Origin of the sequence: uncultured Cetobacterium sp., assembly GCF_945952365.1 — a bacterium.
In the GTDB taxonomy this organism is placed as follows: Bacteria; Fusobacteriota; Fusobacteriia; order Fusobacteriales; family Fusobacteriaceae; genus Cetobacterium_A.
In genome coordinates this window covers 1-57,671 of record NZ_CAMFHX010000010.1, presented here as the reverse complement: position 1 = coordinate 57,671, position 57,671 = coordinate 1, and the positions used below count along the sequence as shown (strand labels likewise).

General features: G+C 28.7%; 49 protein-coding genes, 1 pseudogene and 1 riboswitch (1 of these 51 running past the window's edge). Of the genes and pseudogenes, 36 read left to right on the top strand and 14 right to left on the bottom strand.

What is annotated here, in order from left to right; genetic code table 11:
* Positions 1–928: the 3' portion of a M42 family metallopeptidase gene (locus Q0O83_RS05170; protein WP_294094735.1), read on the top strand. The gene continues 101 nt to the left of window position 1, outside the view; only the last 928 of its 1,029 coding nucleotides appear in the window; its start codon lies off the left edge, out of view; it ends in the stop codon at positions 926–928.
* Positions 929–975: 47 nt separating this feature from the next.
* On the opposite strand, the gene Q0O83_RS05165 is transcribed toward Q0O83_RS05170, so the two are convergent.
* Complete coding sequence (locus tag Q0O83_RS05165; RefSeq protein ID WP_294094733.1) at positions 976–1,848, bottom strand: FMN-binding protein; 873 nt, start codon at positions 1,846–1,848, stop codon at positions 976–978.
* A gap of 135 nt (positions 1,849–1,983) precedes the next feature.
* On the opposite strand from Q0O83_RS05165, the gene Q0O83_RS05160 reads away from it, so the two are divergent.
* From Q0O83_RS05160 to Q0O83_RS05135, 6 genes are all read left to right on the top strand, one after another.
* Positions 1,984–3,012 carry a PTS transporter subunit IIC gene (locus Q0O83_RS05160; RefSeq protein WP_294094732.1) on the top strand — a complete coding sequence of 343 codons (1,029 nt, stop codon included), beginning with the start codon at positions 1,984–1,986 and terminating at the stop codon, positions 3,010–3,012.
* Between the two features lie 177 nt (positions 3,013–3,189).
* Positions 3,190–4,110, top strand: coding sequence for an ABC transporter permease (locus Q0O83_RS05155; RefSeq protein ID WP_294094731.1), 921 nt, complete (start codon positions 3,190–3,192; stop codon positions 4,108–4,110).
* 10 nt (positions 4,111–4,120) lie between these two features.
* On the top strand, positions 4,121–5,035 hold the full coding sequence (locus Q0O83_RS05150; RefSeq protein ID WP_294094729.1) for an ABC transporter permease: 915 nt from the start codon (positions 4,121–4,123) through the stop codon (positions 5,033–5,035).
* A 3-nt stretch (positions 5,036–5,038) separates the two neighbouring features.
* A complete protein-coding gene (locus Q0O83_RS05145; RefSeq protein ID WP_294094728.1) occupies positions 5,039–6,031 on the top strand; it encodes an ABC transporter ATP-binding protein in 993 nt (330 codons plus the stop codon).
* 12 nt (positions 6,032–6,043) lie between these two features.
* The gene (locus Q0O83_RS05140) at positions 6,044–7,024 is read left to right on the top strand and encodes a dipeptide ABC transporter ATP-binding protein (RefSeq protein ID WP_294094726.1); all 981 of its coding nucleotides are present in this window, start codon (positions 6,044–6,046) and stop codon (positions 7,022–7,024) included.
* A gap of 33 nt (positions 7,025–7,057) precedes the next feature.
* A complete protein-coding gene (locus Q0O83_RS05135) occupies positions 7,058–8,704 on the top strand; it encodes a peptide ABC transporter substrate-binding protein (RefSeq protein WP_294094724.1) in 1,647 nt (548 codons plus the stop codon).
* 92 nt (positions 8,705–8,796) lie between these two features.
* Here Q0O83_RS05135 and Q0O83_RS05130 read toward each other — a convergent pair whose 3' ends face one another.
* Positions 8,797–9,300: a lytic transglycosylase domain-containing protein gene (locus tag Q0O83_RS05130; protein WP_294094722.1), complete on the bottom strand. Its 504-nt coding sequence runs from the start codon at positions 9,298–9,300 to the stop codon at positions 8,797–8,799.
* A gap of 253 nt (positions 9,301–9,553) precedes the next feature.
* On the opposite strand from Q0O83_RS05130, the gene Q0O83_RS05125 reads away from it, so the two are divergent.
* From Q0O83_RS05125 to Q0O83_RS05115, 3 genes are all read left to right on the top strand, one after another.
* Positions 9,554–10,903, top strand: a complete 1,350-nt coding sequence (locus Q0O83_RS05125) for a CehA/McbA family metallohydrolase (protein ID WP_294094720.1) — start codon at positions 9,554–9,556, stop codon at positions 10,901–10,903.
* Positions 10,904–11,019: 116 nt separating this feature from the next.
* Positions 11,020–12,168 carry an L-threonine dehydrogenase gene (yiaY, locus tag Q0O83_RS05120; RefSeq protein WP_294094719.1) on the top strand — a complete coding sequence of 383 codons (1,149 nt, stop codon included), beginning with the start codon at positions 11,020–11,022 and terminating at the stop codon, positions 12,166–12,168.
* Between the two features lie 148 nt (positions 12,169–12,316).
* Positions 12,317–13,957, top strand: a complete 1,641-nt coding sequence (locus Q0O83_RS05115) for an alkaline phosphatase (RefSeq protein ID WP_294094798.1) — start codon at positions 12,317–12,319, stop codon at positions 13,955–13,957.
* Positions 13,958–14,007: 50 nt separating this feature from the next.
* Here the strand turns inward: Q0O83_RS05115 and adiA are convergent, their stop codons facing one another.
* The gene (gene adiA / locus Q0O83_RS05110; RefSeq protein ID WP_294094717.1) at positions 14,008–16,296 is read right to left on the bottom strand and encodes an arginine decarboxylase; all 2,289 of its coding nucleotides are present in this window, start codon (positions 16,294–16,296) and stop codon (positions 14,008–14,010) included.
* 15 nt (positions 16,297–16,311) lie between these two features.
* Positions 16,312–17,772: a basic amino acid/polyamine antiporter gene (locus Q0O83_RS05105; RefSeq protein ID WP_294094716.1), complete on the bottom strand. Its 1,461-nt coding sequence runs from the start codon at positions 17,770–17,772 to the stop codon at positions 16,312–16,314.
* Between the two features lie 238 nt (positions 17,773–18,010).
* Between Q0O83_RS05105 and Q0O83_RS05100 the strand changes: the two genes are divergently transcribed.
* Complete coding sequence (locus tag Q0O83_RS05100; RefSeq protein ID WP_294094715.1) at positions 18,011–18,598, top strand: hypothetical protein; 588 nt, start codon at positions 18,011–18,013, stop codon at positions 18,596–18,598.
* A gap of 34 nt (positions 18,599–18,632) precedes the next feature.
* Here the strand turns inward: Q0O83_RS05100 and Q0O83_RS05095 are convergent, their stop codons facing one another.
* On the bottom strand, positions 18,633–19,229 hold the full coding sequence (locus Q0O83_RS05095; RefSeq protein ID WP_294094713.1) for an HD domain-containing protein: 597 nt from the start codon (positions 19,227–19,229) through the stop codon (positions 18,633–18,635).
* Positions 19,230–19,440: 211 nt separating this feature from the next.
* Here Q0O83_RS05095 and Q0O83_RS05090 point away from each other — a divergent pair, with 211 nt between their 5' ends.
* The gene (locus Q0O83_RS05090) at positions 19,441–20,268 is read left to right on the top strand and encodes an Mrp/NBP35 family ATP-binding protein (RefSeq protein ID WP_294094711.1); all 828 of its coding nucleotides are present in this window, start codon (positions 19,441–19,443) and stop codon (positions 20,266–20,268) included.
* Between the two features lie 54 nt (positions 20,269–20,322).
* Here Q0O83_RS05090 and Q0O83_RS05085 read toward each other — a convergent pair whose 3' ends face one another.
* The gene (locus Q0O83_RS05085; RefSeq protein ID WP_294094709.1) at positions 20,323–21,975 is read right to left on the bottom strand and encodes an AAA family ATPase; all 1,653 of its coding nucleotides are present in this window, start codon (positions 21,973–21,975) and stop codon (positions 20,323–20,325) included.
* Positions 21,976–22,090: 115 nt separating this feature from the next.
* A complete protein-coding gene (locus Q0O83_RS05080; RefSeq protein WP_294094708.1) occupies positions 22,091–22,525 on the bottom strand; it encodes a CAP domain-containing protein in 435 nt (144 codons plus the stop codon).
* Positions 22,526–22,685: 160 nt separating this feature from the next.
* Here Q0O83_RS05080 and bioB point away from each other — a divergent pair, with 160 nt between their 5' ends.
* The 6 genes and pseudogenes from bioB to Q0O83_RS05050 all read left to right on the top strand — a co-directional run bounded on the left by bioB (position 22,686) and on the right by Q0O83_RS05050 (position 28,097).
* The gene (gene bioB / locus Q0O83_RS05075) at positions 22,686–23,684 is read left to right on the top strand and encodes a biotin synthase BioB (protein ID WP_294094706.1); all 999 of its coding nucleotides are present in this window, start codon (positions 22,686–22,688) and stop codon (positions 23,682–23,684) included.
* Positions 23,668–24,228, top strand: a pseudogene (gene bioD, locus Q0O83_RS05070) (dethiobiotin synthase); the annotation flags it as partial. The gene bioB and the pseudogene bioD, both read left to right, overlap by 17 nt.
* A 54-nt stretch (positions 24,229–24,282) precedes the next feature.
* Positions 24,283–25,728, top strand: coding sequence for an adenosylmethionine--8-amino-7-oxononanoate transaminase (gene bioA, locus Q0O83_RS05065; protein ID WP_294094796.1), 1,446 nt, complete (start codon positions 24,283–24,285; stop codon positions 25,726–25,728).
* Positions 25,729–26,856 (top strand): aminotransferase class I/II-fold pyridoxal phosphate-dependent enzyme, encoded by a 1,128-nt coding sequence (locus tag Q0O83_RS05060; protein WP_294094704.1) that lies wholly within the window; start codon positions 25,729–25,731, stop codon positions 26,854–26,856.
* Positions 26,834–27,448 carry a pimeloyl-ACP methyl esterase BioG family protein gene (locus Q0O83_RS05055; protein ID WP_294094702.1) on the top strand — a complete coding sequence of 205 codons (615 nt, stop codon included), beginning with the start codon at positions 26,834–26,836 and terminating at the stop codon, positions 27,446–27,448. Before Q0O83_RS05060 ends, Q0O83_RS05055 begins: the two co-directional genes overlap by 23 nt.
* Complete coding sequence (locus Q0O83_RS05050; protein ID WP_294094700.1) at positions 27,438–28,097, top strand: methyltransferase domain-containing protein; 660 nt, start codon at positions 27,438–27,440, stop codon at positions 28,095–28,097. The genes Q0O83_RS05055 and Q0O83_RS05050 overlap by 11 nt, the downstream gene beginning before the upstream one ends.
* 49 nt (positions 28,098–28,146) lie before the next feature.
* Here Q0O83_RS05050 and Q0O83_RS05045 read toward each other — a convergent pair whose 3' ends face one another.
* Complete coding sequence (locus tag Q0O83_RS05045; protein WP_294094699.1) at positions 28,147–29,151, bottom strand: hypothetical protein; 1,005 nt, start codon at positions 29,149–29,151, stop codon at positions 28,147–28,149.
* 42 nt (positions 29,152–29,193) lie between these two features.
* Positions 29,194–29,943: a 5'-methylthioadenosine/adenosylhomocysteine nucleosidase gene (locus Q0O83_RS05040; protein WP_294094697.1), complete on the bottom strand. Its 750-nt coding sequence runs from the start codon at positions 29,941–29,943 to the stop codon at positions 29,194–29,196.
* 80 nt (positions 29,944–30,023) lie between these two features.
* A riboswitch (purine riboswitch) is annotated at positions 30,024–30,120 on the bottom strand.
* Positions 30,121–30,317: 197 nt separating this feature from the next.
* Here Q0O83_RS05040 and Q0O83_RS05035 point away from each other — a divergent pair.
* The 11 genes from Q0O83_RS05035 (at position 30,318) to Q0O83_RS04985 (ending at position 42,356) form a co-directional block, all read left to right on the top strand.
* Positions 30,318–31,811, top strand: coding sequence for an ABC transporter substrate-binding protein (locus tag Q0O83_RS05035; RefSeq protein WP_294094695.1), 1,494 nt, complete (start codon positions 30,318–30,320; stop codon positions 31,809–31,811).
* A gap of 5 nt (positions 31,812–31,816) precedes the next feature.
* On the top strand, positions 31,817–32,752 hold the full coding sequence (locus Q0O83_RS05030) for an ABC transporter permease (protein WP_294094693.1): 936 nt from the start codon (positions 31,817–31,819) through the stop codon (positions 32,750–32,752).
* An 11-nt stretch (positions 32,753–32,763) separates the two neighbouring features.
* Entirely contained in the window at positions 32,764–33,606 is an 843-nt protein-coding gene (locus tag Q0O83_RS05025) for an ABC transporter permease (protein WP_294094691.1), read from the top strand.
* Positions 33,566–35,122 (top strand): ABC transporter ATP-binding protein, encoded by a 1,557-nt coding sequence (locus Q0O83_RS05020; RefSeq protein WP_294094689.1) that lies wholly within the window; start codon positions 33,566–33,568, stop codon positions 35,120–35,122. The genes Q0O83_RS05025 and Q0O83_RS05020 overlap by 41 nt, the downstream gene beginning before the upstream one ends.
* Positions 35,123–35,953, top strand: a complete 831-nt coding sequence (locus Q0O83_RS05015) for a metallophosphoesterase (protein ID WP_294094687.1) — start codon at positions 35,123–35,125, stop codon at positions 35,951–35,953.
* Positions 35,954–36,532 (top strand): histidine phosphatase family protein, encoded by a 579-nt coding sequence (locus tag Q0O83_RS05010; protein ID WP_294094686.1) that lies wholly within the window; start codon positions 35,954–35,956, stop codon positions 36,530–36,532. It abuts the gene before it with no gap.
* Between the two features lie 178 nt (positions 36,533–36,710).
* A complete protein-coding gene (locus tag Q0O83_RS05005) occupies positions 36,711–37,979 on the top strand; it encodes an MFS transporter (protein WP_366515951.1) in 1,269 nt (422 codons plus the stop codon).
* A gap of 5 nt (positions 37,980–37,984) precedes the next feature.
* Positions 37,985–39,001, top strand: a complete 1,017-nt coding sequence (locus Q0O83_RS05000; protein ID WP_294094682.1) for an ester cyclase — start codon at positions 37,985–37,987, stop codon at positions 38,999–39,001.
* A gap of 86 nt (positions 39,002–39,087) precedes the next feature.
* The gene (locus Q0O83_RS04995) at positions 39,088–40,617 is read left to right on the top strand and encodes a sodium/solute symporter (RefSeq protein ID WP_294094680.1); all 1,530 of its coding nucleotides are present in this window, start codon (positions 39,088–39,090) and stop codon (positions 40,615–40,617) included.
* A gap of 31 nt (positions 40,618–40,648) precedes the next feature.
* Complete coding sequence (locus Q0O83_RS04990; protein WP_294094678.1) at positions 40,649–41,638, top strand: LacI family DNA-binding transcriptional regulator; 990 nt, start codon at positions 40,649–40,651, stop codon at positions 41,636–41,638.
* 25 nt (positions 41,639–41,663) lie between these two features.
* Positions 41,664–42,356, top strand: a complete 693-nt coding sequence (locus tag Q0O83_RS04985; RefSeq protein ID WP_294094677.1) for a TIGR00266 family protein — start codon at positions 41,664–41,666, stop codon at positions 42,354–42,356.
* 57 nt (positions 42,357–42,413) lie between these two features.
* Here the strand turns inward: Q0O83_RS04985 and Q0O83_RS04980 are convergent, their stop codons facing one another.
* On the bottom strand, positions 42,414–43,469 hold the full coding sequence (locus Q0O83_RS04980) for an acyltransferase (protein WP_294094675.1): 1,056 nt from the start codon (positions 43,467–43,469) through the stop codon (positions 42,414–42,416).
* A 154-nt stretch (positions 43,470–43,623) separates the two neighbouring features.
* Here Q0O83_RS04980 and Q0O83_RS04975 point away from each other — a divergent pair, with 154 nt between their 5' ends.
* Positions 43,624–44,928 (top strand): MATE family efflux transporter, encoded by a 1,305-nt coding sequence (locus tag Q0O83_RS04975; protein WP_294094673.1) that lies wholly within the window; start codon positions 43,624–43,626, stop codon positions 44,926–44,928.
* A 13-nt stretch (positions 44,929–44,941) separates the two neighbouring features.
* Positions 44,942–47,266 (top strand): bifunctional glutamate--cysteine ligase GshA/glutathione synthetase GshB, encoded by a 2,325-nt coding sequence (gene gshAB, locus Q0O83_RS04970; protein ID WP_294094671.1) that lies wholly within the window; start codon positions 44,942–44,944, stop codon positions 47,264–47,266.
* A 60-nt stretch (positions 47,267–47,326) separates the two neighbouring features.
* Here gshAB and Q0O83_RS04965 read toward each other — a convergent pair whose 3' ends face one another.
* The gene (locus Q0O83_RS04965) at positions 47,327–47,920 is read right to left on the bottom strand and encodes a sigma-70 family RNA polymerase sigma factor (protein WP_294094668.1); all 594 of its coding nucleotides are present in this window, start codon (positions 47,918–47,920) and stop codon (positions 47,327–47,329) included.
* A 270-nt stretch (positions 47,921–48,190) separates the two neighbouring features.
* Between Q0O83_RS04965 and Q0O83_RS04960 the strand changes: the two genes are divergently transcribed.
* Positions 48,191–51,025 carry a DEAD/DEAH box helicase gene (locus Q0O83_RS04960; protein ID WP_294094666.1) on the top strand — a complete coding sequence of 945 codons (2,835 nt, stop codon included), beginning with the start codon at positions 48,191–48,193 and terminating at the stop codon, positions 51,023–51,025.
* Positions 51,026–51,062: 37 nt separating this feature from the next.
* Here the strand turns inward: Q0O83_RS04960 and Q0O83_RS04955 are convergent, their stop codons facing one another.
* Positions 51,063–51,869 (bottom strand): hypothetical protein, encoded by an 807-nt coding sequence (locus Q0O83_RS04955; protein ID WP_294094664.1) that lies wholly within the window; start codon positions 51,867–51,869, stop codon positions 51,063–51,065.
* Between the two features lie 339 nt (positions 51,870–52,208).
* Between Q0O83_RS04955 and Q0O83_RS04950 the strand changes: the two genes are divergently transcribed.
* The 4 genes from Q0O83_RS04950 to Q0O83_RS04935 all read left to right on the top strand — a co-directional run bounded on the left by Q0O83_RS04950 (position 52,209) and on the right by Q0O83_RS04935 (position 55,258).
* Positions 52,209–52,910 (top strand): hypothetical protein, encoded by a 702-nt coding sequence (locus Q0O83_RS04950; protein ID WP_294094663.1) that lies wholly within the window; start codon positions 52,209–52,211, stop codon positions 52,908–52,910.
* Between the two features lie 210 nt (positions 52,911–53,120).
* A complete protein-coding gene (locus tag Q0O83_RS04945; protein ID WP_294094661.1) occupies positions 53,121–54,236 on the top strand; it encodes an RNA-guided endonuclease TnpB family protein in 1,116 nt (371 codons plus the stop codon).
* A gap of 321 nt (positions 54,237–54,557) precedes the next feature.
* On the top strand, positions 54,558–54,962 hold the full coding sequence (gene ndk / locus Q0O83_RS04940) for a nucleoside-diphosphate kinase (RefSeq protein ID WP_294094660.1): 405 nt from the start codon (positions 54,558–54,560) through the stop codon (positions 54,960–54,962).
* 71 nt (positions 54,963–55,033) lie between these two features.
* Positions 55,034–55,258 carry a hypothetical protein gene (locus Q0O83_RS04935; RefSeq protein WP_294094659.1) on the top strand — a complete coding sequence of 75 codons (225 nt, stop codon included), beginning with the start codon at positions 55,034–55,036 and terminating at the stop codon, positions 55,256–55,258.
* A gap of 68 nt (positions 55,259–55,326) precedes the next feature.
* Here Q0O83_RS04935 and Q0O83_RS04930 read toward each other — a convergent pair whose 3' ends face one another.
* Positions 55,327–55,881 carry a hypothetical protein gene (locus Q0O83_RS04930; protein WP_294094658.1) on the bottom strand — a complete coding sequence of 185 codons (555 nt, stop codon included), beginning with the start codon at positions 55,879–55,881 and terminating at the stop codon, positions 55,327–55,329.
* A 129-nt stretch (positions 55,882–56,010) separates the two neighbouring features.
* A complete protein-coding gene (csx2, locus tag Q0O83_RS04925; RefSeq protein WP_294094655.1) occupies positions 56,011–57,300 on the bottom strand; it encodes a TIGR02221 family CRISPR-associated protein in 1,290 nt (429 codons plus the stop codon).
* Positions 57,301–57,671: the final 371 nt, after the last annotated feature.

Below are 57,671 nucleotides of genomic sequence, written 5' to 3'. Positions count from 1 at the left end.
GGAGTTAGATTTTTTAGGATTTGGTTATAAATATAGTAGAAAAGGTTGTTTGATTGTAAAGCTTGAAGGGGAAGATACATCTTACACAAGGTTATTATCAGCTCATGTGGATACCCTTGGAGCGATAGTAAAAAAAGTAAAAAAGAATGGTCGATTAGAACTATTAAATATTGGTGGATATGCTTGGGGATCGGTTGAGGGCGAAAATGTAACTATTCATACTTTAGATGGAAGAGAGTATGAGGGAACACTGCTTCCAGTTAAAGCATCAGTTCATGTTTATGGGGATATTCCAAGAGAGATGCCAAGAACAGCTGAAACTATGGAAGTTAGATTAGACTACGAGGTTTACAGTGAAGCAGATACAAGAGCACTTGGGATTTGCCAAGGAGACTTTGTGAGCTACGAAACAAATACAAAAATTACAGAGTCAGGATATATAAAATCAAGATATTTGGATGATAAGCTTTGTGTAGCACAAGTTTTAACATATTTGAAATATTTAAAAGATAATAAGAAAAAACCTAAAAATAATCTATATCTTTACTTTTCAAATTTTGAAGAGGTAGGTCACGGAGTTTCAGAAATTCCTAAAGATGCAGATGAGTTTGTAGCTTTAGATATAGGACTTGTAGCTGAAGATGCAGATGGTGACGAGAAAAAAGTAAGTATTGCAGCAAGAGATAATAAAACTGTTTATGATTTTGGAATAAGAAAAAAAATACAAGCAGCCGCAGATGAGCATGAAATAGCGTACACAGTTGGAGTATATAATAGATATGGCTCAGATGCCACAGCTTCAATTCTTCAAGGTGCAGATTTAAGATATGCTTGTATTGGACCAAATGTAGATGCGACACATCACTATGAAAGAACTCATATAGATGGAGTAGTTGAAACAATAAAACTTCTAATAGCATATTTATAGAAAAATAAAAGGCTGCAAGAATATTTTGCAGCCTTAAATTTAATATTTTATTTTTTAAAAACTTTATCTTTATCTAGTTCAGTTTTTAAAGTTTCAGCAAGTTTTAAGTAGTTATCCCAAGCGGTATTTCTTCTTGTGAAACCACTTGTTTTATAATTTCCACTTCTTTCAGTTGCAGGTAAATCAGTTAAATCTAAAAGATTTTGAGTTTTTATAACTTTATCGTTTAAAGCATCCATTTGAACATTAAATCCAATACGAGAAGGTTCATCATACATGATACTCCAGTATTTAGATTGTCTGTAGAACTCTTTTGAAGTTTTATCCTTTATTTCCTCTTTAGAATCAGCAAAGATTTCATCATATCTACACTCTACAATTTTTCCATTTTCAATAATAACTTTTAAGAATCCAGTTAATCCATTTTCAAATTTTTCAGAAATACTATAGTATTTTGAATTTGATTTTTTATTCATAGAAGTATTTAACTTCTCTGCTAGTGGAACCATAGATTGCTGTATACTGTTTGATGCTCCAGCAACAGTATCAAAAGTTCCAGTTAATCTTTGTTCTGAAAGCATTTGATTTTCAGCAACTAAAACTCCTTCTATCCAAGAAACACCAGCTTTTTCTGCCATTGAGAAATTGTATGGTGATAATCTCTTTGAAACATTTTGATAAAAACGATTGTAGTAATTAGGTCTTGTTAACTCGTTGAACTCAACATGAACTAATTTTCCATTATTTTTTACTACTTCAAGAGTTCCAAGATGACCTTGACGGAATCTCTCCTCAACTTTGTAGTAATCTCCTTTTACAATACCTTGTTTTGGTTGTACTGACCAAGTTGGTATTTTATTTTCAGCTATCGATAAAGCTGAAGATAATATAAATGCACCGATTAAAAAAATTTTTTTCACGTGTTCCCTCCAAAAAATTGTTACTATAATATAGTATACCTTTATTTTAACTTTCAAGTCAATATTCTAAGTGGTGAAAATATGATATAATAATACAGTATTTTGAACAAAATTATCTTAAAAGGGAGTTGTAAAATGGTTTTAGGGGAATTTTTAAAAAGAAAAGATGTTAAATTATCTGGAAAAAGATATTTCGTGGATGCTTTAGGTGCAATGGCACTTGGAATGTTTTCAACACTGATTACGGGATCAATATTAAATATGATTGGAGAGAGAGTTGGAATTTCCTTTTTATCAGAGGTTGTTTGGCCTACAGCTAGAAATATGGCGGGACCAGCTATTGGAGTAGCGATTGCATATGCATTAAAAGCTCCACCTTTAGTTTTGTTTTCATCAACTTTCACCGGAGCAATTGGATATTCTTTAGGAGGACCAGTTGGTGCTTATGCTGCCGCTTTAGTTGGAGCTGAGTTAGGAAAGTTAATATCAAAAGAAACAAAAGTTGATATTATTTTAACACCAGTGTTAACTATGATGTCAGGTAGTTTAATCGGAGTATATTTGGGTCCAGTTTTAGATAAAGTAATGACAGCTTTAGGATTTGTTATAATGCAAACCACAGAGTTACAACCACTATTTATGGGGATTTTAATATCTGTATTTATGGGAATGGCATTGACGCTACCAATAAGTAGTGCAGCTATTGCTATGATGTTAAAATTAGAAGGGTTGGCAGCAGGAGCTGCAACCTTAGGGTGCTGTACACAGATGGTTGGTTTTGCAGTTATAGGATTTAAAGAGAATGGGTGGGGAGGCTTAGTAGCTCAAGGACTTGGAACTTCAATGTTACAGTTTTCAAATATAGTAAAAAATTGGAAAATATGGATTCCGTCAATTTTAGGTTCTATAATTTTAAGCCCACTAGTAACTGTAGTTTTTAAAATGGAAAACACTTTTGCAGGAGCTGGAATGGGAACAAGTGGTTTAGTTGGGATTTTTGAAAGTTATGTAGCAATGTCAAAAATAGGTAGAGGTGGAAGTGAAATGATTTTATTGATAGTAATTTTATATATAATTCTTCCAGCAGTGTTAACATATTTAATTTCAATTTTTATGAGAAAAAAGGGATATATAAAAAATGGAGATTTAAAAATAAAAATATAAAATAAAAGAGCATCTAAAGTGTTAGTTCATGTGAATTAATATTTTAGGTGTATTTTTTTTATCATAAATCCGCAAAAAACACAAAATTAATTTCAAATAAAATAAAAATAAAAAAATATTTGCAAAAAATAAAATAAAGGGTTATAATTTTTAAAAATTTTTACTAGGGGGAAAAAGATGTTAGTATATTTTTTTAAAAGAATTTTAACAACAATTTGTACACTTTTTTTAGTTATCACATTGACATTTTTTTTAATGAGACTAATGCCTGGAGGACCTTTCGATGGTGAGAAAAATATTCCACCAAAAATCAAAATTAAGTTAGAAGAAAAGTTTGGTTTGAATAAACCTTTAAGTCAGCAATACATATCATATGTAAAAGACTTAAGCAAATGTGATTTAGGACCGAGTATGAAAAGAGAGGGAAGAAGCGTGAACTGGATTATTGGATACTCATTTCCGACATCTGCAAAATTAGGATTAGTTGCAGTGTTAATCTCTTTAACAATAGGAATTGCATTAGGAATTTTAGCAGCATTGAATTTTAATAGATGGCCTGATTCTATTTGCATGTTGCTTTCAACCTTAGGAGTTACTATTCCAAGTTTTGTTGTAGGAGTTTTTCTAATGTATATTTTTGGAGTGAAATTAAAAATGGTACCGATTGTAGGATTGAAAACGTGGGATTCATATATTCTTCCTAGTGTTGCTCTTTCTGGATACTCAATTGCATTTATAGCTAGATTGACACGTTCGAAATTAGTTGAAGTTATGAAATCAGATTACATAAGAACAGCTAGAGCCAAAGGCTTAAGTAAAACAAGGATTATAATCAAGCATGCGCTTAGAAATACACTGATTCCTATTGTGACATACTTAGGTCCATTAGTAGCTGGAATCTTAACAGGAAGTTTTGTAATAGAGAAAATATTTGCTATTCCAGGATTAGGTAGTGAATTTGTAACAACAATTACAAATAGAGATTATACAGTAATTTTGGGAGTAACTATATTTTATAGTGCTTTCTTAATGGTTTGTAATTTGATTGTAGATTTACTTTATGTTGTTATAGATCCGAGAATTAAACTTGATAAATAGGGGGGAGTTTATGAGTAATAATTTAGACTTTACTTTTGTTTCAGAAAATGAAAAAGTAAAAGATGAGATAAATAGAAAAAGTTTTACATTTGCAGAAGATGCTTGGAGAAAACTGAAAGGAAATAAACTATCAATAGCTGGGTTGATTTTTATTATTTTAATAACGACATCTGCAATTGTTGTTCCTATGTTTTCAAGCTATAGTATTTTTGAAACAGATTTAGGAAAAACTAATCAATTTCCAAGTGCTACTCATCTGTTTGGAACAGATCAATTAGGAAGGGATATATTTGTAAGAGTTATGTTTGGAGCAAGATATTCTTTAGCCATTGCGTTCATAGCTTCTTTTCTAAATCTTATAATAGGGATTTTATATGGAGGAGTTTCAGGGTATTTTGGTGGTCGAGTTGATATGATTATGATGAGAATAGTTGATATTATATACTCTGTTCCTATGACGATATATGTAATTTTAATTATGGTTACTTTTGAAAAAGGTGGTTTTTTAAATATTGTTTTAGCTTTAGCACTTTCTTATTGGATTGGGATGGCAAGAATTGTTAGAGGGGAAATTTTACAACTAAAACAACAAGAGTATATTTTGGCTGCTAGAACTTTAGGGGCTTCAAATAGAAGAATACTTTTTAAACACCTTTTACCAAATAGTATGAGTTCAATAATAGTTACATTGACATTACAAATTCCATCAGCTATATTTACAGAAGCATTTTTAAGTTTTATTGGGCTAGGAATAACCCCACCAGCAGCATCTTGGGGAACTTTAGCAAATGATGCACTTGGAGGATTTAGACTTTATCCATATCAACTTATATTTCCAACTTTGGCAATATGTTTTACGATATTAGCTTTTAATCTTTTAGGTGATGGATTAAGAGACGCTTTAGATCCAAAGGTTAGGGGGTAGGTTATGAAGAAGCTATTAGAAGTTAAAAATTTGAAAACATCTTTTAATACTCATCATGGAGAGGTTCAAGCTGTGAGAGGAGTTACGTTTGATTTATTAAAAGGTGAAGTTTTAGGAGTTGTGGGTGAATCTGGAAGTGGAAAAAGTATTACAATGATGAGTATAATGAAGCTTTTAGAAGAAAATGGAAAAATAAAAGAGGGAGAAATAATTTTTGATGGAGTTAGAATAGATCAGCTTACAGAGAAGCAGATGAACTCTATAAGAGGAGATAAAATTTCAATGATATTTCAAGACCCAATGACATCTTTAAATCTTTTGATTCCGATAGGGAAGCAGATAACAGAAACTCTTGTTGTACATAAAGGTATGAGTAAAAAAGATGCCTTTGAAAAAGGAGTACAACTTTTGGAAGATGTTGGGATTCCTATGGGAAGGACTAGAATGAAGCAATATCCACATGAGTTTTCTGGAGGGATGCGACAAAGAGTTATGATAGCGATGGCACTAGCTACAAATCCTGAGCTACTTATAGCAGATGAACCAACAACAGCCTTAGATGTAACTATTCAAGCTCAAATTTTAGATTTAATGAGAAAGATAAAAAAAACTAGTGATACATCAATTATTCTTATAACACACGATTTAGGAGTAGTGGCTGAGATGTGTGATCGGATAAATGTTATGTATGGTGGAGTTATTGTTGAGCAAGGAAGAACAAGAGATATATTTTATAATACAAAACATCCTTATACGCTAGGACTTTTGAAAAGTGTACCTAATCCAGAAAGAGTAGGTAAAGAAAAGCTAAAGCCAATAATGGGAACTCCTCCAGATTTGTTAAATCCTCCAAAAGGGTGTCCTTTTTATCAAAGATGTGAATACTCAATGAAGGTGTGTAAGGACAGTATGCCACCATTTTTTGAGATAGATGAAAATCATAAATCCGCTTGTTGGTTAAATCATAAAGATGCACCTAAAGTTGGAATAAATTAATAGGGGGAAGTTATGGCTGAAAATTTATTAGAGATAAAAGATTTAAGAAAACATTTTAATATAAAAAATAGTATCTTTGAAAAAAAGAGAAAAATTTTAAAAGCTGTAGATGGAATATCTTTAGAAATTAGAAAAGGGGAAACGTTAGGTTTAGTTGGAGAATCAGGATGTGGAAAGACAAGTTTAGGAAGAACGATTGTTAAACTTTATGAACCAACATCTGGAGATATAATTTATGATGGTAAAAATTTAACAAATTTAAATTTCCAAGAGATGAAAAGTTTTAGAAGAAAAATTCAAATGATATTTCAAGACCCATATGCTTCACTGAATCCGAGACAAACTATAGGAGATATTATTAAAGAACCTATGGAGATTCATAACCTTTATGATAAGAATGAAAGAGATAAAAAGGTTTTAGAAATTTTAGAGTTAGTTGGTTTAAATAATACACATATGAGCAGATATCCTCATGAGTTTTCAGGAGGACAAAGACAAAGAGTTGGAATAGCAAGAGCATTGGCATGTAATCCAGAGTTCATTGTCTGTGATGAGCCAATATCAGCGTTAGATGTATCTATTCAAGCTCAAATTATAAATACTTTAGAGGAGTTACAGGAAAAGCTAGGACTGACGTATCTGTTTATAGCTCACGATTTATCGATGGTAAAACATATTTCAGATAGAGTAGGAATAATGTATCTAGGGAAGTTAGTTGAACTTGCAGAAAGTGATACAGTTTATGAAACACCATTACATCCCTATACCGAAGCACTGCTTTCGGCAATTCCAATACCTGATCCAGATATATCGTTAAAAAAAGAGAGAATAATTTTAGAAGGAGATATACCAACTCCAATTAATCCAAGTGGAGGATGTAGATTTAAAAGTCGTTGTCCAAAGGCTTTTGAAAAGTGTCAAATAGTAGAGCCAGAGTTGAGAGAAGTAAAAGAGAATCATAAGGTTGCGTGTCATCTATATAATAAAGTTTAATTCATCATATACTAATTTTAAAAGGAGGAGTTTATGTTAGGGAGATTAAATGGAAAAAGTTTAGCATTAGCATCAATGGTTTTATTTTTAGCAGCATGTGGAGGTAAAAGTGAAGAAAAGGTAGCAACAAGTTCTACACCTAAAAAAAATACAATATCATATAATTTAGGGACAGACCCAAGAACAATAGATCCACAGCTAAATACAGCAGTTGATGGTTCAATAGTTGCTTCAAATGTTTTTGAAGGACTTTTTGCAGAGGGAGAAGGAGGGAAATCAGTTCCAGCTGCAGCAGAATCAGTAGAAGTATCAACAGATGGTCTAGTTTATAAATTTAAAATTAGAGAGGGAGCTAAGTGGTCTGATGGAAAACCAGTAACAGCTCATGATTTTGTATATTCTTGGAAAAGAGGATTAACAGCAGATACAGCAATGGAGTATGCGTACCAACTATTTTATATAAAGAACGGTGAGAGATTCTATAACGGAGAAGTTGGAGAGGTAGATTTAGGAGTAAAAGCTTTAGATGATAGAACTCTTGAAGTAACTTTAGAAAATTCGACACCATATTTTTTAGCATTGACATCTTTCCCAGCGTATTTTCCACTTAGAGAGGATGTTGTAAAAGGAAATTCATCTTGGGCAATAGATGCTAAAACATATATTGGAAATGGACCATTTAAAATTAAAACTTGGAGTCCAAAAGAGAGTATACTTTTAGTGCCAAACGAGAACTATTGGGGAAAATCAGAAGTGAAGTTGGATGAATTAAGATTTGATATGATTGTAGATGATAAAACATACTTGAACGCTTTTAAATCTGGAGAGGTAGATATTATAGACTCACCTCCATCAAGTGAAATTCCATCTCTTTTATCAAGTGGAGAGGGGAAAATATATCCATATTTAGGGACATATTTCTATGTTGTAAATGTATCTGGAAATAATAGTAATCCAGAGATTGTTAAGTTTTTAGGTGATTCAAGAGTTAGAAAAGCATTAGCTTTATCGATAAACAAAAAGTTACTTGTAGAGCAAGTGACAAAAGCTGGTCAGCTTCCAGCTAAAAGTTTCGTACCAGCAGGAATAGTAGCAACAGATGGAAAAGATTTTACAGCGAATAGTTCTTATCTTCCAGCAGAGGGAGATGTAGAGTTAGCTCAAAAATTATTAGCTGAAGCAGGATACACAACACCAGAGTCAATTCCTAAATTGACATTTACATTCAACACAGGAGATGGACATGCTATGGTAGCTCAAGCTGTTCAAGATATGTGGAAGAAAAATTTAGGTGTTAATATTGAATTAAAAAATGAAGAGTGGGCAGTATTTCAAACAACTAGAAATAGTTTAAATTATGAGATAGCTAGACATGGGTGGATAGCTGATTATAATGATCCAATGAACTTCTTAGATATGTGGTTAACAGGTGGAGGAAACAATGCTGCTGGATATTCTAATGCAGAGTATGATAACTATGTAAAAGAAGCTCAAAGAGAGAGTGACCCAGCTAAAAGAACAGCACTGCTTCATAAAGCAGAAGATATTTTGATGAGTGATATGCCTGTCATCCCACTTTATTACTATACAAGTGTGGTTGTAGCTAATCCAAAAGCAAAAGGTTGGATTAAATCACCGTTAGGTGGATATTTCTTCAAAAAAGCATATATGGAGAATTAAAAAACAGATATAGAAATAAAAAAACTGGTCAGATATAGTTTCTGGCCAGTTTTTTATTTCGTTTATATTTTTTCTTTTAATATTTTTAGTTTTTATGCCTTTAAATAGTTATACTCTTTCATAACTTTCTTTACATAATTTTGCGTTTCTTTGAATGGGGGAATACCGTTGTATTTCTTAACGTTTCCAATACCAGCATTATAAGATGCTAAAGCTAAAGTAAGATTATTTTTATTTTGCTCTAAACACCAAGCGATATACTTCGTTCCTCCCTTGATATTTGAATTGATATTGTTTGGGTTAACATTCATAAGCTTAGCTGTTTTAGGCATCAGTTGCATAAGCCCTGTAGCTCCGACACGAGATACTGTACTTTGTTTAAAATCACTTTCAACCTTGATGATAGCCGCAATTAGTTCGGGTTCTACATCGTGCTTATTAGAATGTTCAATTATACTATTATATATATTAGTAGCTGCAGTTTCAGTTTTAGTATGTTTTTCTATGTAAGTTTTTATTTTGCTTGAAGAGTTGTCTTCTTTTGAGAAAACACAAATTGTTAAAAGAAAAAATAATGCGATAAATCTAAACTTCAATAAAAATCACCTCTCGTAAAAAAAATCATCTACTAGTAGTATAACATAAAAATCACAAAAAATGAAATTTTTGTTCTGTTTAAAAGATACTATGAGCTTAAAAGACTCAAGGCTTGAGTGGTTTCAATATTAATTTTTTTAATAACAAAGAGAATAAAGATATATGAAATTAACTATAAATTTACGAAATATTAATTTTGTTTTAACATCAACTTGTTAAAATATATTCAAGATAACACTAGGAGGAAAAAAGATGATATTTAAGGGGATGTTTGATAATAATAAAAAGGTTGAAAAATTAGAATATAGATTTGAAATTCCAGAAGGAACAAATAGAATATCATTAAATTTGACTAAAGGAGCATTTAAAGATGTAATTATATCTTTAGAGGATAGTGAGGGAAGAACAAGAGTTTTGACATCATTTAAAACTTTTAAAAAGAAATACTATTTAACAACTCACTGGGAGAGTACTTCAAACTGCTGTATTCCAGGCGATATTCCAGCGGGAGAGTGGAAGATAAAGTTATTAAAGCCATATTTAGTTGATAGTGAGTTTGAATTAGAAGTTATAGTTGAAAATGGAAATTTAATAAAAAAAGAAAATATGAAAAAGATTAGTTTAAAAGAGCATTATCCAGATACAAAAGAGTGGTATGCAGGAGAGTTACATAATCACACAAATGTATCCGATGGAAGAATGGCACTAAAAGAGTTAAAAAAAGAGATTCTAGATAAGGATATAGATTTTATATTTCCAACAGAGCATAATAGTGTATTAACAAAATATCCGGATTTAGATAAACCTGTGATTCCATCAACAGAACTGACATTAGATGATTTAGGACACTTTAATCTATTTGGACTTAGACAACTTATTGATTACTATAATTTTGTAGAAGAAAATGAAACTAGAGAAGAGTCATTGAAAAAGATATTCTGCGAGGTTAAAAGGCAAGGGGGATTTGTTTCATTAAACCATCCTTTTCATAATAGTTCAAAGATGTGTTTAGGATTATTTTACAATATAGATTTAAAAGATTTAGATTTTATAGAAGTTATAAATTCTCCTACATCAGAAGATAGAAATGCATATTATGATAAAAAAGCTTTAGAAGCTTTAGATATGTTGTGGTGTGATGGACATAAAATATTTGCTGTTGCTGGAAGTGATAATCATGGATTAACTTTAGGTGATCCATTAAACTATATAAGATTGGATAAATATTCTACTGAAAATATTTTAGAAAATTTGAAAAAAGGAAGAACGTATATATCTAGAGTTGGAGAGATAAAATTAAGAATGGAAAATAATGGAAGTGTTATTTACCCTGGAGATAAAGTGAATGGAGAGGTTTCAATTAAAGTATTTTCTTCACAAAATTTAGTATGGAAAATTATAAAAAATGGTAAAGTAGTATTTACTCAAAAAGGAAAAGAACTGATTGTAAATCAGAGTGTATTCACTGGAGAATACTTGAGAGTTGAAGGTGTTTCAGAAGATCATGAACCAATGGTAGTTATTAATCCAATATATAACTCTTTAAAAGAACCATCAATAGAGAAATGGTTTGATGTGAAAGATGTTGTTTGGAGAGATTAGATAATTCTAAATTGAATATAAATTCGAAATATTTTGTTCAAAAAAAGATTGATTTCCTAAATAAAATGGAGTATTATCTGCTTACAAGAGGTCTACAATATAAGGAGGAATCAAAGATGTCATATGTATTTTTTATGCCAACAATCTCATATATGGGAGAAGGATCAGTAAAAGGTTTAGGAAACGAAATTCATTCTAGAGGACTAAAAAAAGCTTTAATCGTAACAGATCATGTTCTAGTTCAAATTGGGTTAGTTAAAAGTTTAACAAATTTATTAGATGAAAATGGAATAGGTTATGTTATTTATGACGAAACAAAACCAAATCCTACTGTAACAAATGTAAATCATGGATTAAAGGTTTTAAAAGATAATCATTGTGACTTTGTAATATCATTTGGTGGAGGTTCACCTCATGATGCAGCTAAAGGAATAGCTTTAGTAGCTTCAAATGGTGGAGATATTAAAGATTATGAAGGAGTGGACAAGTCAAAATATCCACAACTACCATTAATAGCTATAAATACAACAGCAGGAACAGCATCAGAGATGACAAGATTCTGTATAATAACAGATGAGGATAGACATGTAAAAATGGCAATAGTGGATAAGCATGTAACGCCACTTATTGCAGTTAATGATCCAGAATTAATGTTAGATATGCCAAAGAGTTTAACAGCAGCAACAGGGATGGATGCTTTAACTCATGCTATAGAAGCTTATGTTTCTACAATAGCAACTCCAGTTACAGATGCTTGTGCAGAAAAGGCTATTGAATTAATCTCAAAAAATTTAAGATTAGCAGTTGAAAATGGAAAAGATATAAAAGCTAGAGACAACATGGCTTATGCAGAATATTTAGCAGGAATGGCATTCAATAGTGCTTCTTTAGGATATGTTCATGCGATGGCTCATCAACTTGGTGGATTCTATGATTTACCACATGGAGTTTGTAATGCAATATTATTACCACATGTTGTTAGATATAACGCTTCAGTGTCAGAAGATAGATTGAGAAAAGTTGCAACTCTTATGGGAGTAAATCCTCATGAAATAAAAGATAAGAATCCAGCTGATCTAGCAATTGAAGCAATAAAAAAACTTTCAAAAGATGTTGGAATTCCAGCAGGAATAAAAGAGCTTGGAGCTAAAGAGGACGACTTTGTAACTTTAGCAACAAATGCATTGAAAGATGCGTGTGGATTAACAAATCCAAAACAAGCGACACTAGATGAAATAATTGAAATTTATAGAAATGCAATGTAGCTATTAAATAAAATAGATTAGAAAAGTGCTAGAAATATTTCTAGCACTTTTGTTTTTACTCTAATTTTACATAAATTTAATCATGGTTTTACAACGATGGGTTAGAATGAATTAAATTAAAAAAAGAGGGGGAATAAAATTGAGTAAGATGAAATTTAAATTAGCAGCATTAACAGCATTTTTAACAATCGCGGGGACAGCACATGGGGTGGCTTTAAAAGATGTAAAACCAGGATTTGCTAAAAATGTAATATTTCTTATTCCAGATGGTTCGAGCTCAACAGTTTCAACACTAGCAAGAGCAGTATATAATGATGGAGAGAGTTTAAACATAGATGAGTTAGCATCTGGTTTAGTAAAAACTTATAACTCGGATACTTTTATAGCTGATTCTGCTCCAGCAGGAACAGCACTTGCAACAGGATGGAAGACACAGGATAAACTGATAGGTGTAAAACCTAAAGCTGCAACTTTAAAGGGAGCTAGAGTCCCAGAAGCAGGAGACGAATTAGCACCAGCAGCCTCAGTTTTAGAAGCAGCTAAATTAAATGGTAAAGCAGTAGGGATTGTAGCAACTTCTGAAGTGCTACATGCCACACCAGCAGACTTCACTACTCACTCAATTCACAGAAATAACTACTCTGTAATCGGAGAGCAGCAAGTTCACCAAAACTTAAATGTAGTTTTTGGTGGAGGGAAAAGTTATCTAAAAAAAGATACTGCAACAGAAGCTAACTCAAAGAAACGTACTGATGGAGAGGATATGTTAGAAGCCTTAACAGCTAATGGATATAACATAGTACAAACTTTAGATGAAATGAAAAGTTTAAATAAAGATTTTGTATGGGGATTATTTGCTGAAAAAGATATCCCTTACGATTTAGATCGTGACAAGAAAACAGTTCCATCTTTAGCAGAGATGACAGAGAAAGCAATTGAGTTACTTTCAAAAGATGAAGATGGCTTCTTCTTAATGGTAGAGGGATCAAAAGTTGACTGGGCAGGACATGCAAATAATCCAGTTGCTATAACTTCAGAGTTTATGGCATTTGATAAAGCAGTTGGAGTAGCTTTAGAGTATGCTAAAAAAAATAGTGATACTTTAGTGGTTGCTGTAACAGATCACGGAACAGGTGGAATCTCTATCGGAAATTTAGCTACATCATCTAACTATCCAGAGCTACCTATGGATGTATTTACAAAAGATATGAGAAAAGCTAAATTCACAGAGGTATTAACAGCTGAAAAAATATTAGCTAATAAATCATCAGCAAAATCTTTAGCAAAAGATATGTTAGGTTTAGATTTAACAGATGTAGAGTTAGAAGGAATAAATAAAGCTGAAAAAACTTCAGCAATTGAGACTATCTTAGGAAAAGCTATGAGTGAAAGAGCTCATTTAGGATGGACAACAAATGGTCATACTGGAGAGGATGTACCTCTTTATGTATATACTTCTAATTATGCTAATCAATTGACAGGAACAGTTAATAACTCTGATATAGCACTTTATATAGCTAAAGCTATGAACTTAGATTTAGATGTAGCAACAAACGAGCTATTTGTTCCAGGAAAAAGAATAAAAGAGATGGGAATAGATGTAAAAATAGATACAGCTAATAAATTCCAACCAGTATTTACTTTATCTAAGGGTGGAAAAAAGTTTGTGTTCCATGAAAATAAAAACTACTATGAATTAGATGGAAAAAAAGTTAAATTTAACGGAATTGTTGTCTTCAATGGAAAAGATGTATTTATACCAAATGCAGCTTTAAAAGATATAATCTAATTTTTTATAGAAAAAAGGCGAGAGTTAGAAACTTCTCGCCTTTTAAAATTTTATTTTATGCACAACACATGGTATTCACCATTAATAACACTTGTTCCTTCTGTTTCGTGTTCAAAACCAGGGAATTGTTTATCCCAAGTAGAAAGAGCTTTTAAATATGTTATTTGTGGACTATTAGAATCTCCAAAGTTTTCACCAGACATCAGCATAGGGATTCCAGGTGGATATGGAATAACAGCATTTGCAGCGATTCTATTTTTTAATTGTGTAGCTGGAACTAATTCAACTTCATTTTTTACAACTTTATTATAAGCTTGTCTAGGAGTAATCATTTGCTCAGGCAGAGTAGAATACGCTTCATTTAAATATTTTCCTAAATTATGTTCTTTTAAATAATGGAAAATTTCATCTCCTAAATCTTTCATTCCAAGGTTACCATATCTTTCTTCACGTCCTTTAACTAATTCGGGGAATATTTTAACTAAAGGGGTATTATTATCATAATCTTTTTTGAAAGCGATTAATAAATCTAAAAGAGTTCCCCATTTTCCTTTAGTTATTCCCATTGAGAATAAGAACATAACTTGGAAATCAGTTGTTCTTGTAGGGACAACACCATATTTAGAGAAATAGTATGCTACAAGTTCAGCAGGAACTCCAACATTACCAAGTTCTCCATCGTCACACATTCCTGGTGAAAGAATACTAACTTTAATAGGGTCTAGCATTGCCCAATCTTCAGGAAGATTATCAAAACCGTGCCAAACATCTCCTGGTTTCATTTTCCAACAATCTTGATTTTTCATTAAAAATTCGGTTGGTGCATCTTCAAAATTATAAGTTTTACCAGTTGAATTATCACTGACAATTTCAACATTCCATGGTTTGAAGAACCATTCACCTTTCTCTTTATATTCTTTATAATATTTTGCAACCATTTTTCTAAAATCAATAGCTTCTTTTAAAACTTCATCAGTTAAATACTTACCAGTTTTTCCTTCCATCATAGCAGCCCCAATTTCATTTGAAACAGCAATAGCATATAAAGGAGATGTTGTAGAGTGTAGCATATAAGCTTGATTGAAACGCTCCTCACTTATAGGATTACTTCCTTTTCTCATGTGAATATATGAAGCTTGAGATAAGGCATTTAAAAGTTTATGGGTAGAATGAGTTGCAAAGATTGTTGCATTCCCGTGATAATCCTTAGCTTCTCCTCTCATAGCGTAGTGATTTTTATAAATTTCGTTAAATTTAGCATATCCATACCAAGCTTCATCAAAATGGATATTTTGAATATAAGTTTGGAATATATCTTCAACTTTTTTAGCATTATAGCAAACCCCATCATACGTACAGTTAGTGACTACTGTATACAAAGGTTTTTGATTTTTCATTGAATCTGGAATTAAACAGCTATTTTTTATTTTATTTAAAACTTCACTTTCAGACATTTCACTTGGTAGAATAGGACCAATTATCCCATATCTATTTCTAGTTGGTTTCATATATACAGGTTTTGCTCCAGTTAACATTAATCCCTGCTCAATAGATTTATGACAATTTCTATCAAGTAAAGCAATATCATCTTCAGTTAGCGTTCCTTGCATAATTGTTCTGTTAGACCCAGAAGTACCTACTAAAACATTGTATGATCTATCTGAACCAAATATTTTTGCTGCTAATTTCTCACCTTCTAAGAAAGCACCAGTATGGTCTAGTAAAGAACCGATACAAGTTCTTTCAATACCAGTGTCAGTTCTAAATAGATTTTCGTCATAAAAATCGAAAAATCTTTGTCCTAATGCAGTTTTAGTGAAACCAACACCACCTTGATGACCGGGAGCAGCCCATGAGTATTCAGCAACCTTATTGTAACTAAAAACGGCTTTTGTTAAAGGTGGTAAAAGTTCATCATTATATCTTTCAATAGCTCTTTGAATTCGTTCACCTAAAAAAGTGATTTCTTCTTGTAACAACCATATAATCTCTTCAACATTTTCATAAATCTCTCGACTTAATGTTTCTAGAGCATCGGCTTTATGAGTTAAAAGAAAAACAGGGACACCATCTTGAGATTCGTGGAGTTTTTTAATAATATTTAAAGCTTCTTTCTCCTCTTTATTATTAGGCCAAGATAATAGAAGGCAATCAATACCCTTATCATAACAGACAACATCTTCTAAATCTTCGTAAGATTGAGATATATATATTCCAAGATTTCTTTTACTTAATTCCTCTAAAAGAAGATTGCTTCTATTAGCAATCTCAGTTCCATCTTTTATTCCTTCATTGAAAAATACAATTTTAGTTTTATTTCCATCTATAATTTTTTTCATAAAAATAACCTCCTTTTATCCAAGTAAAACTTTGTAATTTGCAATTGTATAAAAAACTCCAACTATTCCACTCACGATTATTAAAGCTGCAAATATTTTTTCTCCATGAGTGAAAATTGGTTTACCGTCATTACTTTCTAATCTAGCTTTTCTGAACACAGGAATTCCTAAAGCATAAATGATAGCAGCAACTAAGAAATAGCTTAAACCAGCAGCATAGATTAACCAAGCAGCATAGATACTACCAAGTACTCCAGTTAAAAGAGCTTTTTCTCTACTTATAGGAGAAGCGTTTGGAAATTCTCCATCTGCTTTTGACATTTTCCATAGGTACAGTGTACAGATGAAATAGCAAGGTAGAATCATAACACCAGTTATACTAAGCATTAAATTCCAAGCGTTATTAGAAAAATAAACTACAATCATACATAGTTGCATAAGAATAGATGAAACTAATAAAGAGTATGAAGGTGATTCATTTTTATTTTCAGTAGCAAAAACTTTTGGGAATGTTCCATCTTTAGCCGCTTCAAAAGGTAAAGAAGCAAGCATGACTGTCCAAACAAGCCAAGAACTTAAAAGAGCAATAATAACTCCTAAATTCATTATCCAGTTTCCAGAATTTCCAATAACAGTGCTCAAAATAGGTCCTGTTGAAGGAGGAGACATAGTAGAAATTTTACCTTGGGATAAAATTCCTAGTGGAAGTAAAGAAAGTAAGGCATACATAATTAAACATCCTAAGAATCCAATAACTGTTGCTTTACCAACATCTTTTTGTGAATTTGCTCTACTTGAAATAACAACAGCACCTTCGATTCCAATAAATACCCAAAGTGTTACAAGCATAGTACTTTTTATTTGAGGGAAAAGTCCACCTAAATCTTTGTCCATAAGACTTGGAATGACATCTTTTCCCCAAAAATTAGTTGTAAAAACTGAAAAATCAAATTTAAAAATTAGAATAAAAACAAATAATAGTAGAGGTATTAATTTTCCAACAACTCCAATATTATTGATAAAGGTAGCTTGTTTAACACCTGCTAAAACAGCGAAATACATAATCCAGATAACTAAAGAACCACAAATAATTGAGAGTAGATTGTTTCCACCCTTAAAGTATGGATTGAAGAAATAGTTGAATGAATCCATTAGAAGGATTGCATATCCAACATTTGCAAAAATGTTGCATATCCAGTATCCCCATGCAATTTGGAATCCCATTAGTTTTCCAAATCCTGATTCACCATACCCATAAATTCCTGATGTAACTTCTGGTTTTACATCAGATAGAATACTGAATGTGTTTGCTAAAAACCACATACCTAAACCTGTGATAACCCAAGCTATTATTATAGCTCCAGCAGAAGCTGATTGAGCCATATTTTGAGGTAGATTGTATACACCACCACCAATCATAGCACTTATAACAAGTCCTGCTAAAGTGATAACGCCTAGTTTTTTTTCTGTTGCCATAATTCTTCTCCTCCTTTTAGAGAAATTTATTTTTGGTCATATTATTCTACTACCCATCTTTGTATTTTCATTTTAATAAGAAATAAAATAATATGCCCACTCGCTTATACAACCTTTGTGAAAACTTTCCTACAATTTATTTATTTATTTATTTATTTTAATCATTTGTTGTAAATAGTTTGAATAAAGGTTATACTATAAGTAAAATCAAAAAATATTTGATTTTTTGGAGGAAGTTATGAGATCTTATTCAAAATTAAACTGTCCAGAAGTTGTTTGTAGTGAGTTAGAAAAATTTATAGACTATAAAGATTATATTTTTTTGACTCGAAATTTAACTGATAATGATATACAAATAAAAAAATATGATGTTAATGATTCTTTTGAAACAGTTACAAAATATATTGATTTACACGGTGGAAAAATTGTATATGGAGTTTCAATTTTAGAGTCAGATATTATTTTTGAAAAACAGGTTTTTGCTGTTTGGGAATCACCTGATAAAAAGATTCATCATATAACAAGAGGATCTAATGCCAAAATTATGTTTATTCCAAATGTAAATCCTTATGAAATACCGAGTATATACATAAGTGGTTTTTATAACCTTTTTTCTACAAAAGATGAAGATTGTATAAAAGAGTTTATTGCGAATAAAAAATATTTTCAAGAGTTGATTTCAAAAGGAACAAACTCTCTTACGCAGAGTGAAATGAAAGATATTTCTCGTTATGGAAATACATCTATTTCTGAAAGGGTGACCAATAAAAAAATAGATAAAGATTTTGAATTGAAAAATAGAATTTTAAATAGAATAAAAAAATAAAAAAAGACTTCCTTGAACAGGGAAGTCTTTTAAATTAAGTAGTTGTAGATATTTCTGAATAAAATTGTTTTAAGAAATCCTTCATGAATTTGTCTCTTTTTTCAGCTTCAATCCGCCCCTCTTCTGTATTCATCAAATTTTTTAGTTTTAAAAGTTTAGTATAAAAATGAGAGATAGTATCATTCATTTCTTCAGGGTTATAAATTTCTCGTTGAAAAGCGCCCCCAAAAGTAAAAGTTCGAGCGATACCAATGGCTCCTAAAGCATCTAAACGATCAGCATCTTGAACTATTTTACTTTCTAAAGTTTTTAAAGTTATTCCTTTGCTAAAAGAAGTATTATTAGCTATATATATAATATGTTCAATCTGCTGTTTAGTTAAGGAAGTGTTCAGTAAAAATGATGTAATAATATTTTTTCGATCAGTATCTGAATATCCAAATTTATGATCGGCAACGTCATGGAAAAGAGCTCCTAGTTGTATAACTGTAAAATCAATTTGAGAACTTTCTTTTGCAGAAATTCTATTGGCATTCTCTAGAACTCTAAGTGTATGTTGCCAATCATGACCAGTTTTTTCATTAATTAATTTATTTTTTACATATTCTTTTGTTTTTTCGATTATATTCATAGAATTATCCTTTTAATTTTTTTGTAATAGTAAGTTTAGTTATAGTTTTGTATTCTTTTGAGATATTATATCATATAAACTATCGATATTCAATTTATGGGTAATAAAGTTATCACATTAAATAAAGTTGACAAACGAGATAAACTATACTAAAATATGTTTATATAAAAGAGAATAATTTTTAATTCTATAGATAAAGGGAGTGACAAAAATGTCAAGTTGTAATTCATGTCCATCAAAAGGATCGTGCTCAAAAGAATCTTCAAGTTGTGGGATAACTAATCACCCTGCAAATAAAATAAAAAAGGTAATTGGTGTTATGAGTGGAAAAGGTGGGGTAGGTAAATCTACAGTTTCGACTTTATTAGTAAAACAATTAGCGGATCAAGGATACAAAGTAGGAATAATGGATGCTGATATTACAGGACCAAGTATTCCAAGATTATTAGGATTAAGTGGAGAGAGAGCTGGAGGAAAAGGTAATGATATTTATCCAGTATTAACAAAAGATGGAATAAAAGTAATCTCTTTAAATTTCTTAGTTGAAAATGAAAATGATCCTGTATTGTGGAGAGGTCCAATTATAGGAAGAGCTGTTAAACAGTTTTGGGAGAATGTTATCTGGGGAGAGCTAGATTATTTAATTATAGATATGCCACCAGGAACAGGGGATGTAGCACTTACGGTTATGCAATCAATTCCATTAAATGGAATTGTAATGGTTTCAGTACCACAAGATATGATATCAATGATTGTTGCAAAAGCTGTTAAAATGGCAAATCAAATGAATGTAGATGTAATCGGAGTAGTTGAAAATATGAGTTATGTTGTATGTCCAGGATGTGAAACTAAAATAAAGTTATTTAATGGAGAGGCAACGAATTTCTTAAATGAAAATAATTTACAACTTTTAGGAGAGCTTCCGATGATTTCTAGCATATGTAATCTTTCTGTAGATGGATACGAAGCTAATAAAGAAGAGATAAACACTATTTTTAATCCAATTACTACAAATATATTAAATAAAATTAATATATAATATAAGGAAACGAAAAAGAGGCTAGATTATCTAGCCTCTTAATTTTTTATGGGTTTAATCAATTTCACTTTCAATAGCAACATCTTTTCCACTAAAAGCCATTCCTATTTTTATAATTTTCAATACACCATTATTTTTCATAGATATATCATATTTTTTTTCATTTATTTGAGTTAAAGCTTCTTTAGCTTTCTCAGAGATACTGTTTTTATCTCCTATTTTAAACTCAAATATCAATCCATAATTTTTTTTATCCTTTGGTTCTAAGGCTATATCATATCTTCTATAACCACTTTCTCTATTAGAGGTTATTATGTATTTATCTCCTAACGTTAATAGAAGTCCAAGCATAAAGTGATGATAATACTTTTCGCTATCTCCACCATCATGATAACTTACAGCTGATAAATATAATTCTTTAAATTTATACTGGAATCTTTCAATATCACCTTTATACAAATCTTCAAGCATTTTAAAATACATAGCTGTTTTACCATGACTATACTGCTTTATAAAGCTGTTTTTAAAAAATGATTTAACCTCATAATTTGGAATTTTTAAGAAATATGTCTTTGCTTCTGTTATATCTGAAATTTCAAATCTATCATATGTTAAATAGCCTGAAAATAGCATCAATGACCAGATTGTATCCACATCTTCTAAATCTGAAAATACTATATTTTCTGTAATTACTTCCTCTATTTCGTTTCCGCTAAAAACAGCTTTTAAATCATCCAATATTTTAGAATCGTTTTTATCAAGTAACTGCTTTATTAAAGCATTATCACTTGTGTTTATCCAATAAGGTCCTAAGGCATTTTTATTTATAAAGTTAATTAAAGACCACGGATTATAGACTAATTTCTCTCCAAAAGTATATCCGTTATACCATCTCTTGACATCTTCTAACTCATAATCTAATTTATAATATTTTAAAGCTACTTCGACCTCCTCTACAGTTAAACCAAAATAGTTAAAGTCACTATCTAAAATTGTAGATACTGTAAGGTTATTTAAACCTGAGAATATACTTTCCTTTGCTACTCTCAATATTCCTGTAAGAACTGAAAGTTCTAAATATGGATTACCTTTTAATGCTGCACTCAAAAAATTACGGAAGAAGAATATAGCTTCATCATAGTATTCTTGTGAGTGAGCTGTTACCAATGGTGTATCATATTCATCTATTAAAATTATTACTTTCTTTTTATAATAACTCTCTAGATAGCTAGACAAATCTTTTAAAGCATTTGAATAATCTGCATTTTCACTTTTCATTAAAATATCATTAAAGTTTTTTCTTTGAATTTCATTCAAAGATTCTCTAATATATATTTTAGTTTGGAATAGGTTACTAATTAAATTTTTTAAGGCACTAAAACACTCTATCCAACTACTAACCTTTATATCTTTTAAACTTATATATATAACTGGATATTCTCCAGCATACTTCATTTTATCTGTATTAGAAATAGATAAATTATCAAATAGTTTTTTATTGGTCTCTTTATCTTCTATATTAAAAAAATAGTTAAGCATTGACATATTTAAAGTTTTTCCGAATCTTCTAGGTCTAGGTAGTAATATTACCTCAGATTTTTTATTTAATAATTCATCTATAAACATTGTTTTATCAATAAAATAATAGTCATTTTCTATTACTTTTTTAAAGTTGTCTATTCCAACAGGTAACTTTTTCTTATCCATTTTTTTCACCTCATCATTTTTATATATCTATTTTATTATATCATATTTTATGGATAGAAATTTAAAAAATAAGAGATTACTAACTTTGAAAATTTATAGCTTCTGTTATTATTAGTTAACTTCCAATAAACATCTGTGTCCAAATATTATTTCCAAACTCATCTCTTGAAACACCCATCTCTTTAAATTTAGGGTTTAGTATATTTTTCCTATGACCTGGTGAATCCATCCATGACTTCATAACAAATTCCGGTGTGTTTTGTCCCTTTGCAATATTTTCACCAGCAGTCATGTATTGTACATTATGTTTTTCCATTAAATCAAATGGCGAACCATATATAGGTGAATTGTGACTAAAATATTGATTGTGATGCATATCATCAGATTTAATTTTAGCAAGAGCATTTAAAGTTGGATTTAGCTTTAAAGGTTCGATACCTCTATTTTCTCTTTCGATATTGACAAGATTTAGAATAACTTCATAATCGCTGTTCATTCCAAATAATGATGTTGTTAAAAGTAAAAGTAAAATTCCTAGTATTTTTTTCATAAGTTCTCTCCTGATAAGTATTCTTGTAGTTTATTTTAGCAAATAAAATTGAAAATGTCTAATATCTGTAAAATGTAAACTTTAAAAATAAAAAAAGTTGACATTTTTATTTTTGTAGAATAGAATGGTTAACATGAAATAAAATTATCCGAGGTGAAATATGAAAAAATTTATAAAGAAAATAATAGATGGAATTTTAGAAAGAAAAAGTGAAATAACTTTTGAAGAAGCTATAGAACTTATAGAGTATGATTTCGAAAAAGATAAAGATAGTTTGAAGGTTCTTTTAGATGGAGCAAATAAAATTAGAGAAACTTTTCATGGGGATATATTTAATCTCTGCACGATAGTTAATGCTAAATCAGGAAATTGTTCAGAGGATTGTAGATATTGTGCTCAATCATCATACTATAATACAGCAGCAGATGTATATGATTTGATGAACAAGAATAAAATTTTAGAGCTTGCAAAAGATATGGAAACAAAGTTAGTTGATAAATTCTCTTTAGTTACAAGTGGAAGAGGTTTAAATATAGGTTGTGAATTAGAAAGTTTAAAAGAGATATACGTTGAGTTGAAAAATGAAACATCTCTCCATCTATGCGCTTCTCATGGAATAATAGATTTTGAAGTAGCAAAAGAACTTAAAAATTCAGGAGTACAGATGTATCATCATAATTTAGAGACTTCAAGAAAATTTTATGATGAAATTTGCACGACACATACTTATGAAGATAGAATTGAAACTTGTAAAAATGCTAAAAAAGCTGGTTTAAAAGTCTGTTCTGGTGGTATTTTAGGATTGGGTGAAACTAAAAAGGATAGAGTGGAAATGGCATTTGAATTGAAAGCGTTGGAGGTAGATTCAGTTCCAATAAATATTTTGACTCCTATTGAAGGCACACCTTTAGCCTTAGAAATAATAGAGGAGCTAACACCTTTAGAAGTTGTAAAAACAATAGCAATATATAGATTAATTTTACCAAATACTTTTATAAGATATGCAGGTGGACGTCAACTTTTAGGAGATTATGAAATTATTGGAGTAAACTCAGGAGTTAATGGAGCTCTTACAGGTAATTATCTAACAACGACAGGAAGCACAATTGAAAGAGATAGAATGATATTTAAGGAGGCTGGATTTGAATTCAAGAGATAGTTTTTTTGTAGTTGGAACAGGAACAGATATAGGTAAAACATATATTTCGGGATTGTTCTTTAAGGCCTTGAAAAATAGTAAAGCAACATATTATAAACCCATTCAGAGTGGATCAATTGACGGAATAGCTCCAGATGTTTTAAGTGTTTGTTCGTTTGCAGGAGTTGAATATAGTGAGGAGATGTGTAGTTACAATTTAATTGAACCAGTATCGCCACATCTTTCAGCAGAGATAGATAAAGTTGAAATAGACTTTGAAAGAATTTTAAAAAAGATAGGAAAAAAACGTTTGAATAACAGATATCTAATTGTAGAAGGGGCAGGAGGAGTTTGTGTTCCATTAAATAGAGATGGGTACATGTATTCAGATTTAATAAAAAAATCAAAACTACCAGTAATTTTAGTAGCAGATACAAAAGTTGGAACAATCAATCACACTTTAGCAACGTTAAGCTATCTTAAAGCTGAAAAAATACCGGTTTTAGGAGTTGTTTTCAATAGATTTAAAAATGAATATTTTGAAAAAGATAATATAGATATGCTGGTTTCGTTAGCAAAAATTGATAACTACTTAATTGTTGATGAGGGAGAAACAGATATAGATTTAGAAAAATTAAAAACTTTTTTAAATTATAAGAGTATAAGTCAGCTTCAAAAAAAAGATTTAGAATATATTTTTCATCCATGCTCACAAATGAAAGACTATGAAAAGCTTCCACCGATGGTTATAAAAAAAGGTAAGGGAGTTTATTTGATAGATGAAAATGGGAAAAGATATATGGATTGTGTTTCAAGTTGGTGGGTAAATCTTTTTGGACATTGCAATGAAAGGATAAATAAAGCTCTAAATAGACAATTAGAAAGTTTAGAACATACAATTTTTGCCAATTTTACACATGAGCCAGCTATAGAACTTGGAGAGAGGTTGATTGAAGTAGTTCCTAAAGGTTTAAAAAAACTTATTTTTTCTGAAAATGGCTCTTCAGCAGTAGAGATAGCTCTTAAAATATCATTTCAATATCATCAAGAGAAAGGGAATACAAAAAGAAAAAAGTTTGTATCTTTAAAAAATGCTTATCATGGGGAAACTTTAGGAGCTTTGGGAGTAACAGATGTAAATCTGTTTACAGAGTTATATAAACCGCTTATAAAAGAAGCTCTGAAAGTCGAAGGTCCAGATTGTTATAGATGTAGTTGGAATAAAAAACCGGTAAATTGTGAGGCCGAATGTTTTATTCATATGCAGGAGTTGTTAGAAGAAAATGGTGATGAAATAGCAGGAGTAATAATAGAACCAATGGTGCAAGGAGCAGCAGGAATGAATATGTATTCTCCAAAATATTTGAAAAAATTAAGAGCTTTAACAATTGAAAAAGGAGTTCATTTCATAGCTGATGAGATTGCTGTTGGATTTGGAAGAACAGGAAAAATGTTTGCTTGTGAACATGCAGATATCTCTCCAGATATTATGTGTGTTGGAAAAGGTCTAACAGCGGGATATTTTCCAATGGCATTAACTCTTATTACGGATGAGATATATAATACTTTTTATAAAGATTATTTAGAAGGTGGAGCATTCTTACATTCACATAGCTATTCTGGTAATCCGCTTGGGTGTTCGGTAGCTGTCGAAACATTAAAAATTTTTAAAGAGGAAGATATTCTGAAAGAGGTTGAGAAAAAAGCACAATATTTAGAGAAAAAAGCTAGAGAAATTTTTGAAAATCATAAAAATATTGGAGAGTATAGACAGATTGGTTTTATTGGTGCCCTTGAATTAGTTAAAGATAAAGAGAAAAAAGAGAGATTTAAGTCTTACGAGAGAGCAACATATGAAATTTATAAGATAGGTCTTGAAAAAGGAATTATAATTAGGCCTTTGGGAGATGTAGTATACTTTATGCCACCATATACAATTGAGTTAGATGAGATAGATTTTATGTTAGAAAAGTGTCTAGAATCTATTGAAGAGTATTTGATAAAAAGAAAAAATATGGAAGTAAACAATAAATTTATAAATAGTTTTGTAGGATTTGAGGTTTAGATGAGAGAAGAGGATATTATTAAAGAGTTATCAAAATTAAAAAAAGATGAGAATTACCGAAGTTTAAAGTCAATTGACAAAAAGTATATTAATTTTTCATCAAACGACTATTTAGGATTGAATGAAGATAGAGAATTAAGAATAGAGTTTTTTGAAAAATATAAGAATGTCGATTTAATGTTTTCATCTTCCTCGTCAAGATTACTTAGTAGAACTTATCCTATAATCATAAAGTTGGAAAAAATATTAGAAAAAATTTATAATAAAAAAGCTTTACTATTTAATAGTGGATATGATGCTAACACTTGCTTGATAGAAACTTTATTTTCTAAAAATTCACTTATTATAAGTGATAGATATAATCATTCAAGTATATATGCTGGAATAAAAGCTTCAGAGGCAAAACTTTTAAGATATAGACATCTAGATTATAATCACTTAGAAGAAATTTTGAAAAAATATAGTTTGGAGTATGATGATATATTAGTTGTTTCAGAAACTATTTATAGTATGGATGGAGATAAAGCAGATATAAAAGAATTAGTTCAATTAAAAAATAAGTATAAATTTAAATTGTTAATAGATGAAGCTCACTCTTTTGGAGTTTCAGGATATGGTGAATGTTATGAGGCAGATGCTTTGGATTTAGTTGACTATATTGTTATTCCTCTTGGAAAAGCTGGGGCTTCAATAGGAGCTTATGTTTTAATGGATGAATTATCAAAAGAGTATCTGATAAACAAAGGAAGGAAATTTATATATACGACAGCATTGCCTCCTATAAATGTGGCTTGGAATCTTTTTATTCTCGAAAAGATAGAAAAATTTGATTTTAGAAGAGAGAGATTAATTGAGATTTCAGAGTATACTAGGAATCTTTTGAGTAAATATGAAATAAAAACAATATCTACAACAAATATAATTAGCATAGTAATAGGTGAAAATCAGAGGGTAAATAGAATATCTGAAAATCTTCAGGAGAAAGGTTACTTAATATACCCTATTAAAGAGCCGACAGTTCCAAAAGGAACAGCTAGATTGAGAGTAAGCTTAACAGCACTTCATACAAAGGAGATAGTTCAAAAGTTTATAGAGGAGTTAAAATATGAAATTGATAATATTCTTTAATGGCTGGGGAATAAAGAGTTTAAATTTTTCTGTAGGAAATGGATGGAAGATTAGATATTTGAATTATCCATATAAATATGAGTATGAAGAGGTTGACTTAGAATATAAAAAAATTATATTTGTAGGCTGGTCATTTGGGGTTTACTATTTAAATAAATTTTTAGAAGAGAATCCTTCTTATCGGAGCTATGAGACAATAGGAATTAATGGGACTCCACATATGATAGGAGAGAGAGGAATTTCAAAAAAAATGTTGGAGTATACTCTTGAAAATTTGACGGAAGAATCTTTAGAGAGATTTTATAAAAATATAGGAATTTTAGATAATAAAAATATATCTATTTTTGATGGAAAAAAAGCTATATCGGAATTGAAAATTGAACTTTTAGATTTTATAGATAACTATATAGAAAGAGAAAACTATATAAAAAAAGCTATAATTTCTAAAAATGATCGAATAATAAAATTTAAAAATCAAAAAAAATATTTTACAGAAAATGGTAGTTTAATTTATGAGATAGATGGAGAACATTTTATCTTTAATGAGAAAAAATTTGTAAGTAGGTTGGTGGATATTTTAGATGAGATTTGATAAGTTTTTAAATACATATGATAATTATGCTTTTGTTCAGAAGAAGGTTGCTCAAAAATTAATCCGTTTTTTACAGAAAGATGAAGAGTTTAAAACAATTTTAGAGATTGGATGTGGAACAGGAATCTATTCTAAAAAATTAGTATCTCATATAAAATATCAAAATATAATATTAAATGACTTATGTGATAGTGAAAATTATGTGTCACAGATTGAAAAATCGAAATTTATAATTGAAGATATGGATACTTTTGAATATAAAAAATATTCTTTGATAACTTCAAGCTCGGTATTTCAATGGAGTAAGAATTTAGATCAGCTACTAGATAAAATATCAATAGCAACAGATAGATTGTTATTTTCAATTTATGTAGATGGAAATTTACCAGAGATTAAAAATGATTTTGGAGTGAGTTTGGAATATGTTAAGCATGAAGATATTTTGTTAAAGTTAAAGAGAAAGTTTAAATTTGTTGATTACAAGATAGAAAATATTATTTTAAAGTTTTCGACTCCTTTAGAAGCTTTAAAACATTTGAAATACACAGGGGTTACAGGAATTAGAAAAAATATAGAAATTGCGAAGATAAGAAATTTTAAAGAGACAAAGTTGACATATAAAGTAGTTTATTATAATTGTTGGAATTGAAAAAAAAGAAGACCAAACTCTCATTTTGAGAGTTTGGTCTTCTTTTATATTATTTGTAATTACCTTCCATAAATCTATAGAAAGCGGGATTAACCCAAATCTCTTGAGCAGTAACTTCAAGAGTTGATTCCTTTTTCATAGCTTTAATGAAAGCTTCAGAATTTTTAGGTAAAGTTAATACGTTAGCTTCAAAATTACCATTTTTAACTAGATGAGAGATAAGCATATTGTATCCTTCAATTTTATCAGTTTGTACAAATGGTTGCCACCAAGATTTATATATTAATCCCTCTTGGTCTTTAGAGTCTTTCTTAGCATAACGATCTATAATTTTTGTGAATTTAATTTTATCGTTTACATTTTTAAATTCAAATTTTAAATCGTATTCAGTAGGAGTAAGAACTATTTTACCATCCTCTAAAATTATGTGGTCATAGTTAGGAGAACCCCAATTTGGATTATGTAAAAAAGCAGAGGTCTTAGGTTCTAGTTGTATTTTAGCATCTAAACCTTCACTTTTTAATAAAGATATCAGCTGTAAAGCATGAGTTATATCATTGTGACCATAACTGGCAGTTAGTTCTTTTTTAAAGTTTGCATATTCATTTATATTTTTTAAGTTATATCCTGTCATTAATCCATTAGCTAAAGCTATGTTTAAGTTGTTTAAAAGAAGGGTATCTTTAGGCGCTACAGTTGCAGACCATTTTTTTGAAACTCTCTCAAGGATATTTTTATCAGATATATTTCCTAAACTATTTTCATTCATATCTAAAAAATCATCAACATAATTAGAAATTGTTGAGTAATCTTTTTTATTTAGCAAGTCCACAGTTGTTATATTAAGGTCGATTAAAACAGCTTTATCTGAAAGAGATTCTAAAGATTCTGATTTAATATTTTTATAACCTTTTAAAGAATTTTGAACTTTTTCTTTTGGATAAGTTTTAGATAACTCTTTTAATTTTAGTTTTTCAATGGCAGTACTCGGATCAAGAGCAGCTAAAGCAGTAAGATTAAGTAGTATAAAGCTAAATAAAATTTTATTTTTCATTAAATGTCTCCTAAGTTTAGTTTGTGGGATTTATATTATGAATTACATTTGTGATAGCATATTGATAACGATTTTAGCAGAGTTATCAGCAGCAATATTAACGAAATCATTGTAGTTCATATGAGCACTTCCATCAGCCTTATCAGACATAGATCTAATAACAACAACAGGAGTTTTATAAAGATTAGCAACGTGAGCAACAGCAGCTCCTTCCATTTCAACAGCCCATGCACCAAATTCAGATTCTAAAGCTTGTACAGTTTTCTTATCAGCTATAAATTGATCTCCAGTTGCAATTGTTCCAACATAAACTTTATCTTTTCCTAAAACTTTTTCAGCGGAATTTTTAGCAATATTAATTAAGTTTTTATCAGCTGAGAACTTAGCATCAACTGATCCAGGAACAGCCCCTTTTTTAGTACCAAATACTGTAGTGTCATAATCATGTTGAACTAAATAATCAGATACAACAACATCAGTTATATTTAAGTTATTATTGATTGCTCCAGCAACTCCAGTGAAGATTATTTTATTTACATCATACTCTTCCATAGCGATAGTTGTAGACATAGCAGCATTAACTTTTCCAATTCCAGACTTGAAAACAACAACATCTTTATTTTCTAATTTTCCTTTATAAAATACAACAGAAGCTTTTTCCTCTTGTTCTACATTTTTCATTTGTGAAAGTAAAATTTTTATTTCAGAGTCCATAGCTCCGATTATAGCTATTCTGTCAGCTAAAGATAGTGTTGATGTCAGAAGTGTTAAAAGTAATGTAAGTTTTTTCATTTGGTTCTCCCTTTAAAATAAATTTTATGAAAATAAAAAAGAGCATATAAAATCCTATGGGAATATATACTCTCATTATTAGTGATTATATCATCCCTCATAGTGAGCTATTTACGGCAGCTCGTAGAAACTCTTGGCCAATCCCAAGTATATATGAGTTAATTTGTGTTTGTATGTTAATTCTTTTACAAAAAGATGGTACCATAACTTTCTAAACATTGCAATATTTTTTTCACAAGCAATTGTTATTCGAGAAAATAATTGTTGTGAATAAAGAGTAGAAATTAGTTTTCTTATATTTTACATCTGTTTAATTTAGATTTAACATTTTAATGATAAACTTGAACAAATAGAATTAAAAAGGAGATGAAAAATTGAAAAAAATAGTTTATTTATTATTTGTAATAGTTGCAATCTTAATGGGGTGTGAGAAGAAAGAAGAGACATTAAAAATGGTTATTCCTATAAAAACAGGATTTAAATCATTAGCTCCACTCAGAGATGTATCAGCATCAACCAAAGGAGTTATGAGAAATATGCATTTAGGAATGTTAGAATATGATGTTGATTCTAAAGAAGTAAAAGAAGCTTTAGCTAAAAGTTATTTTTTAGATGAAAAAACTAAGAGTATAACTATGATTTTAAGAGAGGGTACTAAATTTCATAATACAAAAGATATAACTATAGATGATATAAAGTATTCATATGAAAGAGTAGCTGGAAAAGATGGAAAAGCTCCAATATCATCTTTATTGTCAAATAGTTTAGAAGATATAGACATAATTAATGACAAAACTATAAAAATGAGTTTTAATGAAAATATAAGTTTATCTCAAATAATTTTTGAAGTGATAGATACATTTATAATACCTAAAGATGTTAGCGAAGAAGAACAAGAAAAAAAGCCAATAGGAGCGGGACCATATAAATTTGTAGAGTATGTTCCTGGAGAAAAAATAGTTTTATCTGCTTTCAAAGATTTTTATAAAGGTGTTGGAGATGTAAAAGAAGTAACATTTAAGATTTTTCCAGATACATCTTCTCAATTGATGGCTTTCCAAGCGGGAGAATTAGATTTACTTCAAATAACTTCAGATAATAGAAAAATAGTAGAAAAAGTTTCAGGAAGTTCAATTTATGATGGTTTAGCAAATGATGTTAGAACGATGTTTTTAAATCATGAGTTTGAAGCATTTAAAAATAAGGAGGTAAGAGAAGCTATTGAATTAGGAATAGATAAGAACAGATTGGTTAATATTTTAGCAAAAGATAGTGGAGTAGCTTTATCTACCCATATGTCTCCTTATATGAGAGACTATATTGAAAATATTCCAATTCAGGTTAAAGATATAGTTAAAGCAAAAGAATTATTAAAGAATAGTGGTTATGAGAATTTGAGTTTTACATTGAAAGTTGTTGGTGAGAATAGTTTTGACAATACAATGGCCGTTATAATAAAAGAAGAGTTATCTTCTATAGGAGTAAATGTGGAGATTCATTCTTTACCTTGGACAAATTATTTTACAGAGGTTTATAGAGAACATAATTATGAAGCAGCTTTATTACAAATTGTTGGATATCCAGATCCATATAGAGTTTTATCTAGATATGGGAGCATGGCTTCGGGAAATATGCCGCAATATAAAAATATAGAAATTGATAATTTATTAAAAGAAGCGTTTAATCAAAATTCAAAAGAAGAGGAAGTAAAAGCTTATAAAAGAATACAAAAGATTTTGACAGATGAAGTAGTATCAATATGGATAATGGACCAAGGGATAAGTATAGCATTATCTAAAAAATTTACTAATTACAAAGCTTATCCGTTTACATTTATAGATATATTTAATATAAAAAAGAGAGGGTAGTTAAAATGAAATATTTGAAAAAAATAATATCATCATTAATTACAATTTTTATTATAACAATACTAATTTTTGTAATTTTTCAAATCTTACCTGGAGATGCAGCAACTTTAAAAGCTGGAATGGAAGATGAATTTAATATGGCAGAGGTTTATAAAAAAACAATGGGAATAGATAAACCTTTATATAAGCAATATTTTGAATGGGTTTATAATATTTTAAGATTTGATTTAGGTAAATCGTATATTTACGAAAATTATACGGTTGTAGATTTAATTATAAGTAGATTAAAAATAACCCTTTCTTTAGGATTAATTTCACTATTTTTTATAGTTATAATATCTATTCCAATGGGAATAGTTTTATATAAAAATCAAAATAACAAAATCGGAAATTTTTTGAAAATATTTATTCAGATCAATATATCAACACCTTCATTTTGGATAGGAATAGTTTTAATGTACTTATTTTGTTTGAAGCTAAGAATATTACCAGTTATTGTTTCAATTGACTGGAATCTACCTTTAAAAACTTTAAGAGCTTTAATATTACCAGTTATAGCGATAAGTATGGGAAGTATCTCAATTATTATGAGATACTTAGCAAATGAATTAGCAGATCAAAAAGAAAAGGATTATGTAGTTTTTGCTGTAGCAAAAGGAACAAGTATGAATAAAATAATATATAAGCATATGCTTAAAAATTCATTAATTCCAGTAATAACAATCATAGGAATGATCATTTTAAATCTTCTTTCAGGAAGTATAATAATAGAAAATGTTTTTGGTCTTTCAGGAATTGGAAGTCTTTTAATAAATGCTGTTGATCAAAGAGATATACCGTTAACACAAGGAATCGTATTTTTCTTTAGTTTAACTGTGATTATTATAAATCTTTGTGTGGATACTCTTTATTCTGTTGTAGATCCTAGAGTTTCAAAATAGATGGAGGAAAAATGAAAAATAAAAATCTTTATATAGGAAGTCTCATTTTAGGAAGTTTATTGTTTATAATGTTGTTGAGTTTTGTATGGACACCTTATGATCCTTATAAAATAAATGAGTTTAATAAAATAGCTTATCCGAGTTATACCAATTTTTTAGGAACGGACTATTTAGGAAGGGATATATTTTCGAGAATAATGATAGCAAGTCAGAGTGCTTTTATTTTAAGTACAATAGTTATATTTATGAGTAGCTTAATTGGAACTCTAATTGGTCTGATTTCAGGTTACTATGGAGGTATTATTGATACAATTTTAATGAAAATTGTAGATTCTATTATAGCGATTCCAGGAATTTTAATATTGCTTATGTTTATAGCAATTTTAGGAAAAAGTAATTTGAATACGGTTATTTCAATAACAATTTTAATTTTACCATCAATAATAAGGCTTACGAGAGGAAAAGTTTTAGAAATAAAAAACTTAGACTATATTTTTTGGGCAAAGACTATTGGTGTAAATGATTTTAGAATTTTATTCGTTCATATCCTACCAAATATTAAATCTACAATAATTGTTAATGCAGCGATGAAATTTTCGAATGTTATATTAATGGAAGCAGGTTTAAGTTATTTAGGATTAGGAGTACAATTACCTTATCCAAGCTGGGGAATGATACTTTCAGAATCAAAGGAATTTATATTTTTAAATCCATTTTATTCAATTGTACCGGGAATTTTTATAACTTTAACAGCACTTGGTTTCAATCAGTTAGGAGATGGAGTTAAAGAAATTTTAGACAAAAGGAGAAAAAATGAAAATATTAACTATAAAAAATTTGAATTTAAAAAATGAAAGAAATTACATATTGAAAAATATTGATTTTTGTTTTGAAAAAAAAAGAATTTTAGGAATAGTTGGTGAATCTGGAAGTGGGAAAAGTATGCTTTCAAAAACTATTTTAGGATTATTAACTGATAAGTTTAAGGTTGAAGGAGAGATTATATTTAAAAATAAAAATCTTTTAGAAATATCTGAAAGACAATTTCAAGCTTATAGAGGTAAAGAAATTTCTATGGTATTTCAAAATCCAATGACAAGTTTAAATCCGGTTGTGAAAATAAAAAAACAGCTTCAAGAAACAATAATAAATCATGATAATTCTCTGACTAAAGAAGAGATAGATTTAAGAATAGAAAATACTATGAGAGATGTAGGTCTAAATCCAGAAATGGTTAAATATTATCCGCATCAGTTGAGTGGAGGTCAAAAGCAAAGAGTTGTTATAGCTAATGCAATAATTAATAGACCGTATCTTTTAATTGCAGATGAACCAACAACAGCTTTAGATGTGACAACACAAAAACAGATTTTAGATCTTTTTAAGGAGTTGAGAGATAAATATGACTTATCAATCATATTTATCTCTCATGATTTATCAGTTATAGAGTATATTTCAGAAGATATTTTAGTCATGTACAAAGGAAAGATAATAGAAAAGGGTGAATTAGAACAGGTTCTAAATAATCCTCAAAATGATTATACAAAATCTCTAATTCGATTGAAACCAGAAAACTATATAAAAAATGAAAATAAAATTTTAGAAGAAACTAATTTTAATAAGAAAAATAAAAAATTAATATTAGCTATAAAAAAAATAAAAAAAAGATATAAAAAAAAGGAGTCTTTAATTTTAAATAATCTTTCTTTAGATATATATGAAAATGAAGTTTTAGGGATAGTAGGAGAATCAGGGAGTGGAAAGAGTACTCTTGGAAAGTGCATATTAGGTTTAGAAAAAGTAGATTCAGGAAATATTTTTTTTTCAGGAAAAAATGAAAAAAAAGACATCCAGTCAATATTTCAAGATCCTTACAGTACATTAAATCCTTTTCATACGGTTGGTTGGCATTTAGAAGAGCCTTTAAAAGCACACACAAATCTAACTAAAGAAGAAAGAAAGAAAAAATCTATTAAATATTTAAAAATGGTTGGCTTAACAGAAGAATATTATTACAAATTACCAAAAGAGCTTAGTGGTGGTGAAAGACAAAGAGTTACGATTGTTACAGCAATTATTCTAAATCCAAAAATTATTGTGGCAGACGAATCTATTAGTGCTCTTGATATATCTAATCAAGCACAAATTTTAAATATTTTTATGGAAATGAAAAATAAATTGAATTTAACAATAATATTTATAACCCATGATTTATCAGTAGTAAAATATTTTTGTGATAGAGTTGCGGTTATAAATTCAGGTGAAATAGTAGAGATAGGAAAAACTGATAAAATTATTCAAAATCCAAAACATGAATACACAAAAAAATTATTATCATCGAGATTAACCAGAGAAGGAGAGGTTGTTTAAGTGAAGATAGGTATAATTTCAGATTTACATTCAGATTTGTATAAAGAAAAAGGAATCGATTTATTAAATGAATTAAATAATTATTTTATCCAAAATAAAGATATTGAAGTACTTTTAATTGCAGGGGATATAACTGAAGATATAAATGAAACAATAAAATTTATAGAAAATTTAAAGAAAAAAATAGAAATAAAAATTTATTATGTTCCAGGAAATCATGATATTTGGCAAAAACAAAAAATAGAAATCCCGACAGAAGATATTGTGCAAAAATATGCCGCTGATAAAAATTGTATAACAGGAAAAGTTATACAATTAAGAGATGACCTTGTAGTAATAGGAGATACAGGATGGTATGATTATTCTTTTGGTGATAACGAAAAATTTTCAATAGAAGAATTTATAAAAGGATCTTATAGAGAAAGAATATGGCAAGATAAAATAAAAATAAAGTTTACTAAAATGGATATAGAAAAGCATAAAGAAATATTGAATCAATTGGAGAGAAAATTTGAGGAAAATAGAAATAAAAAGGTTATTTTTATAACTCATATGATTAATCATAGTTTTTTTAAAGTTAGTACGGAAAATAGAGAAGAATGGAAGTTTTTTAATGGGTTTTTAGGAAGCGAAGATTATTATAAATTAGTAAAAAAATATAAACCTATAGTTTCTATATCAGGACATGTTCACTACAGAAAGAGCTTTGTGGAAGAGGAAACAGAATTTGTTTGTTCTTGTCTTGGATATCATAAAGAGTTTGAAAAAAGTAAAGGAGAAATGACACTTTATCAAAATATAGAAGAGTCAATAAAAGTGGTGGTGGTTTAAATGAAAATATCATTGATAAGACATGCTCAAACATATGCAAATGTAAATCATATACTTGCAGGATGGACTGATGTAGATGTTACAGAGAAGGGGCTTTTAGAGATAAAAAACTATAAAGAAAAAGGTTATTATAAAGAGGGAACACATTATTTTAGTAGCGATTTAAAAAGATGTTTAAAAACTGCAAAAATAATTGCACCGGATAAAGATATTTTAATAAATCACAGGCTAAGAGAGATTAATTTTGGTGATGATGAGAATAAAACATATTCAGAAGTAGGAAATGAAAATTATTTTAGAAATTGGGCAAATAATAATTTTAAACCATTTAACGGAGAGTCAATAAAAGAATTTAAAGAGAGGGTTAACTTAATAATTAATGAGATAATTCAAAAAAATTACAATGAAGAAAATCATATAGTCATATTTACTCACTCTGGTTTTATAAGAGCAATTTTGCATAATTTTTTTGAAAATGAAAAAGGATTTTGGAAGTTTGATGTAAAAAATGGATTGGGTTATGAGCTTCAAATAGATAAAGTAAAAAAAATAAAAGCTATAAAGCCAATAGGAGAATAAAAAGAAATGAAGGGTAGATTTATTATATCTACCCTTTTTAAAAATACAATTAAAATTTATTTTGACAAAATTAATAATTAATGTTATATTGATTTTGAAATAAATTGCAAGCGCTTGCAAAAGTAATGTTTATTCTAGAATAAAACATAAGAATTGAAAAGGGGTAAAAATGAAAGACATGAAACATATGAGTGACTTATCGTTAGCAAAGCGTTTATTGGCGTATTTTGTAATTTTAATTGGGTATTTTTTCTACTGCTATAATTTCGTAGTTATAGATTATGTAAGACCGTTTATAGTTCAATATTATGGAATAACTTTAGCACAAACAGCTCTATTTTATACAGCACAATCAATTGGAGCTTTAATTGGGGCTTTAAGCTGTGCGTGGTTTGCTGAAAATTTTGGAAGAAAAAAAATATTAATAATGATAACACTTCTTAATGGAGGAGCGACATTAGTAAATTTATCAAGTCAATCTTTTGAAATGTGGATGTTGATGAGATTTGTAATTGGGATTTCATTAGGTGGATATTTTACAGTGGCTGTAACAGTAATGGTAGGATTATTTGATGGTAAAGTAAGAGGAAAAGTAACTGCTTTCGCCTCAAGTTTGTTCTCAATAGCCCTAATAATAATGGGAGCTTATGGAGCTTTATTAGGAGAAAATAACTGGGAGATGCTTATGGTGATAGGTGGATTACCACCAGTATTAGCGGCAATAGCTATGATATTTTTAGTACCAAGCGAAAAAGTTTATATACCTTTCGGTAGTGAGCAGAAGAAGAATGATCTTGGAGAAATTCAGGAACAGAAAAAAGCAACTTGGAAAGAGATGTTCTCTGGAAAATTAGCTAGAATATCTGTAACTTGCATTTTACTATCTGGATTAAACTTTATAGGTTATCAATTCTTTAGTGGGTTTGTAACGGTTTATTTAAGAGAAGTAAGGAACTTTGATGCAAAAACTATGGGAATTCTGTTTTCAGCAGCTTCTTCTGGATCTTTAGTTGGAGCGTATATCTGGGGATTCATGTCAGATAAATTTGGAAGAAAAGCAAATGCGTTTGGATTTATTATATCTTCAATAATGATATCTTTATATTTTATAGCACCAAGCAATGTAACGATATTATCAATATGTGGATTTATATATGGAGTAGGTTTAGCATCAAGTGCAATTTGGGGAGGGTATTTTACAGAGTTATTTCCGTCGCACTTAAAAACTATGGGTGCTTCACTTTTCCACGGTGGAAGAATCATAGCATTATTTGCACCAACAATAGTGGTTGCAGTAAGAAATGCAACATCCTTACAAACGGCAATGTGGGGAGCACCAGTGCTATTTACATTAGCTGCAATTCTTTGGTTAACATTACCAGAAACTCTAGAAACAGGAGTTTTTTATAAAAAAACAAATAATAAAAAAGAAATAAAGGAAAGGTAAAGAATATGTCTAAATATCAAGAAATAAAAAAAATTGTAAGAGAATATTTTGATGCAATGGAGAATTCAACAGTAGAAACAATTGAATCAGTTTTAAAAGAATATACTTCAGAAAACTACTTGTGGAGAGGAGTTTATCCATTCAGAGAGCAAGAAGGAGCGACAGCAGCAACAGAAACTTTTTGGAAACCTTTAATGACTTCGATAAAACACCTTCAAAGAAGACAAGATGTTTTTATAGCTGGAACAAATGAAGTTAATGATACTGAAGAGTGGGTAATGTCAATGGGTCATTTTATGGGTCTATTTGATGAAGAATACTTAGGAATCAGACCAACTGGGAAAATGATAAACTTAAGATACGCAGAGTTTTCTTGCGTTGAAAATGGAAAAATAACTAAGACAGGTCTTTTCGTTGATTTATTAGGATTAATGCAACAAGCTGGAGTTTATCCATTACCTCCATCAACAGGACAATACTTTGTTTATCCAGGACCAAGAAATCATGATGGATTATTATTTGAAGATGCAGCTCCAGAAGAAGGAGTAAAAACATTAGCTCTTGTTAATAAAATGGTTGAGGATTTATCAGCACTTAATAAAAGTGGAGCTATGGGAATTACTCCAGATATATTAGAGCCTTCATGGTCAAAAAATATGATATGGTATGGTCCAGCAGGAGTTGGAGCAAGTTATACTATTCCTAGATATATAGCTCAGCATTCATTACCATTCAGAAGTAGCTTAACAGATAAAGTTTTTAATGGACATGTATGTAGATTTGCAGAAGGAAACTTTAGCTGTTTCTTCGGATGGCCAAATCTTTCTAATACACCAATCGGTGGATGGCTAGGCTTACCTGGTGGAAAAGTAAGAGGAGATATGCAAGTTGTTGACGTTTACTATAGAGATAAAGATAAACTTTCTGAGAACTGGGTATTAATAGATATTCCATTCTGGTTAAAGCAACAAGGGTTAGATGTATTTGAAAGAACAGCAAATATATTAAATCCAAAATTTTAATAGAATTTTATAATAAAGTATATTTTAGATAATTTCAATTAGCGCAGTTTTTTAACTGCGCTAACCCTATTTTATAAGGAGGATTGATGACGCATTTAGATTGGGGAGTTTTAGTATTTTATTTTATTTTTACAATAGGATTAGGAGTTGTAATTGGGAAAAAAACAACGAATACAGCTGATTTTTTTTCAGGAGGAAGAGATTTTAAGTGGTGGGCAATAGGGCTTTCGGTTATGGCAACTCAAATTAGCGCAATTACATTTATTGGAGCCCCTGGGTGGGCTTATGAGCAAGGATTAAAGCCACTTGTATTAAATTTAAATATTCCTTTAGTGATGTATGTTTTAAGTGGAACATTTATCCCATTTTTTTATAGTTTAGAGATAGTTTCTATTTATGAGTATATAGAAAAAAGATTTGGAAAGAAAATGAGGCTTATTATGGTCTTTGTATATATAGTTAAAATGTTAGTTGTAATCGGTTCGATAGTTTATTTACCATCATTAATACTTTCTAAAATCACGGGTCTATCTCTTAATTATACAATATCTTTAATTGTTATAGTTTCAATATTTTATACTGTTCTTGGAGGAATACAAAGTGTTATCTGGACAGATGTTTTTCAAATGTTTGCCTTGTGGATAGGAGTAGTAATTTCAGTAATAACAGTTTTTGAAAAAACTCCACATACTATACCTGAAATATTTGATATAGCAAGACAAAGTGGTAAATTATCTACATTTGATTGGAGTATGAATTTTAGAGAGCCAAATACATTTTGGGCAGGTCTTTTTGGAGGTGGAATTTTACATATAGCATATTTTGGGGTTGATCAAACTCAAGTTCAAAGAGTTTTAACCGCGAAATCATTGGATAATACAAAGTATTCCTTATGGTTTAGTGGGGTATTTTCGGTTATACAAATGTTTTTATTTTTATTAGTTGGAATAGTTTTATTTGTATTTTATAAAGGAGTTCCATTCCAGAATGCGAATGAAGTATATATAAAATTTGCATTAGAAGAGATTCCAAAGGGATATTTAGGAGTTATAATTGCTGCAGTTTTTGCTGCAACAATGAGTAGTATAGATTCTTCTTTAAATTCAATGACAACAGTTTTTATGAAGGATATATATGATACATATTTAAAAAAGAGCGTAAAAAATATTTCAGATATAAATATGACAAGAATTGCAACTTCAATATTTGGAATGTTAATTGGTTATTTTGCGTTTAATGTATCTGCTTCAAATAATTCTATTTTAGAAGTTATAAGTCAATATGGTTCTTATCTGTTAGGAGCAATGTTAGCAGTTTTCACTTTAGGGTTATTTTCTTCAAAAACGAATGAAAAAAGTGTTATCTTTGGATTTTTAATTGGAATAATTGGAACGGCATTTATATCTCATATGTTTAATATATTTTGGATGTGGAATAATCTTGTAGGTTTTTTAATAACATGCTTTATTGGATATACATTTAGTTTTAGTGATTCGAATTATAGGAAAAGTGTTGAAAAATTTATGATGAAAAAAACATATTTTGATAAAAAATCAGTTTTATTAATCGTATATTTTATATTACTGATTATATTACTTTACTTTTTAGATATATAAATTTATAATATTAAGAAAAAAAAGGTGTAAAATGACATTAAAAGATATAGCTAAAATAGTTAATTTAAGTGAATCAACAGTATCAAGAGCATTAAATAATAATCCAAATATAGCTAAAAAAACTCGAGAACTAGTTGTTAAAGTTGCTCAAGAGAATAATTTTGTAATAAATCAGAATGCGAGAAGTTTAGCAACAAAAAAAAATCATCGTATCGGAATAATATTTCCAAATGATTTCTACGAATTTAATAAAAGAGATTTCTTTTCACAATTAGAAAAATATTTTTTATTAAATTCTGAAAAATTTGATTATGAGATATTAATAATAAGAACTAAATCTTTAGAAGAAACAATTAAAAGTGGAAATGTTGATGGTTTGATAGTAGCTAGTAGAGAAATTTCAGAGGAAAATATTAAAATTTTAAAAAAAAATAAAATGCCACATACGTTTGTTGCGTATAAGCCATCCATATTAGATGAAGAAACGCTTGTTTTTAAGAGTGATAATTTGAAGTGTGGTTATGAAGTAGCGAAATTGTTGCATTCTAAAGGATGCTCGAAGCTATTAACAATCACGTCTAATAACATTCAGTTAACAGACTATAAAGATAGAACTATAGGCTTTATGAAATACTTAGAAAAAAATAATCTATCTAAATCTAATAACCATATATATGAATGTGATATGACATTTGAAAATGGAAGAGATTTAGTTTTAAATAATTTAGAATTTCTAAAAAGTTTTGATGGTATTTTTTGTCAACAAGATAAAGTAGCTTTAGGTATTTTAAGTTTGGTAAAAGAATATGAAATAAAAATTCCAGAAGAAATAAAAATAATAGGACATGATAATATAGAATTAATAGATTATTTCTATCCTAGACTATCAAGTGTAAAACAGAATTTTGAAGAAATAACTTTAAATGCTTTAGAGTATTTAATTGGTCAGATAGAAGATAAAAAAAAGGTGATTTCAGAAAATAAGTCAGATAATTTTATTATTGAAAGGGAAACAACTTAAAACAACGATTGTTTAGGAGGAAAATATGAAAATAGTTCAAACATCGTCAACAAGTGCAGCTCTTGTAGAGTTTCAATTGGAAAAAGGTGAAAGTGTAAGAATAGAACCTGGTTGCATGGTTTATAAAGATGCCTCAATAAATTTACAAGGAAAAGTGAATGGAGGATTGTTCTCAGCAATAGGAAAGGCTTTTTTAGGTGGAGAAAGTTTCTTTACATCGGTTGCAACAGCTAAGGAAGTAGGAAGAGTTGCAGTTGCACCAAAGGGATTTGGAAATATAAAAGTATTAAATGTTTCTAGTGGAAATCATTGGTATTTAAATGATGGTAGTTTCTTAGCTTGTAATAGCTCTGTTGATTACACTTCGACTAGACAAAAAAGAATATTGAACTCTATTTTAGGAGGAACAGGTGGATTTTTTATTTTGAAATCTAAAGGAGAGGGAGAACTACTTGTGAATGGATTTGGAGATTTAATAGAGATAGATCTTGATGGGTCACAACCGTTTCAAATAGATAATGGTCATGTTGTTTGCTGGCAAGAATCTTTAGATTATAAAATGGAGATAGCAAGTGGTCTATTTGGATTTAGATCTGGTGAAGGATTGTTGAATACTTTCAGAGGAAAAGGAAAAGTGATAATCCAAACAAGAAATATCCAATCGTTTGTAGATATCTTAGTTGATTATATACCGTTTCCTAAAGAGAATAAAAAATAAAGAAAAGATGTGCAAGTATAAAACTGCACATCTTTTTTCAATTACTTAATCTTTTATTTACCCTCCAATAAGATATCTACTATTTTTTTTGAATATTTTTTTTACGATATATGCAAACACAATAGATAAGAAAAGCGTAAGTATAGTTAGAAGAATTAATCCTATATAACCTGATTCTTTTTCAAACCCGATAGCAGGATAAAGAAATTGAATAATGTAGTTATGTAAAAAGAAAATAGGGAAACTATATTCAGCAAGAGTTTCAAATATTTTTTTACAAACTTTATTAAAATATTTCTCATATTTATTAAAAAATAGAACTAAGTATAAGCACATAAAGAATTTTTGGAAAATAACAACGTCTATTCCTTTATATATTAAAATACTTTTATGTGAGTTAATAAATTTACCCGTGTAAATTTGAAAAGCCAAAATTCCAAGAGTAATTAATCCAAAAATATAACTTTTATTTTCAAACTTCTCAAAGAAACTATCTTTTTCCATAGAGATATAGATTCCTAAACAGTAAACTGGACTGAAGTATATTAAAGCTTGGAATACATTAACAGTAAAATCATGAGCTGGTCTGTGAACGATACTTCCTAAGAGTAACATAACAAACATAATAGTTTTATGATATTTTTTCATCTCTATAAATTTTATAAAAATTGGTGACGATAAAAAAAGTAAAAAAGCAAATGGAATATACCATGTAGATAAAAGCATAGTTCCAGAATATAAGCTTAAAAATAGATATTTAAAAAATTCAAGAGTTGTTGTGTGTAGCTTTTGGTATCTAGGAACATACAAAAGTTGGTAAACGACAACAGGTGTCATAAGAATTAAATATGGACATAAAACATTTTTTAGTTTATTGATTAAAAATTTTTTAAAATTAAATCCTCTTGAATAGAATACATGATGAAATAAGAAACCAGAAATAAAAACAAAAAGAGATGTTCCTCCACTTACTAGTGAAAAGATTGATTTTGTAAAAATAGTATTCATATATGGATTATCATAGTTGAAAACTTTAACAGTTCCAAAAAGATGTCCAATAACAATAAGTAAAATAGCAAATCCTCTAAAATAATTGATAAAACTTAAAAACATAAATCCCCCTATCAAATTTATAATTTCTATTATAGCATTTCAAAAATTGCAATACAAATTAATAGATGATTCAAAATTAAGATTAGTTTGACAAAAAAAAGAAAAAATGTTAAAACTATATTAGAAAAAGCTAATATGGTTGATGGGAGATTTTATGAAAAAAAATGATTTAACGAATGGGGATATAAAAAAAATATTGTTGGGTTTAGCAATTCCAATAATGGGTTCATCTTTTTTACAAATGATTTATGGATTAGTTGATATGTTTTGGGTTGGAAAAATAGGAAGTGATGCAGTTGCAGCAGTAGGGACTGCTAGTTTTTTTATAAATTTAGGATATGCATTAAATTCTATGATTGTTGTTGGTGCTGGAATAAAAATATCGCATGTGATTGGAGCTAAAGATTTAGAAAAGACAAAAGATTATATAAAATCTGCGTGTACAATGAATTTTTTAATGGCGATAGGATTTATAGTTCCAACAGTTGTTTTTTCAAAGAACCTTGTAAGATTTTTTGATTTGAGTAGTGAAGTTGAAAAGATGGCTCAAACATATTTAGTCGTTGCTGGGATAGGTATTATATTCAAATTTTTTAACTTTTTATACTCTAGAATTTTAAATAGTTATGGCGAAAGCAAGCTTCCATTTAAAATAAGTAGCGTTGGAGTAATTTTAAATATAGTTTTAGATCCACTATTTATTTTTGTTTTTGATTGGGGAGTTTTTGGTGCCGCTCTTGCAACAGTGTTAGCTGAGGGAATAAATACAATTTTATTTGTAAGAAAATCTAAGGATTATTTTAAAGTAGAAAGTTATATTTCTAAGAATTGGAATAGTATGAAAGAGATGGTTGTGTTGGGGTCTCCAATTGCTATTCAAAGAGTATTGTTTACTGGTTTTGGAATAGCTATGGCAAAAATAATTTCAAAATGGGGAGCAGATGCTATAGCAGCTCAAAAGATAGGTCTGCAAATAGAATCTATAACATTTATGACAGTTGCAGGTCTTCAAGGAGCAGTAGGAAGTTTCATAGGTCAAAACTATGGAGCAGGATTAAAAGATAGGATAAAAGATGGATATAAAACAGCGATATCAATAGCTACTTTGATAGGAGTTATAACAACAGGGATATTTATTCTTTTTCCAGAATTTTTGGTTCAAATATTTGTTAAAAAACCAGAAACAATAGAAGTAGCAGTAAATTATATGAGAATAATAGGGTTGTCTCAACTCTTTATGTGTTATGAGATAGTTACAAATGGAGCTTTTAGTGGAATTGGAAAACCTAAAATCCCATCTGTAATAAGTATTGTTTTTACATCGATAAGAATTCCATTGGCATTATTTCTTTCTAGAGATGAGTATTTTGGTTTAAATGGAGTTTGGATAAGCATAGCTTTGTCGAGTGTGATAAAAGGTCTTGTTTCACCGCTAATGTTTAAAAAGAATTTAAAATAGGAGCTGATTAAAGATGAACAGAGTAAAAGATATAATTAAAAATAATAAACTTGGTTTAGATATAAAAAAAGGTAATTTTGGAATAGAAAAGGAAAGTGTTAGAGTAAAAAAAGATGGGAGATTAGCAGATACACCTCATCCTGAAATTTTTGGTGATAAAGCAAAACATCCATTTATAACAGTTGATTTTTCAGAAAGTCAAATGGAACTTATAACACCCGCTGAAAAAAGTGTAAAAGAAGCGTATGATTTTTTAAGAAATATTCATGAAGTTGTTTCAATGAATCTGAAAGATGAGTATTTATGGTCGCAAAGTGTTCCTCCAATTCTTCCAGATGATAAGGACATACCAATAGCAAAATTTCCACAAAATAGAGAGTTAGAAATCTATAGAGAGAAATTAGGAGAAAAATATGGTAGAAAAAAACAACTACTTTCAGGTATTCATTTTAATTTTTCATTTGATGATGAGTTTTTAGAGGAGCTATATACTTTGTTAAAACCATCGGAGGATTTCAAAGAGTTTAAGAATGAGATATATTTAAAAATATCTAGAAACTATTTTAAATATGGTTGGATCATAATATACCTTTTAGGAGCTAGTCCTGTTGTTCATGAAACTTATTTACAGAAGTGCCTAGATAAAATGAAAAAGTATAATGGAGAGACATATTATTTTGAAGATATAGTTTCATTTAGAAATAGTAGCTGTGGCTATAGAAATAAAGATGAATTTTTTGTGGATTATAAAAATGTAGAAAGTTATATTGAATCTTTAAACAATTTAATAAATCAAAATATAATCTCAAGTCCTAAAGAATACTATAGTCCTATAAGACTTAAGACTAAAAATACAAAAGAAATCCTAAATGAACTAAAAAACAGTGGTGTTGAATATCTTGAGTTTAGATCTATAGATTTAAATCCGTTTTCAAAAATTGGAATAGAAGAGTTAGATTTAGAGTTTTTACATCTGTTTATATTGTTTTTATATTTAAAAGATGATGAAGAGTTTACAGAGAAAGATTATTTTAGATATTTAAAAAATCAAGAATTACTTGCAAATAATGGAAATTCTAAAGACTTTAAATTAATTTGTTGTGAGGATACAGAAGTTTCACCGAGAGACTACTCTCTTATTTTAATTGAGGAGATAGAAAAAGAACTTAAAAATATCGAAGCTTTCACTGAAAAAGATAGAAAAATTTTAGAGTTCCAAAGAAATAAAATTTTATCTAAATCACTTTACACTGAGGCTGTTTTAAAGGGCGTTAAAGAGAAAGGTTTTGTCAATTTACATATAGGGTTAGCAGAAAAATATTTAGAAGAGATGAAAAGTACACCATATACATTAAAAGGATATGAAGACTTCGAGTTATCAACTCAAATTCTTTTAAAAGATGCAATAAAAAATGGAGTGAAATTTAAGATTTTAGATAGAGGTGAAAATTTTATCTCTTTAGAAAAAAATGGAAAAGTTGAATATATAAAACAAGCGACTAAAACCTCTTTAGATTCATATGTGACAATGTTGATTATGGAGAATAAAGTTGTTACAAAAAAGTTATTAAAAGATAACGGAGTAGTTGTACCTGATGGAAGAGATTATTCAGATATAGATTTAGCTAAAAGTGACTATAGAAAATATAGTGCTGGAACAGTTATAAAACCAAAATCTACAAATTTTGGATTGGGGATAACTATTTTTAAGGATGAGTTTTCAAAAGAGGATTATGATAAAGCAATAGATATAGCTTTCAAAGAGGATTCGTCAATTTTAATTGAAAAATTTGTAAAAGGAAAAGAGTATAGAATTTTTGTTATTGATGGAGAGGTTGTAGGAGTTCTTCATAGAGTTCCTGCTAATGTTATGGGGGATGGAAAGAAAAGTATAGAGGAACTAGTTGCTGAAAAGAATTTAGATCCTTTAAGAGGAGAGGGATATAAAACTCCACTAGAAAAGATAAAACTAGGTGAAGCAGAAAAAATGTTTCTAAAAGCTCAAGGTTTAGATTTTAAATATATTCCAGAAAAAAATGAAGTTGTATATCTAAGAGAAAACTCAAATATAAGTACAGGAGGCGATAGCTTAGATTTTACAGATGAAATTTTAGATGTTTATAAACAAATAGCCATCCAATCAGCGGCAGCAGTTGGTGCAAAAATTTGTGGAGTAGATATGATGATAGAGGATTTAAAAGAGGAGAATCCAAAAGGGAATTATGCAATTATAGAGTTAAACTTCAATCCAGCTATTCATATACATTGTTATCCATATAAAGGAAAAAATAGAAATTTAGGTGAAAAGATATTGAAAGCTTTAGGTTATATAAATTAAAAAAAAGAGTGGATTCAATTAAATTTGAATCTACTCTTTTTCATATTAATATATTTAATTTTACTTTGAAAATCCTGTTCCTAAGTAAGTTATAATTTTCTTTTTAATTCTTTGAATAGTGTTGTCTATTTTTTTTGGTGTTTCATTTAGAAAACCTGCAATCTCTACATAAGAGTATTCTTTACAAAGGTAATAGAAAACTTTTTTTTCTAAATCACTCAGATTTTCAAGTAGGAAAGTTTCTAGAAGTTTAACTAACTCTTTTCCTAGAACAATCTCTTCTGGGTTATAAAAATTAATAGAAGGCGAATTATATTTTGTAACCTCTTCAAATCCAACATACTCTTCTCCCATAACTGCTGAGTTTAAATTTTGATATTTTGCTGAACTGTGAGTTTTAACTGCAGTAATAATCTGTCTTCTAATACATAAATTTGCAAAAGTATTAAAACAAGCATTTTTATTTTCATCAAAAGATTTTATAGCTTTCATAAGTCCTATATATCCCTCTTGTAATAAATCATCTGATTCAGCACCTTTTAAGAAGAATTTACGATTGTTTCTTAAAATAGAACTTTGGTATTCTTGAAAAATCTTCTCAGTAGCTTCCTCATCACCTTGTTGTGCTAATTTGATATCAATAACTTCTATCATGGCTCATCCCCAAAATTTATTTATTATATTTTCTAATGTAATAATATCAAAAAAAATGATTAAAATAAATATTCCAAATTTTTCTTTTTTATTATATTTTTTGATATGTAAACAAAAAATTTGAAAATGGGAAAGCTAGTGTTTGTTAGAAGGACTTTAAATATATGAAAAAGGTATAATAAACTCTTAGAATAAAACATTATTTAAACAAATAGTTTTTAGAAATATGCTATAATAAAGTCTACAAAATAAATAGAATAAGGTGATTTTATGCATAGAGATGTAATTGAAAGTTTAAAAACAAGTAGTTTGGATTTTTCGAATGAATCTAAGCTAGATTTTCAACACAAACTTTTATCAAATAGAGATAGAAAAATAATCGTTGATATAAGAAGAGAGTTAGAAGAGTGTGATGAATTTATAATATCTGTAGCTTTTTTAACAGAGAGTGGTGTAACTTTAATTTTAGAGCAGTTAAAACTATTAGAAGCTAAAGGAGTTAAAGGGAAAATATTGACAGGGGATTACCTCAGTTTCACAGAACCCAAAGCTTTAGAGAAACTTTTAAGTTTTAATAATATTGAAGTAAAACTTTTGACAGAATCTAAATTTCATGCAAAAGGTTATTTTTTTAAGAAAAAAGATGTATGGTCTTTTATAGTTGGAAGTAGTAATTTGACAGGAACTGCTTTGACAGTTAATTTTGAATGGAATTTAAAAGTTAGTTCATTAGTCACAGGTAAAATTGCAAAGGATATATTAAATGAATTTAAGTTAGTTTATAATGCTTTGCCAGAACTAACTTCAAATATTTTGAATAGATACAAAGAGGTTTATGAATTGTCTAAACAACTTAAAATTAAAAAAAATCAAATTAATGGTGACTTATTAGAAATAAAACCTAATAAAATGCAAGAGTTGGCTCTTTTAGGCTTAGAAGAGGCAAGAGGAAAAGGTGATAGAGCACTATTGATAAGTGCTACAGGTACAGGAAAGACATATCTGAGTGCTTTTCATATATTGGAAACAAAGCCTACAAAAGTTTTGTTTTTAGCTCATAGGAAAACAATTTTGAAAAAATCTTTAAATAGTTTTAAACACATTTTAAAAGATAAAAAAATGGGGATATATGGAGAGTTTGAAAATGGTGAAAATGATTTAGTTTTTGGAATGGTTCAGACTTTAAGTAGAGACGAGCATCTATTAAAATTTGAAAAAGATTATTTTGATTATATAGTAGTAGATGAGGTTCATCATGGAGGTGCTAAGAGTTACAGAAAAATTTTAGACTATTTTAAACCAAAATTTTTATTGGGAATGACAGCGACTCCGGAAAGAGGGGATGATTTTGATATCTATGAATTATTTAATCATAATATAGCTTATGAAATACGTTTGAATGACGCTTTGAATGAGGGGCTGTTATGTCCGTTTCATTATTTTGGAATCTCTGATATAAAAATAGAAGGAAAAGAGATAGATGAAAAAACTTCTATAAAAGATTTAGTGTTAGATGAAAGAGTTGAACATATAATTGAAAAATCTAGATATTATGGATATAGCGGTGAGAAGTTGCATGGGTTGATTTTTGTATCTAGGATAGATGAAGCTGAAATTTTAGCTGAGAAATTGACTGAGCGAGGAATCAAATCAAAAGCGTTAAGTGGTGAGACTACAGATAAAGAGAGAGAAACAGCTATAAAAGAGTTAGAACATGGTGAGATTGAGTATTTAATAACAGTAGATATATTTAATGAGGGTGTTGATATTCCTGCTGTAAACCAAGTTATATTTTTAAGACCAACAGAATCATCAATTGTGTATATACAGCAGTTGGGAAGAGGATTAAGAAAAAGTGGAAATAAAGAGTTTGTAGTAATTTTAGACTTTATAGGAAATTACCAAAAAAACTTTTTAATTCCAACAGCGATATCTGGAAGAAACTCATTTGATAGAGATGATATGAAGATGTTTTTGATAAATGGAACTAATATTATTCCAGGAGAAAGTAGTATCACTTTTGAAAAAATAGTTAGAGAGAGAATTTTTGAAAATATAAATAAAACAAATTTCTCAACTAAAAAAATGATTGAATCAGATTTTGAACTTTTAGAAAAGCAATTGGGTAGAGTTCCATTTTTAAATGATTTTTATGAAAGGAAATTGATTGATCCATTAGTAATTTTAAAATTTAGGAAAACTTATGATGAAGTTTTAAAAACGATAAAACCAAATTTGAATTTAGGAAGTTTAAATGAAGCTGAAAAAAACTATTTAACATTTTTATCATCAATATTTACACCAGCTAAAAGAGTTCATGAGATGTTAATACTGCAATATCTTATAGAAAATAGGAAAGTGACAGTAAAAGAAGTTTTAAAAGTTCTAGAAGAGAGATACTCTTTGTTCAATCAAGAAAAAAATATTGAAAATGCATTGAAGCATTTAGAGAAAGATATTTTTAAAAGTTTGTCGACAATAAAAGAGTATAAGCCTTTAGTAGAAAAATTAGATGAAGAAAATAGTTGGGTTATAAAGAAAGGGTTTATAGAAAGTTATAAAACTAATAGCTATTTCAAAGTTTTGATAGATGATCTTTTGAAATATAATTTAAATAGTTCTAAAGATAATTATAAAAACTTTTCTAAAGAGGGGGTAATAAAATACAAAAGCTATTCAAAACAAGAGGCTTTTTGGTATATGAATCTCGATTTTAATAATGGATACCAAGTGAGTGGGTATACAATTTTTGAAAAAGAAAAGAAAGTTATGATTTTTATAACTTTAGATGATTCAACTCCTTTTACGGCTTATGATAATATTTTTTATGATAGACAACATTTCAATTGGTTTTCAAAGAGTAATAGATGTTTGAATAGAAATGGAAAGCTCACAGGAGAGGGGAGAATCGCTCAGAACGAATTTACAATAGAGGTATTTTTAAAGAAAAAAATGGGTGAGAATTTCTTCTATTTAGGAGAGGTACTGAGAGTAGAAAAAGCTGAAGAGATTTTAGGGAAAAAAGGTGAGCCTTTGGTTCAATATGATTTAATTTTAAAAGATGAGATAGATAAGGATTTATTTGATTATTTTAATTTAAATTAGATAGTATGAGAAAAGAGAAGCGAATTTCGCTTCTCTTTTATATTTTTTTATTATATTGTAAGTCATCACTATTTTGATTTTCTAAATTTAAAGACTTTTTGATTGAATTTACAAAATCACTTCCAAAAATATATTCTAAAACATTTTGATAAGAGATTATAAAAGGTTGGTACTCTTCACTATTAAAACCTATGGGATTATCCCTTCTGAAATATGGAGATTTAGATTTCTCGATATCCATACATGCAAAATTAGAATCATTCATAGCTAAATAGCTATTTTTTTTAGTTGGAACAAAGATGTATAAAGTCTCATTCTCTTGAATGATTTCTAGAGGGTATATAGAACACCAAAGAGGTTTTGTATCTATAATTTCACCTAATGAAGCACCGTTATCGATACATATTTTATGTATAGCACAAAGGTGTCTATCTATATGGATACAAGAACATGTACATCTATCAAAAGTTGAATCAACATGTTCATCGGGAATTAGCATCTTATCATTTTTGATAGATGTTATAATTTCAGCTTCTGTTAATCCCTCTTCCTTTAATATAGAAACAGCTTTTGTAAGTGAGTCATATTCTTTTAAATTACCAAGAATTACACTTCTTGATTTTTTATTAAACTCATATGGGAATTGTACACAGCAATTAGTAAGGCAATTAAAGCAATCAAAATTTGTTAAATGATTGAAACTATCGATATCGATAGTTGCGTTATAAGTTTTATTTTTTAAATTAATAGGTATATTTAGTGTTTTTATTCCATTGAAATATATTTTTATTCTATTTTTATTTTTTTCTGAAATTTTAAAATCTCTGTGTAAAAAGTAATTCATTAAACTCTCCTAAACTTTTATATATATTTTTAAATCACATCTTACATTATAGTATAAAAACATACAAAAACCAAGAAAAATATAAAAAATAATCAAATAACGAACACAAGTTGATCAGTTAAAACTTAGACAAATAGCTTATTTTAATGTACAATTCAATTACTGAACTTTTAATGCTCGTCAATTTTCTCTCAAATTGATGAAAAATTTTCTAATTTAAAAATAAGCAGGTACATTCCCAGTACCTGCTTATTTCTATTTTACAAAAAATAGAAGGAAAACAAAAGGAGAAGAGTATAATCTATTTAAGGATATGTAATTTTAATTAGGAGGGGAGATATGATTGGTGGGTTATTTAAAAGTAAGAAACTTATTGAGATTGAAAAAAATCAAAAGTTATTAGAAAATGAAATTAAAAAATTATCACTAGAATTAGTTAAAAAAGATGGATTTTTAAAATGTAAAAATAATCTATTTATTTCAAAAGAAAATATGAGTAAAAACAGTTTCGATTGGGAAAAGATGGGAGATGAGTTAAAAAAATACCATGAAGAAAATCTTCTTCTGAAAAAAGAATTGAAAAGTATAACAGAGATATTGAAAATTAAAGAATCGAATATAAGATATAAAATTAAGATAAATAAATTTTTATTTGAAGCTAGATTTAAAGAGGATGTTAATAAATTTAAATTAAATAATATTGAGTATGCTCAGCAACTGAGTTCTGAATTAATCGAAAAATTAGTTGAGGATGAGAAGCTTAAAGATGATATTTTAAAAAGATATAATAATTTTTTAAAAGATATTATGATTTGGGAATTAAAAACTAATTTGTTAAAAGGTGAGAAAATAACAGTGATATATTCTAAATCTAGAAAACTAATAAATGTTTTAACTGAAAAGTGTATTTCATATATGGATGATTTGAGTATAGATATCTTAGATAAATTAAGCCAAAATGATTTTAAAGCAGAGGAGATAAACGAGTTTAAAAAAATATTCGAAGAGTATAACGAGGAGTATTTAATAAAATTTGAATAGAGTTGAAAAATATCTGAGAACCTAAGGGTTCTCTTTTTTTATCAAAATATCCCGAGAAAACCTCTTCCTCTATTAGGGAGAGGATGAATCGAGACAACCTTTTAGTTTTCAATTTCTGTGATTTAATATATCGCTTCATAGTTTCTATTATTTTTCTCTAAAATATGATAAAATAATAGGACATAAAAATTTAATGAGGAGGTGTAAACTATGAAGACATATAACTTAGCTTTTAAATATAGAATCTATCCTAATGAAGCCCAAGCGAATACAATTAATGCAACTTTTGGTTGTACTAGACTTGTATATAACAGATTCTTAGCTCAAAGAAAAGAATTGTATAAGACAGAGAAAAAATCTGTAACTTACAATACTCAAGCTAAAGAACTCCCTCTACTTAAACTTGAATTACCATTCTTAAAAGAGGTTGATTCAATAGCATTACAACAATCACTTAAAAATTTAGAAACTGCATATAAGAATTTCTTTCAAAAGCGTATAGCATTTCCTAAGTTCAAATCTAAAAGGTCAACTAGAAAATCGTACAATACAGTATCTACAAGTAATAATATTAGAGTTGAAGGAAATTTTCTGAAACTTCCAAAGCTAGGTTTAGTTAAAATTAAACTTCATAGACAGATACCTCAAAATTATGTGATTAAATCAGCTACCATTAGCCAAGAGCCTAACGGTGCTTACTACGTTTCTTTACTAACTGAATTTGAAAAGGATATTAAAGAAGTTCCAAGCGATAATAATATTGTTGGGCTTGATTTTGCTATGTCTGAACTTTTTGTTAGCTCCGATAACCAAAGGGCTGACTATCCTAGATTTTTTAGAAAGTTAGAAGCTAAACTCGTTAAAGCTCAAAGAGAATTATCAAGAAAAGTTAAGTTCTCCCAAAATTGGTATAAAGCAAAATTAAAAGTTGCTAAAATTCATAACCTTATCAAAAACAGTAGAAAAGATTTTTTACACAAGTTATCACATGAACTTATAACTAAATATAATGCGATAATACTTGAAGACCTTAATATGAAAGCTATGAGTGGAGCATTAAATTTTGATAAATCTGTCGCTGATAACGGTTGGGGGATGTTTTGCACTATGCTTCAATACAAATCAATGCTTTTAGGTAAACAAGTAATAAAAATAGATAAGTGGTTTCCATCATCAAAAACTTGTTCATTTTGTGGTGCTATAAAAACTGAACTGCCACTATCTACAAGAGTTTACAAATGTGATGAATGTAACAACGAGATAGATAGAGATTTAAACGCAAGTATAAATATACGTGAGGTTGGTAGAAGTCTACTAGCCTATTAAAATATATTCAGGGTAGGAATTACCCGCAGAGCGTGATTAATATATCCGACATGAGTCAGATACTTCCCACGAAGCCCCGCCCTCTATTAGGGCGGTGGTAGTTCACCGACAGTATATAAAGATGCAGTCTATATAGATAGCAACAATACTGGTGGTAAAATAAATGATTATATTGTAACAAATTTAATTATTAATTATAAAGTAAATGAAGATACTAGATTGTATGCAGGAATAAATTATACTTTTTAATAAAAAATAAAGGAAATCTCCATAGTGAATAGTAACAAATATATAGGATTTGAATACTAAATAGGGGGCACTATGGAAAAAACATTACTGATAATAAAACCTGATGCAGTTGAAAGAAAATTGGTTGGAGAGATAATTCAAAGAGTTGAAAGAAAAGGATTGGAGATAAAAGCTTTAAAGATGGAGAAAATATCTTTAGAAAAAGCTGAAAATCATTATATAGTTCATAAAGGAAAAGAGTTCTATAGTAATCTAATTAATTTTATAACATCTGGACCGTTAGTTTTAATAGTTTTAGAGGGAAAAGATTGTATAAAAATAGTTAGAAATATGGCAGGAAGTACCTCAGCAGTGGAAGCAATGCCTGGAACAATACGAGGAGATTTCTCAACAGATATGTTAGAGAATATTGTTCATACTTCTGATAGCTCAGAAAGTAGCGAAAGAGAGATTAAAAACTTTTTTAAGAATTTATAATATTCTTTATAAAAAGAAGTTCATCTAAAGTGGTGTATATAATTATATACTATAAAAAGTGAGGTGTATTTATGGAAAATAAAAAAAAGTTAGAAGAATTAAAAAAAGAAGCTACTGAAAATTTGAAGAAAGTTGAAGAGGTAAAAAAAGAGGAGTTAGAAGATTTCTGGGAAAGATTTAAAAAATTAGAAAAGGTTTATAAAGATAATTTTGACAAACTTATAGCAGCAGAGTTGTTAGATGTTAAGATGTTAATATTTAAAATTGAAGAAAAGTTTAAATCGAAAGATGACTAATATTTATTAATTGTAAGAAATTTAAAACATATATTGTCAGTTAATCTGGCAATATATGTTTTAAAAAATTATATTTTTCCCCAAGTAATTCCTTTTAAAATCTCTATAAATCCTTCAAAATTGCAATCTTCAACCATTCCGTAGTTAAGATGAGCGTCATTAGCCCAACCACCTAAGACATAACTTTCTTTGGATTCTTCTTTAGGTTTTCCCATAAGTTTATTAATCACTCCTTTAATCCATCCTCCAGTATTGAAATTATAAGATTTTTCAAAAGTAATATATTTTACTTCGTTACTATCTGTGTTATAAAGAATTCCAATATATTTACAATCAGCAACATATTCTGGTTTAGGTAGCTCTAAAGCCCAATATAAGAAATTATTATTAAATTTATCTTTTTTTATGTTACAATTAAATTCTTGCTTTACTATATGCTCATTTCTATCTTCTTCATTTGCAACTTTATAAGAATGGTTCCACATAGTTTTAAGTATTTTCTTTACCTCTTCATCATCTGTTTTAAAGAAAAAGTTAGAAACCTTTTTTTGATTTTCAAAAATTTTTTCTTTTAGAATTATATGAGAGAAAATATAATTAGTTTCATTTTTTATTGTAGCCATTTCTTCCTCCTGGTATAGTTATTATAATTTGTGTTTCATCAATATTGTAGAATATATATATTACAAAAAAACTATGAAAATTACAAAAAATAAGAACTCTCATATAAAATAAGAGTTCTAAGCATTCTTTTAATCATTAAAAAATGTTAGTCTATTTTTTAGATAGTTTGCAAAATCCTTATCTTTAAAAAGTATATTAAGTTCATCAATATATTTTGGAATATTGTTTATATCATTAATGGCATTTAATTTCTGATCACCAGAGTGAGCAATATTATTTCTAATCTCACGACATTTTCTGAAAATTTGAAGCAGTTTTTCCATTTTCTTATAACTAGGATCTAGTTTTTCTATTTTAGAAGTATTTCTATAGCTATTATGTAACGTATTTATTTTTGAATTAGCCTCTTCAATATTTTCTTTTGTACTAGAACCTAAATATTTATCACAGAAAAAAGCGGTTATAGCTTCTCTCATAGTTAAATATGAAGTAGCATATTTTTTCTGTTCATAGTACCACTTTGAAATTTCAAGTAAAAAAGTTTGATTATTTTTTATATTTGAAAACTTATCTAAAAACTCATTTAAAGCTTTCGGAACAATCATATTTATAAGCGGATTATCAGTTTCCCTTAAAGCTTTTATAATGTTATTTAGTTCATTTAATCTATTCTTAACTTCTCCAATATAGTTTATATTCAGTGAGTTTGAAAAATTATCTAGCTTATTTTTAATTTTAATATCTTCAATCGAATTTGTAATTGTATAAAAATTTCCATAGTTTTTAATATCGTGAACTCCTTTTAAAAGATTTGATATTTCAGAGAATATTTTTAAATTTAAAATAGGAGTCGGATTTAATTTGGATTCGTGCATCCCATAAAAAATCCCCTTTATAGCATCATTTGAATCCTTAACATCATTTATATAGTTCATAACCATAAACATATAAAAAGCATTAGAACGGAAACCATGGGTTAAGTCAAGATAGATTTCATGTTCTTTGTCTAAATTTTCTGTAATTTCCATAAGAAGTTTTAAATTTTCAATCATTTCAAATTCTGAAATTCCAAATTTCATAAATTTTAAATTATATTTTTCTGGAATAATATTTGTAATAGGTGTAAGGTCTATATCTGAAAAATTTGTTTCGTGGTTAGCTAAACTACATTGATTGTTAATAAACATATAATCTTCTACACTTGAGGGTGTCTCTGTAACGTCACAAATATGTTCATAAAAAGCATCCCACATAGATGAGGTAGTACCTAAAACAAAAATTTTATCAAAGCTATAGTGTTCATCTAAAGCTGAAAGAATAAACTTTTTGTCAGAATACTCTTTTCCTTCAATAGAGTAGTTTGTGGCCCTATAGTTTTGAGTTACTCCACCAAGAGCTGTTAAAAGAATTTTTCCCATTTTGACCTCCAAATAAAATTGTTTAATATATTATTACTCTATTTTTTATTAGAATTCAAATAAAAATTGAAAAAAAGCAAAAATCTATGGAGAGAAAGCTTTATCTAGTTGTAATGAAGGGGTTTATAATCTTTTAGGTGGTATAGAGCAAAGATTAAGAAATAGTGAAAAAGCGATGGAGTATTTTAATCTTGGAATTGATAAAGGAGATATATCTTGTAAATACTTTAAGGAGAATGGAAAATCAAGAGAGTTATAAAAGTATAAGGCTAAGATAGAAGGTAAATTAGTAAAAATATGGCAGATATTAGCAGCGTGTTAATGGTAGAATAAATTGTAGGTTTTTTGGCAGAATGCAATGATGTAATTTT

Excerpts from the sequence above, each read along its gene's own strand:
- Q0O83_RS05160 (WP_294094732.1), top strand. The coding sequence starts at position 1,984 with ATGGTTTTAGGGGAATTTTTAAAAAGAAAAGATGTTAAATTATCTGGA.
- Q0O83_RS05155 (WP_294094731.1), top strand. The coding sequence starts at position 3,190 with ATGTTAGTATATTTTTTTAAAAGAATTTTAACAACAATTTGTACACTT.
- Q0O83_RS05150 (WP_294094729.1), top strand. The coding sequence starts at position 4,121 with ATGAGTAATAATTTAGACTTTACTTTTGTTTCAGAAAATGAAAAAGTA.
- Q0O83_RS05145 (WP_294094728.1), top strand. The coding sequence starts at position 5,039 with ATGAAGAAGCTATTAGAAGTTAAAAATTTGAAAACATCTTTTAATACT.
- Q0O83_RS05140 (WP_294094726.1), top strand. The coding sequence starts at position 6,044 with ATGGCTGAAAATTTATTAGAGATAAAAGATTTAAGAAAACATTTTAAT.
- Q0O83_RS05135 (WP_294094724.1), top strand. The coding sequence starts at position 7,058 with ATGTTAGGGAGATTAAATGGAAAAAGTTTAGCATTAGCATCAATGGTT.
- Q0O83_RS05125 (WP_294094720.1), top strand. The coding sequence starts at position 9,554 with ATGATATTTAAGGGGATGTTTGATAATAATAAAAAGGTTGAAAAATTA.
- yiaY (WP_294094719.1), top strand. The coding sequence starts at position 11,020 with ATGTCATATGTATTTTTTATGCCAACAATCTCATATATGGGAGAAGGA.
- Q0O83_RS05115 (WP_294094798.1), top strand. The coding sequence starts at position 12,317 with ATGAAATTTAAATTAGCAGCATTAACAGCATTTTTAACAATCGCGGGG.
- adiA (WP_294094717.1), bottom strand. The coding sequence starts at position 16,296 with ATGAAAAAAATTATAGATGGAAATAAAACTAAAATTGTATTTTTCAAT.
- Q0O83_RS05105 (WP_294094716.1), bottom strand. The coding sequence starts at position 17,772 with ATGGCAACAGAAAAAAAACTAGGCGTTATCACTTTAGCAGGACTTGTT.
- Q0O83_RS05100 (WP_294094715.1), top strand. The coding sequence starts at position 18,011 with ATGAGATCTTATTCAAAATTAAACTGTCCAGAAGTTGTTTGTAGTGAG.
- Q0O83_RS05095 (WP_294094713.1), bottom strand. The coding sequence starts at position 19,229 with ATGAATATAATCGAAAAAACAAAAGAATATGTAAAAAATAAATTAATT.
- Q0O83_RS05090 (WP_294094711.1), top strand. The coding sequence starts at position 19,441 with ATGTCAAGTTGTAATTCATGTCCATCAAAAGGATCGTGCTCAAAAGAA.
- Q0O83_RS05085 (WP_294094709.1), bottom strand. The coding sequence starts at position 21,975 with ATGGATAAGAAAAAGTTACCTGTTGGAATAGACAACTTTAAAAAAGTA.
- Q0O83_RS05080 (WP_294094708.1), bottom strand. The coding sequence starts at position 22,525 with ATGAAAAAAATACTAGGAATTTTACTTTTACTTTTAACAACATCATTA.
- bioB (WP_294094706.1), top strand. The coding sequence starts at position 22,686 with ATGAAAAAATTTATAAAGAAAATAATAGATGGAATTTTAGAAAGAAAA.
- Q0O83_RS05060 (WP_294094704.1), top strand. The coding sequence starts at position 25,729 with ATGAGAGAAGAGGATATTATTAAAGAGTTATCAAAATTAAAAAAAGAT.
- Q0O83_RS05055 (WP_294094702.1), top strand. The coding sequence starts at position 26,834 with ATGAAATTGATAATATTCTTTAATGGCTGGGGAATAAAGAGTTTAAAT.
- Q0O83_RS05050 (WP_294094700.1), top strand. The coding sequence starts at position 27,438 with ATGAGATTTGATAAGTTTTTAAATACATATGATAATTATGCTTTTGTT.
- Q0O83_RS05045 (WP_294094699.1), bottom strand. The coding sequence starts at position 29,151 with ATGAAAAATAAAATTTTATTTAGCTTTATACTACTTAATCTTACTGCT.
- Q0O83_RS05040 (WP_294094697.1), bottom strand. The coding sequence starts at position 29,943 with ATGAAAAAACTTACATTACTTTTAACACTTCTGACATCAACACTATCT.
- Q0O83_RS05030 (WP_294094693.1), top strand. The coding sequence starts at position 31,817 with ATGAAATATTTGAAAAAAATAATATCATCATTAATTACAATTTTTATT.
- Q0O83_RS05025 (WP_294094691.1), top strand. The coding sequence starts at position 32,764 with ATGAAAAATAAAAATCTTTATATAGGAAGTCTCATTTTAGGAAGTTTA.
- Q0O83_RS05020 (WP_294094689.1), top strand. The coding sequence starts at position 33,566 with ATGAAAATATTAACTATAAAAAATTTGAATTTAAAAAATGAAAGAAAT.
- Q0O83_RS05010 (WP_294094686.1), top strand. The coding sequence starts at position 35,954 with ATGAAAATATCATTGATAAGACATGCTCAAACATATGCAAATGTAAAT.
- Q0O83_RS05005 (WP_366515951.1), top strand. The coding sequence starts at position 36,711 with ATGAAACATATGAGTGACTTATCGTTAGCAAAGCGTTTATTGGCGTAT.
- Q0O83_RS05000 (WP_294094682.1), top strand. The coding sequence starts at position 37,985 with ATGTCTAAATATCAAGAAATAAAAAAAATTGTAAGAGAATATTTTGAT.
- Q0O83_RS04995 (WP_294094680.1), top strand. The coding sequence starts at position 39,088 with ATGACGCATTTAGATTGGGGAGTTTTAGTATTTTATTTTATTTTTACA.
- Q0O83_RS04990 (WP_294094678.1), top strand. The coding sequence starts at position 40,649 with ATGACATTAAAAGATATAGCTAAAATAGTTAATTTAAGTGAATCAACA.
- Q0O83_RS04985 (WP_294094677.1), top strand. The coding sequence starts at position 41,664 with ATGAAAATAGTTCAAACATCGTCAACAAGTGCAGCTCTTGTAGAGTTT.
- Q0O83_RS04980 (WP_294094675.1), bottom strand. The coding sequence starts at position 43,469 with ATGTTTTTAAGTTTTATCAATTATTTTAGAGGATTTGCTATTTTACTT.
- Q0O83_RS04975 (WP_294094673.1), top strand. The coding sequence starts at position 43,624 with ATGAAAAAAAATGATTTAACGAATGGGGATATAAAAAAAATATTGTTG.
- gshAB (WP_294094671.1), top strand. The coding sequence starts at position 44,942 with ATGAACAGAGTAAAAGATATAATTAAAAATAATAAACTTGGTTTAGAT.
- Q0O83_RS04965 (WP_294094668.1), bottom strand. The coding sequence starts at position 47,920 with ATGATAGAAGTTATTGATATCAAATTAGCACAACAAGGTGATGAGGAA.
- Q0O83_RS04960 (WP_294094666.1), top strand. The coding sequence starts at position 48,191 with ATGCATAGAGATGTAATTGAAAGTTTAAAAACAAGTAGTTTGGATTTT.
- Q0O83_RS04955 (WP_294094664.1), bottom strand. The coding sequence starts at position 51,869 with ATGAATTACTTTTTACACAGAGATTTTAAAATTTCAGAAAAAAATAAA.
- Q0O83_RS04950 (WP_294094663.1), top strand. The coding sequence starts at position 52,209 with ATGATTGGTGGGTTATTTAAAAGTAAGAAACTTATTGAGATTGAAAAA.
- Q0O83_RS04945 (WP_294094661.1), top strand. The coding sequence starts at position 53,121 with ATGAAGACATATAACTTAGCTTTTAAATATAGAATCTATCCTAATGAA.
- ndk (WP_294094660.1), top strand. The coding sequence starts at position 54,558 with ATGGAAAAAACATTACTGATAATAAAACCTGATGCAGTTGAAAGAAAA.
- Q0O83_RS04935 (WP_294094659.1), top strand. The coding sequence starts at position 55,034 with ATGGAAAATAAAAAAAAGTTAGAAGAATTAAAAAAAGAAGCTACTGAA.
- Q0O83_RS04930 (WP_294094658.1), bottom strand. The coding sequence starts at position 55,881 with ATGGCTACAATAAAAAATGAAACTAATTATATTTTCTCTCATATAATT.
- csx2 (WP_294094655.1), bottom strand. The coding sequence starts at position 57,300 with ATGGGAAAAATTCTTTTAACAGCTCTTGGTGGAGTAACTCAAAACTAT.